Below are 57,671 nucleotides of genomic sequence, written 5' to 3'. Positions count from 1 at the left end.
ATTAGCAGCAAGAATAGAATCATTGATTAGGCGAAGGCAATTTGATAGCAACACTATAATTGTTCAAAAAGAATTGACCATTGACATCAATGCAAAGACAGTGATGGTTCATGATCAGTTTCTTAATCTAACAAAGAAAGAATACGACCTACTTCTCTTTTTCATTGGTAACAAGAATAGAGTCCTTTCAAAAGGAGCGTTAGCCGAGCACCTTTCAGGTGATTTCGCTGATATGTTTGACAACCATGATTTTGTGTACGCCCATGTCAAAAACCTAAAGAGAAAACTGAAAGAGAAAGGTTATGGGGAATACATCAAAACCATTTACGGAACAGGATATAAATGGGAACAATGACCAAATTACTCAATAGACCACTAAAGGCTTTTGTCCTTTACTCCTTAATTATTTTGACAATCAGTATTCCTGCTCGAAAGAGATTTTAAATTAATAGGAAAAATGGCCTATTACGTTTAAGACTCTTGTCTATCAAGTATGACACAATATCATAAACATTAACAAAAATTTCGTAACTTTTCAATGCATCCAAAAAGGTAGCTTTACGTTTGAGATACCAGAAGTAAATATTTTACGTGAAAAGATTTTTAGCCATATTCTTCAGTTTTCTTATCCTATCCTCATCAGGAGGAGTGGTAATGGCTAAACATTTTTGTGGGGGCGAGCTGGTAGAAACCGCTTTTTTCGAAGAACTACATTCATGTTGTGAAGGGATGGATATGCCAACGCCCTGTTGTGAATTGGAGCATGAGGTAGTTCAGCATGATGACAACACCCAAATCTCATTTCAAAGTGTAGATCCTCCTGAACAAGTATTACTTTATACCATTACATACCCCTCACTTGTTCGGGTAGTTATACGTTCCACTTTTATAGATAATACCTATCTCCTACACCCGTTGACTGTTCCTGACAGACTCACCAGGTATCAGTCTTTTCTTCTTTAAAATAGCTACACAACATTTTAGATGCCCTTTTGGTCTGTCCTAGACCATTAGATGGGCTTCACTTTTTTGTTTCGTCTAACTATTAAATCATATTAATTATGCTTAATAAACTAATCAGGTTCTTTTTAGAGAACAAGCTGGTTACAGCATTAATTGTACTAGTCTTTATAGGATGGGGAGTGTCCACAGCCCCTTTCAACTGGAAAATGGACTGGTTTCCAAGAGATCCAGTGCCTGTTGATGCCATTCCTGATATAGGAGAAAACCAGCAAATTGTATTTACCACCTGGATGGGTAGATCTCCGCAGGACATTGAGGATCAAATTTCTTATCCTTTAACTACAGCCCTATTGGGGGTACCAGGAGTTAAGACCATAAGAAGTAATTCCATTTTCGGCCTATCCACCATTTATATCATTTTTGAGGAGGATATAGAGTTCTACTGGGGCAGAACGAGGATTCTTGAAAAGCTGAATTCCCTACCTGCTGGTATAATCCCCTCAGAAGTGCAGCCGGCATTAGGACCTGACGCTACGGCCCTCGGCCAGATTTACTGGTACACACTGGAAGGTCGCAATCCTGAAACAGGTGAACCGGCCGGAGGTTGGGATCCACAGGAATTAAGGACCCTACAGGATTTCTACGTAGGTTATGCTCTGACTTCTGCAAGCGGTGTGTCTGAAGTAGCGGCAATTGGAGGATTTGTGAAAGAGTACCAGGTAGATATTGACCCGGTGGCAATGAAAGAATACAATGTCAACATTGCCCAAATCATGAAGGCCGTCAAGGAAAGTAACCTGGATGTGGGTGCAAGGACGATGGAGGTCAACAATGCCGAATACCTTGTGAGGGGTTTGGGCTATATACGGAACCTGGAAGACTTGGAAAAGGCCGTCATCACTCAGCACAACAATACAGCTATTCGGATCAAAGATGTAGCCCAAGTGCATTTCGGGCCAGCAACGCGACGGGGGGGCTTGGACAAAGGTGGGGCTGAAGCTACAGGTGCTGTGGTGGTTTCCCGCTTTGGAGCAAATCCATTAGCCGTCATTGAAAATGTGAAAAAGAAAATCGAGGAAGTTTCACCAGGACTGCCGTCAAAAGTACTTCCTGACGGAACGGTTTCCAAGGTCACCATAGTTCCGTTCTATGACAGAACAGGACTGATCAAGGAGACACTAGGCACACTGGAAAAAGCCCTTTCTGAAGAGATACTTATCAGCATCATTGTAGTGATTATCGTGGTGTTTAATCTAAGAGCCTCTATTCTTATTTCAAGCCTGTTGCCGCTTGGAGTGTTGATGACCTTCATTGTCATGCGATACGCAGGTGTAGATGCAAATATTGTCGCCTTGTCGGGGATAGCCATCGCCATTGGAGTGATGGTGGATGTCGGTGTAGTATTTACAGAAAACATAATCCGGCACTTGGATCTGCCGGAAAATAAAGGCATTTCAGGAAAGCAAAAGCTGGAGGTAATCTACAAGGCCACTACCGAAGTAGCTACAGCTGTGATCACTGCCCTTACCACTACAGTAGTGAGTTTCCTACCGGTTTTTGCTATGCAGGCCGCCGAAGGCAAGCTATTCAAACCATTGGCATTCACTAAAACATTTGCTATGCTGGCCGCTCTTTTTATAGGCCTTGTGGTAATTCCGGCACTAGCCCATTCATTATTCTCTATAAAGATAGGTAAAGATCGAACCAAAAGAATATGGAATGTTGCACTTGTTGCTCTTGGTATATTAGTGCTCTTCTGGTCAGGTAGCTGGCTAGGAATTGTTCTTTTGGCTTTGGGGATCAACAACCTAGCGGAAAAATACCTTCCTGAAAACAGGAAATGGATTCATGAATACCTGAACATAGGGATCATCATCACAACGGTTGCCATTTTCCTGACACGCGAATGGCTGCCTTTGGGATCTCAAAACAGCCTTTTTGCTAATTTCATTTTTGTCATTGGCGTGATAGTTCTTGTCCTTGGTCTGCTACTTGCGGTAGTAAAGTTCTATACCCCTATTCTAAAATGGTGTCTTGAGAATAAATGGAAATTCCTAATGGCTCCAATCGTCATTTTTCTATGGGGCATGTTATCATGGAGTGGTTTTGAAAGCTTTTTCGGATTTGTAGGAAATGGTGCCGAAAAGATGGGTTGGCAAATCAGACAAACCAGTTTATGGCAAGGTATTAATGAAACTTTTCCAGGAACAGGCAAAGAATTTATGCCTGCTTTGGATGAAGGGTCTTATCTGTTGATGCCAACCACCATGTCGCATTCGGGAATAGAAGAGAACATTGACGTGATAAAAAAGGTAGATGCCTATGTAGCGCAAATACCGGAAGTGGAATCTGTAGTTGGTAAATGGGGTCGGGTAAACTCAGCATTGGATCCAGCCCCTATTTCTATGTTCGAAAATACCATTAACTACAAACCGGAGTATATGGTAGATGAAAATGGGCACAGGTTACGTTTCAAAACAGATTCGGATGGAAACTATGTTTTAAAAGACGGTTCATTTTATCATCCACAAAAAGATGGTTTCAGAATTGTGCAAAACGAGGAACTGGTTGTGGATAGACGAAAAGGCGAATACTATCGACAATGGCGAGATCATGTCAAGTCACCAGACGACATTTGGCAGGAGATACTTAAATCTACCAAAGTCCCAGGCATGACTTCAGCGCCAAAATTGCAACCCATCCAAACACGTTTGATTATGCTTTCGACCGGTATGCGAGCCCCAATTGGCATCAAAGTGTTTGGGCCAGATTTGGAGACTATCGAGCGTGTAGGTCTGGATCTTGAGAAAATCTTGCAACAGGTGCCAAGTATCGAATCTTCATCTGTTTTTGCAGATAGAATAGTAGGGAAACCCTACCTGGAGTTCGATGTTGACAGAGATGCTATTGCGAGATACGGGCTTACCATGAAGAATATTCAAAACTTCATAGAAGTGGCCATCGGTGGAATCAAGTTGACCACTACAGTTGAAGGTCGAGAACGATTTCCTGTCAGGGTGAGGTACGCCAGGGAGTTCAGGGACAATCCGGAAGATGTGAAAAACGTACTTATCCCAACTCCCTCCGGAGCACAAATTCCATTAGGAGAACTTGCCGAAATCACCTATAGAAGAGGACCACAAGTAATCAAAAGTGAAGACACTTTTCTGGATGGTTATGTGATCTTCGATAAAAGAGAAGGTTATGCGGAAGTGGATGTTGTAGAAGAGGCTCAGCGCTTCATACAAGCCAAAATGGATGCAGGAGAATTTATGCTTCCAGCAGGTGTATCCTACAAATTCACTGGTAATTACGAAAACCAGATCAGGGCCACCAAAAGATTAGCCATAGTAGTGCCGGTCTGTTTGCTTGCTATTTTTCTCATTTTGTATTTCCAATTCGGTAATGTACCGGCAACATCCATGGTCTTTTCGGGTGTTTTTGTGGCCTTCGCTGGAGGATTCATTCTTATATGGGCATTTGGTCAGGATTGGTTTATGAACTTTTCCCTGGCAGGTAACAATATGCGAGACCTCTTCCAGGTACACACTGTCAACCTCAGTGTGGCAGTTTGGGTTGGCTTTATCGCTTTGTTCGGAGTTGCTTCCGATAATGGGGTAATTATGGCCACCTATCTAAAGCAAATTTTTGCTGAAGAAAAGCCGAAAGATATAAAAGGTGTAAGAGCGGCAGTACTACATGCAGGCAAGCTTAGGATCAGGCCGGCAATCATGACTACTGCAACGACCATCATTGCCTTGTTACCCATTTTTACTTCAGTGGGTAAAGGTTCCGATATCATGGTTCCTATGGCCATCCCTACTTTCGGAGGGATGCTTGTACAAGTGATTACGGTATTCGTAGTGCCCGTCCTCTATTGCATGTGGCAGGAACGATTAGTCAAAAAACAACTTAAATCAGCATAAGATGAAATTTACTATAAAAAACACCTATAGCTGGCTTTTGATACTTCTTCTGATTGTCACCAAAGTCAATGCACAAGAAGCGCAAGACCCTACAATTGAGTACCTGAAAATAGCAGCAGAGAATAACCCTGAGCTTAAAGCAGTTTTCAATCAATACCTGGCCACATTGGAGCGGATGCCGCAGGCAAGGGCTTTGCCAGACCCCACTGTGATGTTCAATATTTTCACTAGTCCGGTAGAAACACGGGTTGGTGCTCAAAATGCTGGTATATCATTAAGTCAGGCCTTTCCATGGTTTGGCCAGTTGAAGTCACAGGAAAGAGCAGTTGCACAATTGGCAAAAGCTCGCTTCGAAGCATTTGAGGAGACCAAAAACAGGCTCTTTTTTGATGTTCGTTCCGAGTATTTCGATTTATATGTGCTGGAAGCGGCAATTGATATTGTCGAAGAGAATATTGTTCTCTTAGAGTCATTCCGTGAGCTAGCCAGTGTCAGATTGGAATCTGCCACCGGAAGCGCTGTTGATCTGTTGCGAGTAGAAATGGATCTTGAAGAACTGAACAACCAATTGTTGTATCTCCAAGACACAAGATCCCCAATTCAGGCAAAGTTCAATGAACTGCTGAATACCGAAAATCCACTGGATATTGCCATTCCTGATTCGTTGGCAACTATTGCCTTTTCGGAAGGGAAAAATATCCTGCTGGACTCAATCGTTGCTCAGAACCCACTTCTTAGAGGCCTGGATTTCGAGTTACAAGCTCTGGATGCTGAAATAGATGTCGCCCAAAAAATGGGGTTACCCTCTTTCAACCTTGGAGTTTCCTACACCAATATCTCACCAAGGTCTGGTGTGGATATTCCGGATAATGGGAAAGACGCTTTGATATTTCCCCAAGTAGGAGTTCGAATCCCCCTTTACAGGAAAAAGTATCAGTCGATGGTAAAGGAGAAAGAACTTCTAAGGACATCAGTTACCTATAAAAAAGAGGACAAGACGAATGAGCTTGAGACTTCCCTGGAAAAGGGATGGAGAGACTATTCGGATGCGGTCAGAAGAGTGGGCTTGTATCAGAGACTGATGCGATATGCAAATCAATCGCTTGATATCCTTATCGCACAATACACGACAGCAGGGAGCGATTTCGAAGAAGTATTGCGCATGGAGCGACAATTACTTAGATACGAACTGGAGCTTGAAAAAGCACGTGCCGATCAGAACACTTTCGTGGCATACATCAATTATTTAACAGGAAAACAACTTTAAGATGAAAATATTAGAAGCCTTAAAAAATAAGAAATTGCTAATCAATATAGGAGTATTGATTGTAGGTGTTCTATTGGGATGGCTCCTTTTCGGTGGTTCAGGTTCAAAATCTGCTGAGATGCTCCCCGAAGAACATTCAATAGAGGAACATGAGGATGGAACAGTTTGGACATGCTCAATGCACCCTCAAATAAAAGCAGACAAGCCTGGGAGCTGCCCTATTTGCGGAATGGAACTTATCCCCCTGGAAGATGAAGGAGATGAAGATGGAGATGCACAATTCACGGTCAAACTTTCTAATGCTGCTATGAAAATCGCAGAGGTTGAGATGAGTACCATCGAAAAGAAAGCTCCATATAAAGAAGTGTATTTACCAGGGAAGGTTATGGCAGATGAGCGGAAGATTTCAGAATTGACTTCTCGGTATCCTGGAAGGATCGAAAAGCTCTTTGTAAACTTTACAGGCGAAAAAGTGAGAAAAGGACAAGTCTTAGCTAAGATTTACTCACCAGAGCTAGTCACGGCACAGAGGGAATTGTTCGAAGCAATGAAGTTGAAGGAAACAAATCCCAACTATTATAAAGCCACACGCAACAAATTAAAGCTTTGGGACTTAACAGAAGAGCAGATTGCCGCGATTGAGGAATCAGGAGATGTTGATTTCTACTTTGACGTATTGTCACCCATCACAGGTACAGTCACCATGCGCCATGTAACACTTGGTGACTATGTAAAAGAGGGGTCTGCATTGTTTGAAGTGGTAGACCTGCGACATGTATGGGTAATGTTTGATGCTTATGAAAGCGACATCCCCTGGATCAAACTGCATGACAAGATCAAATTTAGAATTAAATCCATACCAGATCGAGAATTTGAAAGCACTGTGACCTTCATTGATCCGGTGCTAGACAGGATGTCCCGAGTAGCGGGGGTAAGAGCAGAACTGAAAAATCCAGGTGAATTACTCAAGCCCCAAATGTTAGCAGCGGGATTATTGAAAACAATGCTGCCTGGATCAGGAGATCAATTGGTTGTGCCTAAATCAGCTGTATTGTGGACAGGTAAAAAAGCCGTAGTGTATGTAATGACCAGCGACCACAACAATATGTTCCAATTCAGGGAAATCGAACTTGGTGCGGAAGCCGGTGACTACTACATAGTAAAATCTGGCTTGCAACAAGGCGAAATGGTTGCATCAAATGGAGTATTTAAAATTGATGCTGCTGCGCAGTTGAAAGGTGAAAAGAGCATGATGAACCCTGAAGGTGGCAAAGTATCCACGGGGCATAACCATGGAGGCACCAGTGAAGAAAAGAAGCCATCGGCTCCTGAACATGAAGGCCATGAAACAAGCAGTACGGAGAACACCATGAAAATGGACATGTCTGTGGATGAGAACTTCAAGAAGCAGCTAACAGAAGTTTATAAAGCTCAGTTGATATTGCAGCAAGCTTTTCTGGCCACTGATGCTTCCAAGGCTAATGCTGAAGTTTCAAAAGTACAAGATGCTTTAAAAAAGGTAAACATGAGCCTGGTCAAGGGTGAAATGCACAACCATTGGATGAGTGGGTTAAAGACACTTACTGAATCATTAGATAAAATAGAATCATCTAAGGACATTAAAAAGCAGCGACTAGCTTATGCTGATTTCAACGATGCTCTTTATAGTGCAATAAAGATGTTCGGTACGGTGGGAGAAACAATCTACTATCAATTTTGTCCCATGGCCAGAGACAATGAGGGTGCCTACTGGCTAAGCTCGGTTGAAGAGATTAAAAACCCTTACTTCGGTGATGCAATGCTGACATGTGGCGAAAACAAAGAAGTGATTAAGTAAGCGGTGAGTCCCTGGTCACTGGATCCATACCAGGGATTTTATTACGCTTAAAACCAGAAATAATAAGCACATGAAGGCATGTTGTAGAGTTGGTGAAGAGTCACCACCATCTAAGGGGAAAAAGATCCTGAAATGGGGTATTTGGTTGATTTTGATTCTAATAGTTGTCGGGTTAGCCATAGCTGACACTATGGGCTCTTGATAAAAGAATGTTAGGTTCTACGATTATAGCCAGATACATTAAATCAAAACCCAAATACCATGAAAATACAGGAATCTGTACCCGTTGTGATTGATAAGTAATAATCAAAAAATCAACAATGAAAATAAAAACTAAAACCTCTTGGTTAGAATACAGCAAGATCATCCTTAGGAAAGTAAGCTTCAGCCATGAACTCTTCAAGAAGGAATTTACCAAATCATTGGATATGCTCGCAGAAAATGAAAGCAGAGAATTGAGAGTATGGTGTTTGGAGAATTTTGAAACTCAGAAAAATGGAACATCATAAACCTAAGTCAAAATTCCATCAAAATAGGATACCTACAACCCGTACTGATGAGCATGTCAAATTAAAACATCAGAGACAATGAAAACGAAAATTAGCATTTTAAGTGTAGCAGTTATTGCAATGTTCGCAGTAGGCTGCTCAGTAGTGAGACCCGGCACACATGCAATGAAGTGGAAGCCATACGGAAAAGGTCTTCAAACGCAAGAAGTCTTTAAGAACGGAGTGGTCTGGCATATGCCCTGGAATGGGGTGGTACGTTACAGTGTTCAATGGCAGACTTACACAGAGGATGTAGCGGTGCTCACCAAAGATGAACTCCATATCCCTATCACGGTTTCCGTAACCTTAAGACCTATTGAAGCGGAGCTTGCACAACTTGAATTGGAGATTGGTCAGGATTACTACAAGAACGTAGTTAGGCCTGAGTTTGTAAGCCTAACCAGGAACATTTTTGCGGACTATGAATACAAGGTTGTTTCGCCAAAAAGCCCTGAGATTGAAGCTGAAATCTACAAACAATTGATAGTTAAAATCGAGGGAAAACACCTTGAGATTGATAATGTGACCGTCGATCATATAAAATATCCCGAGGTTGTCACTTCAGCCGTAGATCGAAAATTAGCTGTAGAGCAAGACATACAGCAAAAGGATTATGAAATAAAGATAGCTGAGAAGCAGGCTGAAATACAGCGCATACTTGCCAAAGGCCAACGAGATGCCCAACAAATTATAGATGCCGGACTCACACAAAAGTATTTGCAGTATAAGGCTTTGGAAGTACAAGACAAACTAACCACTAGCCCAAACACAAAATTCTTCTTTATCCCAATGGGTAAAGATGGGTTACCTGTAATTGTGGATACTGGAGATGGTAATTAATGAATTAAAAGAAACACTTAACAAAAATTAAAATGAAAAAACAGATAATGATGATAGCTGCCCTCTTTGTAGCATTGGGGGCATATGCACAACATGACCATAGCCAAAAAGAAGGCTCAAAAATGGATCATTCTATGCATGCTGGAATGACCCCAGAGAGTGGTCAGGTCATGACTTATGATACTCCTTCAGAATTTCGGAATCAACTCGGTGAGGTTTACAAAACCTCACTAGTATTGACAGAAAACTTTATAACCGGTGAGGGAAATGATATATCCAACACCAGTGCACAGGTAAAGGAAATTCTGAAAAAAGTAGATATGAATCTGCTCAAAAGCTCCGAGGCGCACATGGACTGGATGATGAATTTGAAGGAAATGAACAGTGCATTGGAAACTATCTCCAATACTGCTGAGACCAAAACGCAGAAAACAGCCTACGCCTCTTTTAATCAGGCACTTTACAAAAGTGTTAAAGCTTTTGGTACGACTGAAAGCACTATTTACTATCAACATTGCCCTATGGCATTAGATAACCAGGGAGCCTTTTGGCTTAGCAATAGTAAAGAGATCCGAAACCCTTATTTCGGCGGTAGCATGCTGACATGCGGAAGTACGAAAGAGATGCTCAATTAAGAGTCTGATTCGAAGGTCATAATCCTTCGCATGAAGATGTAGAACACATCCTGGCTAAGGGATACCGCTTCAGCAGAAAGGTCAGTGAAGTTGTGCGGTACTCTTAGCACAGGGCCAAAATGAGAAGAAATGAACCGAAAAAGAACATCAAAAAGTAGGAAGTTAAGGGTAGATCGAGAATCCATATTTACACTGTCATTCTTTGGACTAGTGGTGCTAGGGTTAGTGGCTTACCAGATCTACGACAACACCTCACCTGCTACTTGGGTATCAACAGAAGAGCAGCTACCCAACAACAAAGTCTGTATGGTCAATGATGCATACATGGGAGTCGATCAGATCGAGGTTCCAGTAGCCGATAAAATGTACTATGGATGCTGCGAAATGTGTGTTGACAAATTGAATACGTTAGAGTCCGTCAGATTCGGTACAGATCCTTTCACTGGAGAAAAGGTAGACAAGGCAGATGCCTTCATTGTACTAAAATCCAAGTCCACAGGAGCAGTACATTACTTTGAGTCCAAAGATACTTTCGAAAAGTATAAAGAGGAGAGCGAAAATTAGTGCAAAAAGACAGTAGCTCCATACCGTCCAAAAACCTTACAATACCATCTGTGCTGAGGGCGCTGGCAACAAGGGAAATTAGCTTGATACTTAGTCTCCTGGTAGCGTACAACCTACTCCTATGGGCAATACCTCACCATGAGTATGCTTGGATTCTGTCAAAGATCGTAGTATTGTTTTCTGGGCTTAAAGTCTATTACCTTCTGGCCTTTTCAGTCAAAAGGTTAAAGACATGCCTTGTTTGCTGTCAATCTTTTTATGAAGTATTGGGAGTCTATGCCCTTATTTTAGGCATAATGGTTGCATCGTTTGCAGTGGATTACTATTGTCTTATGAGTTGCATGCCTAACTCATTTTTACTGGCGCAAGCCATCACAGACCCCCTCACACTCGCCTTTGACTTCTTATACTTTAGTATCGTCACCTTTGCAACAATTGGATATGGCGACATTGTGCCCTTAGTATGGGAAGCTAAACTGCTCGTGCTATTAGAGATCATATCCAGTTTTATCATGATCACATTTGTGATTTCCAATTTGCGTAAAATCAACAATACAACACCGAATAAAAACTAAAATATGAGAAAAAAACACTAACTACTACATTAGAAAAACAGATAGATATCTGGGAGTATTCCTGGGAATCCAATTTTTGTTCTGGACTATAGGCGGACTTAACTTTAGCTGGAGCAACCTCGATAAAATACATGGAGACCACCTTGTAACTAAGAAAGGTGGACTTTCAATTTCAAAAGATATCAACCCTCCAGCAAGTATTTTGTCAGCTATAAAAAATGACGAAAACGCACAAATATCCAGGGTTGAGGTAGTAGATCTGCTTGGTGAACCCTATTATTTATTTCACCTGCCTAATGGGAAACTTAAATTATTTTCAGCTGCAAAAGGTCAGTTAAGAAAGCAGCTCGCTGAGTCGGAAGCAATAGCCATCGCTAAAGAATACATCACATTTGAAGCTGAAATCAAAGATGTGCAATTGTTAACCTCGGTAGGTAAAAATCATGAATACAGAGAAAGACATCTCCCTGCATGGGCTATCACCTTTGACTATGAAAGCCAACCTGTCATTTATGTTGATGCTGTAACCGGGCAGTTTGAACGAGTAAGGCACAATAACTGGCGTGTCTTTGACTGGCTCTGGATGTTACACACTATGGACTATGAAGCCAGGGACGACTTTGGGAACCGGTTACTGAAAGGATTCTCCATTTTGGGTTTAATTACTGTCCTGTCCGGCTTTTTACTATTTACAGTAACATGCAATAAAAGGGAATTCAAATTTCTAACACTCAAAAAGTCATGAAATACTACATAAACAAATCAGTAAAAGGCTTGTCATTTGAGCAAGCAATTGACAAGGTTACCAAAGCGCTGAAAGATGAAGGCTTTGGTATCTTAACAGAAATAGATATAAAGGCTACCTTGAAAAACAAATTAGATGTGGATTTTAGGCCTTACATATTTTGGGTGCTTGCAATCCGCCTTATGCGTACAAAGTACTCAAATCAGAGGGTTTTATAGGGTTAATGCTCCCATGCAATGTAATAGTCAAACAAGAGGCAGATCATATTGATATTGCGGCAGTGGATCCACTTACTTCAATGCAGGCAGTAGAGAATGAAAACTTGGAGATAATAGCGCTGGAAATTAGAAATAAGCTAGAGAATGTGATTAGCAACGTCTAATAGAATATATGATTTACGTCATATGTGAAGGTCAACAAATATCATTTTATCTATCATTAAATAATATCTTCTTTGGCATATCTTAGTATAGGTATTTATTTATGTTCATTAGAAAACTCAATATCTACAGAAAAAACATCGCATTGACCTTGTTAATTGCATTGACAAGTGTTTTCGTATGCGATTTTTTATGTGATGTAGGGATCATGAATAATTCTGTCACACATGGAAATGACTCTCATCATAGCCATGAGGTAGTGGCTTCAGAAGATCATCATAAACACTCACACGATCATGAATCGGCTCCATCTGAGATGGATACGGCTCACGGAGAGTCACAAGATGAAGATTGTTGTGAAGAAGAAACTAACAAGCTTTACGCCAGTTTAGTAAAGCATGAAATACCAAAGTTTGATTTGGATCAGGAGTTAGTACTTTATACAGTGCTTTGGATCTCTTTGCCCCCAATCAGCTTCAATCATAAAGAAAAAAATCCCCATAGACTGAATAGTGCTCTTTCCCCTCCCATTGGAGGTTATTTTGCACGTATTCTATTCCAATCATTCCTTCTATAGGCCGGTAATATTGATTTTATCGCTGCGGGTACACATTCCTGTGTCTCCACTTTCTTTTTCTCACTAAAAATCAATATTGCCATGAAAACTTTCACAATACAAATAAAGAACATGGTATGCCCCAGGTGTATCCATGTTGTAAAACAGATTTTGACAGATCTTGGGATCCAATATAATGAGGTGGAACTTGGTTATGCTGTATTAGGGGCAGGACAAGTACTGAATCTCCAAACAGTAAACCAAAGATTAGAAGCACTGGATCTAGGACTTGTTAGAGATACCAATGAAGTAATAGTTACAGAAATAAATAAGGCCATTCACGACTATATGGATAACATAAGTCTATTAAGCCATAAGCTTAAGTTGTCGCAATACATTTCACAACAACTGGCCCGAAACTACCATCAACTCAGTAAAATCTATAGTCAATACAAAGGAGAGACGATAGAACAATACTTTATTGAACTTAGGACTAACAAAGTAAAGGAGTTGGTCAAACAAGGTAAACTTAACCTCAGCCAAATTGCAGTTAATGTTGGGTACAGCAGTATTCATTATCTATCTGGTCAGTTCAAAAAATACACAGGGAAATCACTATCAAAGTACAAGCAGGAGTGGGAAGCATCTTTGAGTAGCCTTGGGGATACCAGTAGTAAATCACTAGACGAAACAAAAAACAACGAAGATCGTGAATGCGATTGTGGATGTGAGGGATGTGATTGCGAAGGAAACAATGGATCCTTCCCAGATGGGATTAACTCTCATACCCCAAATTCCATCCAGGATAAAAACGGTTCATCCATGCAAGCTTTACAAATCCCGTTGGAAAACTTCGGTGAATATAGAGTGCATACTTCATCCTGATGGAAAATGGAGAGTATCAGCAAAAGACTAAAGGAGTTCAACTCCGTTAAGGGATATTTTTTGTCCGACAAAAGAGCACTTAACTACATCAACACAAACCTGGGGATCTGGGACAAGCACACACTCAATGGCAAGATTGGAGCATTGGGTATTAATAGGCTAGTCCCAGATCACCAATATGGATACTTTTTGCAAAGTATAGCAGATGATGATGTTCGACAGGCTGTCATGGATGGAGATTTTAGCATCTTCAAAATACTCTTTCATGAGCTGTCCTATCTGGACGAAGCAAAGTTTATTATCACACGATTTCTTTGTGCTCATAGGCCAAACTACTTCCCGATATGGGATGTACGAAAAACGCTGATAAATAACTGGCAACTTGAAAATGGCAATCTCACCTACTTAGACCTGAAACTAAAAATAGACGATTTCATGACTGAAAACGAATTATCAGGTCTTGATTACTTCCTATTCAACAAGCTACTTTGGTATTGCGAATAGGAGTCTGAGGTTGGATCAGAATATCACAAATCATATTCAAAATTTGGTAAACGCAACCCTTCCGGTCAAACCTAACTTGCAGTAGCTGCTTTGGATTATGATAAGCTGCATAACAATAGACTAGGAATCTAAATAATGATCGTAAATGTTCTGCAAAACACCTCGCATTATCTGGTACCTTTTACTCATTGCCTTTTCCCATGCCTCCGTAGGACAGCAGTACTTTACCAATGAGGGTAAAGCCAACATTCATTTCCTGGTATCCGGTGAGCTGGCCACAGCTACCACAGACCAGGTAGAAATCATATACAATGAAAAAACCGAAACGGTTTGGATTACCTTCCAGGTAGAGTCGTTCCAAATGGAAAATAAGAAATTAAGAAAAAAGCTGTTTAAGAAAAATAATGCAAAATTCACACTTAGAGGGGAGGTACCTTTTGACCACATTATTAACAAAGATTTTGGCTTTGGACAATTCTCTTTTATAGGAAGAATATTTAATGATCACGACACCAGTCCTGTTGTCGCCTCCGGGCGTGTGTCTCTCTCTCAAGAGAAAGAAAATCATGGATACCAGTTTTCAATTTCATGTGGAATTGGAACCAAATGGTTTGGTCAAAAATTCTTAGGTAGGTCTGAATTCCCCGCAGTAAACATTCATGTTACGAACACCTTTTTATCCCCGGTTTCGGCACAGCCAAAGCTCACAAAAAACTGATTTTTTTAATGATTTGAATCTATTGTATCTACCCTTTTGGTAGAAGTCAAAATTCCTTAAATCATAACCACAATAAGGTAAATGATCAGTAGGCTTTACGCTTAAGTTTACTATCAACCACAAATAGGAGACCTTGTTTCTTATTTATGTGGTAAAGAAGGGCATGAAATCCTCGATTTTCTGAACATTAAAGCGAATGATCAAATATGAAAAGTGCACTAATAATTGTTTTTTTAATGGCTTTGGGAACCGCACAGGATGCATGGAAAGCTCCACCGGAAGCTGATAAACTGAAAAACCCTTTGGTTGGAAAAGAAGAGGCAATAAAAGGTGGCAAAAAGATCTTTGCCACCATGTGTGCCATTTGTCATGGTGAAAAAGGAAAGGGAGATGGAATTGCCGGTGCAGCGCTCAATCCCAAACCAACCAATTTTACGAACACCGCTTTTCATTCGCAAAGCGATGGAGCCATCTTTTGGAAAATCACAGAAGGCCGTGCTCCTATGGCAGCATACAAGGCTACTCTTTCAGAGGAAAAAAGATGGCAGTTGGTTAGCTACATAAGAACTCTAAAACAATAAAACTACTAGCTTATGAAATACAGATACTTTTTAAGCTCTGCGTTGATCATGCTTGTTTTAATTGAAGCAGAAGCACAAAATCAGCCAGGCACACTCAATTCCAAACCTGGCGACAGTCGGTTTTTGCTACGTGGCTACTCAGATGCAACATTTATGTCCAACGATGAAGAAACGACTTTTGGAAACGCCCGTTTCGTACCATTGTTTTTGTACAAGCAGTCCGATAAATTGTTCTTCGAAGGAGAGTTAGAATTCGGCATAGAGGATGGAGAGGTTGAAATTGCACTAGAGTATGCAAACTTCAATTATAGTCTTGCTCCCAATTTAAACCTCAGAGCGGGTAAAATTCTTATTCCATTTGGGATCTTTTTCGATAGACTGCATCCCTCTTGGATCAATCGACTACCTACCGTTCCACTTGGCTATGGACATGATGGCATACTCCCAACCTCAGACTTGGGTGCTGAATTAAGAGGAGCTTCCTACCTGGGAGGAATGAAGTTCAATTACTCACTATACGTAATGAACGGCCCGAAAATAGAAGATGGTGAGGAAGAAGCTGAAGAAGTAGGAATGATCGTACACGAACCTGACGAAGATAACAATAATAACAAGGCAGTCGGAGGACGATTAGGTTTGTTTCCACTTCGAGATCAGTCGTTGGAATTAGGATTTTCGGCTCAATCAGCTAAACTTGGAAACCGTGATTCGGAACTAGAAGATGTAGGTGCATTTCTTTATGCGTTTGACTGGACATATGTACGCAAAGTCTCTTTTTTGGGAGGGATCATTGACCTAAAAGGACAGGTCAATTTTATCAACGTAGATGACCAAACTTACGAAGTAGAAGAAGATAGCGTGATGGAATCCTACACATTTGATAACAAGTCCAATTCCACTTTTTTTCAATTAGGCTATCGGCCAACATTTGGTTCCAGCCAATTGGTCAAAAACCTTGAACTAGTAGGCCGATATTCTACACTTAATACCCCAGAGGAAGCTCCATGGGAATCTGAAAGCACGCAATTAACCTTGGGGCTTAATTATTGGATAGACTGGAGAACAGCAATCAAGTTCGCTTACCAAATGGACAGTGTGACAGGAGGACATGCTGAAGATGGAGAGGAACCGGAAGAGTTGGATGTAAACACCTTCTATATACAATGGACTTTAGGCTTTTAAATCCTGAAAAATGAAGAATATCAATAAAATACTACTCTTAATTACTGTTGTAGTCTTTGTGGCTACTGTTTTCACACAGTGTGCTTCGCAGCAAAAAGCTACTAGCAGTACTGACAATGCTTCTAAGGGAACTCCTGAGTATGTTTTGCAGAAAAGTGGTGCTCAGCTTTGGGCTGAATCTTGTATTAGATGTCACAATACTGCTTCACCAGCTACATTCAGCGATACACAATGGGACGTAGCACTTAAACACATGGAGATTAGGGCACAATTGACTAAGGTGGAAGCAGAAAAGATCCTTGAGTTTATTCAATCTGCAAATTGACCAATGGAAGTAAAAAAGGTACGTTACTTTCTGATCTTGGTGGCACTAGGTTTTAGCTATGGAGGTTACACTCAGGAAGTAGACGGGTCGGGCATATTTGCTACCAACTGTGCAGCTTGCCATACTATTGGCCAAGGCCAGTTGGTAGGGCCTGATCTGAAAGGAGTAAGCGACAAATATGAAAAGCCATGGATCACGCGATTCATTCGTGAATCCCAAACCATGGTGGAAGAGGGCGATGAAAAAGCAGTAGCTGTTTTTAATGCGTATAGCATGATACCCATGCCTTCTACGCCTCTGAGCGATGAACAAATTGATGCATTATTGGATCATATCGCTAAGGTAAGTAAAGGAGAACCTGAGCCTGAACCTATAGTTGTCGAGAAAAAAGTTACTACTCCTGCAAAGACACAAGAAAGAGTTCGCCCAAAAATACCGGATGATCAAAGAGCTGCCACAAGAAAAGCTATAATGACTGGCTTTTGGATTGCATTTGCTGCCATATCACTCATGGGTATTGGTATTTGGTGGGCAACCAGATAATATGATAGGTGTACAGTTTTCTAAGAGTATGAGACAATTATTTTACCTCATTTTTTTTCTCACAACATACAGTGGAGCAATTGCTCAAAGAACCTACGTGACAAAGCAGGCTTTCATGGTGATCAAGGCTTTCAAGGGTGATTCATTAAATACCTATCGGTTCAACAATATTGTGGTGATCCTGGATTATGAGAAGGCCTATGTAGATATGAGTTTCAAGCTCGATGATAGTCTGGACGATATAGTGCCGTCCAACCGTTTTTTTTTCTGATCATGATGCGAAAATCACTACACGATTATCCATACCAAAGATTGAAACACAGCCTCATCCTGATTGGGATTTTCATACAGAAGGCGAGCTATATTTCAATGAAAAGGTCTACTACATGGCTGGCAATGGAGAATTAAAACATCATGATGGTAGCCAAACACTAGCGTGTTATTTAATGCTACGATTAGAAGCGATGGAAAATTTCGAGCTGATAATGGAGCCTTTTGGAAAAGTGAAAGAACTTCATTTGTTTCAGACAGTTCTAAGTCAGAAGTCCCTCGATGAATTTGAGAGAGGTGGTTATTAATTCATTACAGGCTATTTTTTGTTTATGGTCATTACAAAATACACAGGAGACAAAGAAGAGTTTTCTGAAGAAAAACTCATCAGTGGATTAGAGAGTTCGGGGATAGAACAGCCAGCAGTTACTTTTATTTTGAGTGAAATCAAGAAAGTACTTTACGAAGGTATCCATACAAAAAGAATCTACCAGGAAGTCCGTAGATTATTACTAAAATACTCCAATGAGTATGCGTCAAAGTATCGACTAAAGCAGGCAATACTAGAGCTTGGCCCTAGCGGATACCCCTTTGAAGCCTATGTGGGTTCCATCTTCGAAGCTATCGGGTATGAGACCCAAACCAATGTAATTGTAGCGGGTAAGTGTGTACATCACGAAGTGGATGTAGTGGCAGAAAAGGATGATCATCACTTTATGATCGAGTGTAAATTTCACAACCGGCATGGTTCCAAAACAGACGTAAAAGTCCCCTTGTACATCCAGTCCAGGTTTAATGATGTAGAATTTAGTTGGAGAAGAAAATCTGGGCGTAGAGACAAATTTCATCAAGGATGGGTGGTAACCAATGCTCGATTTACTTCGGATGCTATTGCTTTCGGAGAATGTGCTGGCCTGAAAATGCTAAGTTGGGACTATCCCGAAAATGAAAGCCTTAAAGTACTTATCTCTTCCTATGGACTGCACCCTATTACATGCTTATCATCGCTAACCAGAGAGGATAAAAAACGCTTATTAAAGAAAGGCATTGTCCTTTGCCGAACAATATGCGATCAGCCTGATATCCTCTTACAAATTGGATTCGAATACAGCAAAGTTCGAAAAGTAGTCCGCGAAGGAAAGCAGGTGTGTAAAGTTGGTGTGAAAGTCGGCAATAACTTAACTTCCAAAAATTGACGCATCTCATTTTTTGACATGACTTAAATCATTTTTCAAAATTCGGTAAAGATCACCCAAAATTTGATAAATACTACACCCTGACTCGCTCGTATCTTCACTCATGATATCAGAATCAAGTGATCTGATGGACAATTAAAAAGTGGTGATATGAAAACATTTCTAAGGATAACCTTCCTGCTACTATTTGCCAATACCGCCTTTTCACAGGCCCGTTTTCATGCAGATAAAAGCAGCATGACCTTAAAAGGCACATCCTCTTTGCATGACTGGAAGTCTGACGTTTTGGTAGATCAAATGAATGTTGAATTACATGTGGAAGATGCTGATTCCCTCATTTTAGGCCACCTAAGACTAAACGTTCCGGTGAAGTCGATCAAAAGCGGGAAAGACATCATGGATAATAAAACCTATTCTGCTCTTAAATATAAGGACTTTCCAACCATAAGCTATGAAGTAGAAGTGTTTGACTACAACAATAGTGAAGTGATCGCCTCCGATGGCAAGTTGAAAGTTGCTGGAGAAGAGCGGAGTGTCCCTGTCAGGGCGGTATACAACAAAGAAAATACAAGCAGGCTCATGACTTTCAAAGGTTCGGTTTCCTTCAAGATGTCGGACTTCAATATTGAGCCCCCCACAGCCATGTTAGGCACATTGAAAACCGGTGATGAAATCACCATATCATACAATATAACGTTAGAATTCAATCTTTAAACACAAAATAAATTAACTATGAAAACAAGTAAAACCAAGCATATATGGATACTGGTCTTTTCGCTACTAGCAACTGGATCAGTGTATGCACAACAACCTTCCATTGGTTTTTTCAGACCGAATGACAAGCAAGGACTTAACACTTTTGAAACGGCCAAGGATGACACGGTTAAGTTTGAAGGATTGAGAGTACGTATTGGGGGTGATTTTGCCCTTCAATTTCAGGGACTTTCTCAATCAAATGATCTGGTAGGAGACACTTTAGTAGACCTTTCATCTAATTTCAACCTCCCCTCAGCAAATTTGAATCTGGACGTTCAACTTGCAGATGGATTGAGAATGCACTTAAGAAATTACTTGTCCTCTAGAAACCACAATGAAGGATGGGTGAAAGGCGGTTATCTACAAGTAGACAAACTTGATTTTATTCAAGAAGGACTTTTAAGTGGATTTATGGAAATAGCCACTTTGAAATTTGGTATGGATGAAATCAACTATGGTGACACACATTTTAGAAGGTCTGACAATGCACGAGCTATATTTAATCCTTTTGTTGGAAACTACATTATGGACGCTTTTACCACAGAGCCATTTGCAGAATTAACACTTCAAAAATCTGGTTTTTTAGGCGTTATAGGTGTCAGTAACGGCAGACTGAATCAAGAACCCATTTCTGGTGATGATGGCATTGCATTTTTTGCCAAGTTAGGATATGACAATCAGGTTAACGATGATCTGCGACTTAGATTAACTGGTTCCATTTATAGCAGCTCTAGTAAAAGTACACGTGACTACCTATATAATGGTGACCGGGCAGGGGCGCGTTACTACAGTGTATTGGAAGGAATTAATGATTCTCGAGTAAGTGCATTTCTGCCTCGATTTAATCCAGGCTTTGGTTATCAGACAGCTTTTCAGATTAACCCTTTTGTCAAATTTCAGGGTTTAGAATTTTTTGGAGTACTTGAGGTGGCCAACAATGGTGACGATGCTATTGGGGGCGGGTATACTCAACTTGGAGCAGAAGTCATCTACCGTTTTGGTAGTTCGGAGCAGTTATATCTAGGTGGCCGATATAACAGCGTGAATGGTGAATCTTCGGATGCTACACCTTCCATGGATATTAGTAGACTAAACATTGGAGGCGGGTGGTTCATGACCAATAATGTACTGACCAAAATTGAATATGTGACTTCTAAATATGATGGCGATGGATTTAATGGCTCAAAGTTTCAGGGAGCAGAATTCAATGGTATTGTGATTGAGGCAGCAATTAGTTTTTAGTTAGGTTTGAGTAGAAGTAAGAGTGAGGTCTGCTGGAAACAGCAGACCTTTTTTTGTACAAAAGATGACAACTTTGATGATTCAGCTCATTTACGATGCAATGGAATGGTAGCTGAAGAAGTAGAGTGGCATCTTCCAGATAAAGGGTTTATAACCCAATTGTCATACTCAAGCCATGTATAGAGTGCTTGAAGCCTATTTCTCAAGAAAAATCATGAGTAAAACACGACTGCAATGGCTATAATGTCAATTTTAAATCGTGACTATTGACCCTAATTTTCATTTAACATACCATCTATTGATCTTAACCCAAAAATTAGTAGAGTAATAACTTTTATCTTAATTAGTCATTCACTTTAAAATCAAAACTCACTCGGACTTTTTCCCACTCAAGTGAGATGTCTCCACCATTATCTGCTCTGGTCACAGTATAAGTCAGTTCTTCCTTTGTTTCTGGAAGTTCCTCGGGTGCTACAATGAATCTCATTACATCGTCATCAATCGAGTACTCATCAGCTCCATGTTGATCCCAGTTTTTGTTCAGTATGATTGTCCATTTTTCTTTTCCAGGTATAGTGAAGAGACCGTACTTACCTTTAGGTAGTACCACTCCATTTATAAGAAGTTCTTTGTTAGTATCTAGCCAGGTGGCTCTATGTGCCCCAGACACCCAAACTTCATCATAAGCTACCAATCCTCCGAAAACCACACGACCTCTTACTCGCGGTGATGAGTAATCAATATGTACATGTGCCCCTTCCACCATTGCCATCGCACTCGTGTGCGGGCTCTTAGCATTACTCCCAGATTCAGTAGCTGTCTCCTTCTCCATGGAGTGACCTTCATGTTCCTTGGATGCTTCTTCGGTGGGGTGTTCGTGATCATTTCCATGATCATCCTCGTTGGATTGCGAACTTTTACTTGTGCATGATGACATTATAAAAGCCATAATAATCGCAGTGTAGAATACTTTCTTCATAGGTATTTATTCATTTAGTTATTGATAAAATTTCTTACATTATTTAAACCGAAGCTTGTGAGCCTTTCCAAATTATCTGCAACTTCGTGAGAATTGTAAATGGACAATCTTCCAGTTTGAATTTTCCGATATCATCGCAAATGTGACCAAGCCTCTTGATGAGATGGAATCACCATCCATAATTGCAGAGAGATTATAGAACCCCCTGACAAGAGCCATAGCATCTTTGTTGAAGGTTTCGTTTATTTCAAAGTTCATATAGAAAGACTCAAAAGCTTCAATTTCATAGCCTAGGTGACCGTCTCTATAATGTTCCCAAGACTCATCTATAGATCCTTGCTCATAAATTTTGGCATCTTTTGAAAATTAGGGATTGAGATTGATGAGTTGTCGGTCATTGATTGCTTTCTCAACAATGGATATTACCTCTTCAGAGCCAGGTGAGTTGCTTTCTTTCTGATTACAACTAATCAGAAAGGCGATAGTCAATAAGTATAGTGTGCTAATTTTCATTTAGGTGTATTAAAAGTTGTTGTTTTGTATTTTCAATTTGAACATCATTACTTTCATCAAATAGCCTGGCACCTTTGATATGCTTCAGAATGTCTTTTGGTTCGAAAAGCTCTTCAATATGGTACACTCCTGGATTGGGTTTTAACTCAAGAAGTCTTCTTGCTACAAGTGTTGCCACCTCTGCAGTAATCTGAGCCTCACCATTACCTTGGATTGCCCCATGACTAAAAACTTCCTTGCCATTTTTCACTCCCCGAACAGTTACTTTAATCGAATACACATCCGAACCCAATTTCAGGTTTTTCAGGAGGAACTTAAACGAACTTTTTATTATAGAATATTTCAACAATTTGAAAAATCTGATCTGTGCAAGTGCAGCCACTAACCAAGTGGTGACTTTACTCTCAAAACACATTCTTGTTCGAACTTCAGGGATGCCCAGGGTTTTCTTTAGTACATGTTGGTCAGAAAAATTAAATGCATATGCGGTGCGTTTACCCAACTCCCGAGGAAAGATTACACTTTTACCATCTTGAAAACTTAGTACCAGTATAGTGGATCCGCGGAGATTTAATTCAAAGTCATTTTGTAGGTTATTGAGGATCCATTCTATTGAACCATCACCATGATCTTCTCCTAATCCAAATAGCAGGTTGATTTCTGCTTTTTCCGGGTAATCCATTTCCCTACTACATTGCTTTACTAACAGATTGGATATTCCTGGATCAAGACCCACACTGATAATTCCGCTAGCGTTATTTTCCTTTGCCTGACCTTTTAACCCATCTAAATTATTGATAAGCACCTGGGAGGCAGTAATATCTATGTAATTAATCCCTGATTTTAGGCAGTGTTTTGCAAATTCTGGAGACAGAAGATCTAAAGACATTATCACCATTCCCACATCATTTAATTCATGATTAGCCCAATCTTTTGAAAGGTCCAGCTGACGAGGCAGCACTTTGCCTGATGTTCTTATACTGAATTTTTCAGCTTTGCCTAGGCTTCTACCAGCTGCCACTACACTTCCTGGATAATACTTGGCCAGGATCAGGCAGATTCTGCTTCCTACATCACCATAGCCACCTACGACCAATATTTTTTTGTTCATCTCTATATCAATGTCCATTGATTAGCTAATTACCGGTGATTGCCAATACTCGGTTTACCTTGTACATTTTGTGGTATTTGTCGTATGAGGTCAGGTCTTCGCCAATGAAAGTTTCATCCAGTTTGTCATGTAAATCATGGTCATCAGCAAATGCTTTCTTAAGGTTCATTTTCGTAAGTCTAAGAATATGACCATTGTTTACCGAGAAGTAATAAGTTGGAGGTATGGGCCCGTCATCAAAATGGAGCTCCTCTTCATCCTTTTTATAGATGATTATAGATCTTGACTCGGCTATTTGATAATCATCCTTTCCGTGAACCCTCCAGTCTTTCCCATCACAACCCCTATACCCGAAAATTTCAGACCGATCATGAGTGAATTTTTCACCACGGTGAACCACGATAAACTTGTCTCCCTTCCATGTGCCATGAGGACGGATCTTGTGCGATTCTTCAGAGCAGTTAATTGCATACTCCATCTCACCATTCAAATAATCCTCAAAGGTCATATAAATACCACTCGTTACAGATTGGGACATTCCCGCTTGACCAATTGCCATGAGAATTGTAAAAATTATTGTCTTGATTAGCTTTATCATAGCATTAAAATTTTGAATCTTCATTTCGTATCGGCCATTACCTTCTTCTTCAGTAATTGAGCGTTGATTGCTACAATAACCGTACTTAAACTCATGAACACTGCACCCACAGCAGGGCTTAGTATAAACCCAACACCATATAGTACTCCTGCGGCTAGTGGAATGGCGATGGCATTATAACCTGTCGCCCATGCCAGGTTTTGAATCATTTTTTGATAAGTGGCTTTTCCAAAAAATATCAGATTGGCTATATCCTTTGGATTACTATTAACTAAAATAATGTCTGCTGTTTCAGCCGCTATATCAGTACCGGAACCTACCGCTATACCCACATCGGCTTGTGCCAGAGCAGGTGCGTCATTTACACCGTCACCAGTCATGGCCACAAACTGGTCTTGTTCCTGTAGTTTCTTGACAATCTCCACCTTTTGATGTGGCAGCACCTCGGCATAGTAGCCATCCAGTCCCAAATGCTCACTTACAGATTTGGCAACTTTTTCATTGTCTCCAGTAGCCATCATTACCTTGATCCCTTCGTCCTGAAACAGCTTTATCGCCGTTTTACTTTCTGGGCGCACCTCATCGGCCAATGCAATGAACCCTGACAGCTTCCCATCAATTAGTACAAATACAACCGTTTCTGCAGCATTCCCAACCGCTTCTTCAGGCGCTTCAATGCTTTCATCCCGAAGGTATCTTGGGCTCACAACCATCACTTTTTTGTTATGCACATTTGCTTGTATCCCTTTCCCTGTAATTGCCTTGAAATCCAGCGCTTTTGGAATTGCCTTTGAAAGACCGGCAGCTTTCTTCACAATTCCTTCTGCAATAGGGTGTTCAGAGTTTTGCTCAAGTGTTGCCGCCCAAAGCAGAAGCTCTTCATCATTAAATTCATGAATGAAAGAATGAAAACGAGTAACCCCAAATTCCCCTTTTGTTAGGGTTCCAGTTTTATCGAAAACGAGTGTTGAAATTTTCCGAGAATTCTCAAATGCTGTTCTATTTCGAATTAATAGTCCGTTTTGGGCAGACAATGAGGTAGAAATAGCCACTACTAATGGAACGGCCAGACCTAGCGCATGTGGACACGAAATTACCATCACGGTCACCATTCGCTCAAGTGCAAAAACAAAGTCGTAACCCAGAATCAGCCACACGGCCAATGTTGCAAATCCTACGGAGAGTGCAATGTAGGTAAGCCATTTTGCAGCTCTGTTAGCGAGATTCTGAGTTTTGGATTTGGTTTTTTGAGCTTCCTGAACCAAGGTAATGACTTTGTTCAAATAGCTTTCTTCTCCGGTATGCGATACTTTGATGGTAATGGAGCTATTGCCGTTTATCGACCCTCCGATTACCTTATCATCCATACCTTTCTTTACGGGGACTGATTCTCCGGTGAGCATGGATTCGTTGACATGGCTCTCGCCTTCAGTAACGACGGCATCTGCCGGGATTTTTTCTCCTGGTTTTACCAAGAGGAGATCTCCTGGCTTTACTTCTTTCAGAGCAATGTCCCTCGTACTATCGCCATCAACCAGATGTGCTTCAGAGGGCATCATATTCACCAATAGCTCTAAGGCTCTTGACGCACCCATCACGGATTTCATTTCGATCCAATGCCCTAAAAGCATGATATCAATTAGGGTAACCAGTTCCCAGAAAAACATCTTGCCCTCCAATCCAAATACCACCGCAGAACTGTAGAAATAAGCGACTCCAATTGCCACAGCTATCAGAGTCATCATACCAGGGTTTTTGTCTTTCAGCTCTTCATACAATCCCTTTAGGAAAGGCCATCCCCCATAAAAAAAGGCAACCGAGGATAAACCAAACAGCACGTACCGGTCGCCCGAAAAACCCCAGAAAATGCCCAAGAACGACTGAATCATTGGGGAGAGTATGAGTACCGGTATGGTAAGTATTAAGGAGATCCAAAAGCGCTTTTTGAAGTCTTCGATCATGTGTGCATGGTGATCTGAATGATCGTGATGTTCGTGTTGGTGATCTGTATGTTGAGTATGATTCATTAAAGTCTTTTTAAGGTTCTGTTATATAAAGAAAATAGATGTTTCTTATTTTATGATATTTTGGTTAAAACTTATGATATTTTGAAATGTAGAGTCTGGTCTCCTTCTCTGATAATTTTTTGCTAACACTTATTCTTTAGAGATTTTTATTGGAAACCGTTTCATTAGTTTATGGATGGCAGGGTGCAGATGATTATACATGATATTTGGGTCATATAGATCTCCCTGTGCAACCCCCTCCCAAACCTTGCGGTTGGTAAGTCTGTCTATTGCGGTCAATTTTGCTCCCCCATGTGCATACTGTATTACTTCAGGTTCAGGATTCTCTTTACCCCACACGGATCTGCCGGTAACTTTGCCATCGTAGATGTAAACTGTTGGTGCATTGTAATACTCAGCATCGTAGTAGTCTGGCCAATTCCTGACTTGAGGAACTTCCACTGCTCTTGCATGACTAAGCCACTCGATTCGTAATAAAAGCTGTGGGTTTATGGTATCAGGTTCAAGTTGTCTCTGAGCCATGCAATGGCCGAAATAGTTTCGGGTTTTTTGCCGGATAAAGTCGTTATTGTAATCTGATTCGCTGACGTTTTCAACATCAGGCAGCCAAGCGTAGGTTTCATATTGAGAGAAATCTACAGTCTTATCTTTTGTGATCTGGACATCTTGGTACACATTGCATGATGTAAAAAGAAACGCTGCACCTGCTAATAATATATTGGTAAATTTTGTCATAGTTAGGTATTGGTCTCCGGGAAAACCGGCCTGTCCCGAGCTTTGCGCTTAAGGCAAGCCAGTCATACCCCAGAGGTTTGGGATTAGAAAACCTTTACTCAAAAAAACTACTAAAACCTCCAAAGGTCTTACGATGTTTTAAGTACGTTTTATGAAATTTTGAGAAAGTATTAGGAACTATCCAAAGAACTTCTGAGTATGTCCCAGAGCTGCATCTTGGGGTACTTTTCAGACCCATAAGAGCAATAGACACAACATTGATCTTTGTTGGTCGTCATTACACTTTCGCAGTGAATACAGACTATTTGATGCACCTCTTCTATCAAAGGCATTTCTGTAACAAATGCGTGCTGACAGTCATTGCAGATAATAAGCGTGACCATCTGGGTCTTGGGAAGGTTCGCCATGATTATTCTTGTTTAGGTAGTAAGAAGAGAAATAATCAAGTTAGGCATTTATGATATTGCGATAAAGATTTACGATTTAATCCTCGAATTCGATTGTAGCTACTACAAAAATTTCGTAACTCATTTCTGGAATTTCGCAAATTTTTTAATCAGGGATTTTCGTACATTGTGAATATTCAAACTTAGGTATGGTGTCAGAAATTTTATATATAAAAAACATGGTATGCAATCGCTGCATCCAAGTGGTAAGAGAGGAACTTTCACAGTTGGGAATAGAGGTGGTGGATATCCAACTTGGAGAAGTGAAGCTTGCAGAGAAGGTTAACTTAATACAGCTAGATCAAATCCGTGAGGTGCTCATGGATCGAGAATTTGAATTATTGGAGGATAGTAATAGCAAGCTCATAGAACACATAAAAACCGCTATCATTGATCTTATTCACAACCCTGAAATAACGATAAATCAGAATGTTTCTCATTATCTGGAACAGAGAATCGGCAAAGATTATAGTTACTTAAGCAACTTATTTTCTTCTGTCGAAAATGTCACTATTGAGCGATATCTGATTTTGCAAAAAGTCGAAAAGGTAAAAGAGCTTCTCATCTATGATGAATTGACGCTAAGTGAAATATCTTACAAACTGGATTACAGCAGTGTTCAATACCTTTCCGGGCAGTTTAGAAGAGTGACAGGCATGTCACCTTCAGAATTTAGGAAGCTTACAACAAAAGAGAGATTACCCCTTGACAAGGTAGCTACCCAATAATCTCATAAACCTTTACAAAAATTGCATAACAAGTTGTCCTAGAACCACCGATACCTTTGCTTTTATACAAAGTGAAGTATTATGGACATGAAAGCTGAAGAAGAAATAGATGCAGTAGTAAAAGAAAGTTATGGTGTTGTTGGGATGACCTGTGCATCATGTGCTGTAAGTCTTGAATCTTATCTGAAACCAAGTGAAGGTATTCGTGAGATATCAGTGAATTATCCCAATAAATCAGTGGCTTTGACCTTTGACACAGGAATTATTGCTCTTGACCAGATCAAAAGCAAGGCACTAGAAATAGGATATGAAATTCTGACCGGAGATGAGGCTGAACAGCAGGAAGTCCTGGATCAAAAAGAGGACAAAAGGCTTGAGCAGCTTAAATCAAAACTAATTTTTGCGGTGGTGCTTTCCAGCCCTGTTTTTGTAATGGCCATGTTTTTTATGGGGCAGGTTCCTTATGAAAATTGGATCATGCTTGTACTCTCTGCCCCTGTACTGTTTTGGAGTGGCTCGGAGTTTTTCTTAAACGCCTGGAAAAAATTACAACACTTTTCATCCAATATGGATACACTAGTTGCTCTGAGTACAGGTGTGGCTTTTGTATTTAGTTTTTTCAATACAATCTATCCACAATTTTTCCTTGACCACAGTATTACACCCCATGTTTATTATGAGTCTGCGGTAATTATAGTGACTCTAATACTCCTGGGGAGGTATCTTGAAGAACGTGCCAAGGGGAAAACATCGTCCGCTATAAAAAAATTGATGGGTTTACAGCCTAAGCAGGTAGTGGTCTTCAGAAATGGTGAGGAAATATCCATTCCTATAAGTGAGGTGGTGAAAGGAGAGCTAATATTGCTGAAGCCCGGAGATAAAATCCCCGTAGACGGTAAAGTCAAGCGTGGTGACTCCTATATTGATGAAAGTATGATTACCGGAGAACCTATTCCGGTACATAAACTTAAGGGGGAACAAGTCTATGCAGGTACTGTAAATCAAAAAGGTAGTTTGCAAATACTGGCCAATAAGGTGGGTGGAGAAACACTCTTAGCACAGATCATTCAGTTGGTGAAATCTGCACAGGCGAGTAAGCCACCCATTCAAAAACTGGTAGACAAGGTGGCAGGAGTATTTGTGCCGATAGTAATTGGATTGGCGTTGCTTACATTCTTCATGTGGTACTTCCTTGGGCCGGATCCTTCAATCACATATGCCTTCGTGACATTGATCACTGTGCTGATCATTGCATGCCCTTGTGCTTTAGGCTTGGCTACACCCACAGCGTTAATGGTTGGAATCGGCAAAGGTGCAGAGCAGGGAATATTGATCAAAGATGCACAAGCTCTGGAAGTGGCCTATAAGACTAATGCATTGGTATTAGATAAAACAGGTACAATTACTCAGGGTAAACCTCAAGTGACTGATGTTAATTGGAAAAACAACTCTGGCAAAGAACTGTTCGAAGACATACTACTAACTATTGAATCCAAATCAGAGCATCCCATTGCCGAGGCTGTTGCACAACACTTAAGAAAGAATGGAAGCAAGCCGGTCGATATAACATCATTCCAAAGTATCACTGGTCAAGGGGCGAAAGCCAAATATGAAGATGAGTGGTTTTTTATTGGGAATGATGAGCTAGTACTGGATAATAACATTGATTTCAGCACAGAACTACAAACCTTGGCGAGTGAACTGAAGAGTCAGGCAAAAACCGTCGTTTTGTTTGCTGACCATCATGAAGTACTTGGAGTAATGGCTATTGCGGACAATATCACGGAATCTTCAAAACAAGCAATTCACACCCTTAAAAAAATGGGGATCGAAATCCACATGCTAACAGGGGATAACCAGGAAACTGCTGAGGCTATTGCAAATCAGGTTGGAATAGATAATTATCAAGCTCAAGTCAAGCCAGCGGACAAAGGGGCTTTTATCACTGATCTTCAAAGTCAGGGTAAAATAGTAGCAATGGCAGGTGATGGAATCAATGATTCTCATGCGTTGGCTCAGGCAGATATTGGTATTGCTATGGGTAGTGGGACAGATATTGCTATGGAAAGTGCCGGTATTACATTGATGCACTCAGACTTGCTGCAAATCACTCGGGCCATTACTCTTTCCAAGGCCACCATACGCACTATAAGGCAGAATTTATTTTGGGCATTTATTTACAATGTGATAGCCATTCCGGTAGCTGCTGGTGCGCTATTCCCATTGTTTGGATTTCTATTAAATCCCATGATAGCAGGAGCGGCCATGGCAATGAGTTCAGTTTCTGTAGTCTCCAACAGTCTAAGATTGAAAAACCAAATCGATAAATAAAATAAAAATAAAACAAAAAAATTATGAGAACAAAAATTAATACTGGAGTCAGGGTCATATTTGGAGTTGCACTTATTGCATTCGGATCTGATAAATTTTTAGAATTTATGCCCCATGGTCATGTTATGACAGAAACCTTGATGAATGCTTTCATGGGACTAATGGCAAACAAGTTCATACTTCCTACAGTAGGCATTATAGAAATGTTGGTTGGACTTTCATTGTTGACCAACAGGTTTACAAACCTTTCTTTGTTGGCTTTATTCCCTATTAGTTTTGGCATTATAGCATTTCACCTGGCCGTTGACTTACCGGGTATTATACCAGGAGTAGCGGTGGCAAACTTGAATGTATATATGCTTTTTAGGAAAAGGAACGAGCTGGCAATTTTACTAAAGCCCTAAAAATCAATAGTGCTTCACTATCGAAGACCTTGGAAATTTGATTTATAAAAAATGTACAACAAATAAATAGATAATAATGGAAACGATAAAATTTAAAACCAATATAAATTGTGGGGGATGTCTAAAGTCAGTGACACCTCACTTGAACGAATTAGACAATATTGAGTCCTGGAAGGTCGATATCGAAAATCCCAATAAAATCTTGGAGGTAAAGCTAGAAAGTGGTGATGAAAAAACCGTAGTTGACGCAGTTATCAACGCGGGATTTGAGATTGAAAAAGTTTAGTTTACACTACCTTAAATAACGTTTAGCAGTTGGCCAATCTTTGTTCCGCAGGTTCAATCCATAAAAAACAAATTTGGCAAGTACCTGAAAGTTATGATACTGAACTTTTCATCTAATCTATCCTTCAAGATCTATCTAAAACAACATGAATATCTAAAATTTTAGGATACCCAAAAGGGGCATCTTTCATGCAGGTTTAATGCACAGCTCTCGCAGCACAACTCATATTCATGAATTAATTGACGCAGGATTTTTCAATTTGACCATAGAATTGGTTAACTAACTTATAAACAGGCTATTGCGGATTTTGTCTCATCTACACTTCAGAGCCCTCTAAGACTGGAAAGACCCTCAAGTATGTAACTGTTACGGATTTATCCAATTTTAGTGTAGAAGCCTAATAGGGTAATTCGACACCTTTGGTCTCCTTGTCCTCGAATTGAAACGACTATCTTTGGGCTTAAAATGTAAAGGAAGTTGCATTTGCAAAAAAAGGAAAGGCCTGTTAGAGCTTTTTAGTGACACGGGGTAATTTTACACAGTTCAAGTAAATTGGCCGCAAGAAGTAGCAAGCTCGATGTACAATAAATCCAGTTGGACCATTGAAGCCTATAAAAAGGTATTGGTTGATCCAGTACAAATCAAAGAATATTAGGAAACCATCAACCGTTTAGATGAAACATTATCTGAGGCAAACCTCTTCCGTGCAATTTTAAATTGTAGTTTTCATGAAAATAATGAAGTAATTGTCTGATGCGGGTTTTGTCCTTCATGATTGAAAATTCAAATTTTGAATTCTCTTAAGGCAAAAGAAGTCACTGGGATGCACAAACTTTATTATTTCTGCACAGTCTTTATTATTCCTGCACAAACTTTATTAACATAATCCAACAGGTGTTAATGATTTTGTGCATGTTATTCTACAGTTACAGATTTGGCTAAGTTTCTTGGCTGGTCCACATTACAACCTCTCATCACCGCGATGTGATAAGAAAGCAATTGCAAAGGAATAACCGATACCAAAGGCATCAATGCCTCTTCGCAAGCTGGCACTTCTATGATGTAATCAGCCAGAGCAGGTATCAAAGCGTCACCTTTAGTGACTACGGCTATGACTACACCTTTTCGTGCTTTTACTTCCTGAATGTTAGAGACTACTTTGTCGTATGAGCTGTCCCGTGTTGCAATAAATACAACCGGCATTTCCTCATCAATCAAAGCGATTGGGCCATGCTTCATCTCAGCAGCAGGATATCCTTCTGCGTGGATATAAGAAATTTCTTTCAGCTTGAGCGCTCCTTCAAGAGCAACTGGGAAATTATAACCTCGCCCTAAATAAATGAAGTTTTTGGCGTCTTTGAATCGTTCAGCAATTTTTTCAACCTCACTATTATTATCGAGTACTTCCTTTATTTTTCCTGGAATATTTGAGAGTTCAATAAGTAATTCCTTGAATCGGGTTTGTGTTATCGTTCCTTTTTGATACGCTACTTTTAAAGCAATCATAGTAAGAACAGATAGTTGTCCGGTAAAGGCTTTTGTACTTGCCACGCCAATTTCTGGTCCTGTATGCAAGTAGGCCCCTTCGTGAGTCACCCTAGAGATGGATGATCCTACTACGTTTACTATGCCTAAAATAATGGCACCTTTAGATTTGGCTAATTCAATGGCTGCCAACGTATCTGCTGTTTCACCGGATTGAGAAATCGCAATGACGATGTCTCCTTCGTGAATAACAGGATTTCTATACCTGAATTCTGAAGCATATTCTACTTCTACAGGTATTCTGCAATATTCTTCGAATAGATATTCAGCTACCAATCCCGAATGCCAAGAGGTGCCACAGGCTAAAACGATGATTCGCCTTGCATTAATAAGGGCTTGAGAGTACTCATAGATGCCGCCAAGGGTCAGGTTGCCATTGACTGCATCGAGGCGCCCACGCATGCTATCTGCGATAGAATTGGGTTGTTCGAAAATTTCCTTGAGCATGAAGTGCTCGTAGCCTCCTTTTTCAAGCTCTTCCAACTTCATTTCTACCTTTTGGATGTAAGGTGTTTGTTCTACATCATCGATATTGGTAATTCTGAAATCCTCTCGATTGACGATAGCAATTTCTCTGTCCTTTAGATAGACCACTTCATTGGTGTACTCTATGATAGGAGTAGCATCAGAAGCGATGAAATATTCTTTGTTGCCTACACCAAGTACCATGGGGCTGCCTTTTCTCGCCGCTATGAGCTGGTCAGGATTCTCTTCGTTTAGAATTACAATAGCATAGGCGCCTTCAACGGCATGGAGTGCTGATCTCACGGCTTGTTCCAGGTCACCGCCATTTTGTTTCTTAATGTCTTCAATAAAAGTGATTAATACCTCTGTGTCGGTATCACTTTGAAAGGTGTATCCTTTTGAAAGGAGCTGTTCCTTAATGGTATCATAGTTTTCTATGATGCCATTGTGTATGATTGACAAAGACTTATTGGCAGAAAAGTGTGGGTGGGCGTTTTTGTCATTTGGTTCACCGTGGGTTGCCCATCTGGTGTGGCCAATGCCAATGGATCCGTTTATGCTGACCCCTTCTACGGATGCCTCCAATTCGGCTACTTTGCCAGCTTTTTTATAAATCTTAAGGCCATTATCGTGTACTGAAATACCAGTACTGTCATACCCTCTATATTCAAGTCTTTTAAGTCCTTTAATTATCAAAGGGAAGGCCTCTTGATGGCCAATGTAAGCAACTATTCCGCACATAGGTTCTTATTCAGGAAGAGTATAATAAAGTTTTATTCTAAACCCATTTTTTTCATCAAATACGGAAAAATCAGGAGTGGTGATGTCCGTTGGCATTAGAATCGCATGATCTATTTCAAGTGTTTTGTTTTCAACCAATTGGCCAAAAAATGTAGGGATTCCTTGATAGGTAAGCGTTGTATTGTCAAGTTCAGTGGTTAAGACTTCAGATGTGCCTGATAAATATCCGTTGTCCGTAAGGATTGCGGTATTAATCAACTGATTTGCAACCAATCCTTGAGAATTAATTTTTGAGCCGTCTTCATTGTCAACGAACATAAACCTCAAATTTGACGCGTTATTATAGAAATCTGTATTTTCCTGAGTTTCAATAGCAAACTCCATCCTATTGACTTGAATATTTGGATTCTCATTGAAAAAATCGGTCAAAGCAGTTAAATCTACTTTAGGAAAAATGCCACTAGCTGGTTGCAAGTATACGTTTCCATCATTGACTAAAAACTTATTGTAATCTCCATTCTCGGCCATCATTAAGGATCCGCCCCTATCAGTAGATATTTGAGAATAGTATAAACCGCTGCCTCCTAAGGTTAAATCTAATGTTAGTGAATCCTGAAATAAGGAATCTTTAACAATGCCACTTTCCTCATAAAAATCTTGTATATGATAATGTACCTTAATTGAGGTGGAATCATTAGGGCTAATGCCGATGAGGGCTGTGTTTGCAGGATCTGGAACTATGGCAATACCTTTGTAATCATACCAAGTAGATGCGTTAAGACTGATGCTTGCATCTTTTACATACGCCATCATTTTTTCTCCCATTGAGTCATTAAGTCGAAAAGAGAGTAAATAGGTGCTGTCGTCTTCCAAATAGCCTATTTCTGATTCGCTTAAGTTAAAACTAAAAGAGCCCTCTGATGCGGAGGAGTTATAGGGAATGTTAAAGTCTGACAGATAAAAGGCTCCGGCAAATAAGGTGTCTTCCACTTGATAGATCTCAAATGATTGACTTGGTAAAATGTCATTAGAATGGACTTTTTTAATATCCATGTTAAAGACGATCGAGTCATACACAATGGGATCCTGGCCGTAATCCGTTAAGTCATCATCATAAATAGAGCTGCTTGGAATTGCTGTAAGAAAAGTCAATCTTGAATATGCAGTGCTAGTGGTCGTTCCAAAAATTGGATTAGAATTTTTACCAATCAACAACCTTACGTCGTTGCTCGTTCTAATACTGTCAATGCGCACATTAGATGCTTCCAATGGGATTTCTGTATATAAAACTTTAAGCCTTAGACCCTCCGGATCCAGTCCCAAGCCAATGTCATGGGCATCTTCACACGAAAAAATGGTTAGGGCTACGAGTATCAATAACCCATACCAGTTTTTATCCAACAAGTTCATTATATAAATTATAATAGGAGTCTAAAAAGTTGTCGTCTTTTTGAATGGTTTCTACTTTTTTGTCTTTCGGCGCCGAAGATATCAATTTGTCTATGATTTTGTTCGTCTCATTCTTAGACTTAATGACAGCATCAGCATATTCGATGCCTAGCTTTACAAAACCTTCGAAATCTTTTGTGTTGAGGTGCTCTAGCATACTCTCTTCTATGTCCATCATCATTACTTTGTTGATGAGGTCGCCTTCGAATTTGTGTTCAAATTCGTTATCGTATAAAGTAAAAACAGACTTAGAATCCTTGAAGATTGGGTCGTTTTTATACGTAGTTTTCAAATAAAGTGGGATCAAGCTAGTCATCCAATCATTACAATGAACGATATCTGGTGACCATCCCAATTTTTTAACTGTTTCTAATACACCTTTACAGAAGAAAATGGCACGTTCGTCATTGTCGGCGTGAAAATTCTCTTCTTTATCGAAAAAGACTGATTTTCTATGAAAGTAGTCTTCGTTATCTATGAAATATACCTGAAGTTTGGCGTTTGGAATGGAGGCCACCTTAATGATTAGCGGCTTTTCTTCATCACCTACGGCAATGTTTATACCCGAGAGTCTTACGACTTCATGCAGTCGGTTTTTTCTTTCATTGATCAATCCAAACCTTGGAACCAATATCCTAATTTCCATTCCCCTCTCCTGCATTGCCTGAGGCAACGCTCTCACAAAATCGGCTACTTCTGTGGTTTGTAGAAAAGGATTAATTTCACTCGCCACATATAGTATTTTGTACTTTGACATAAACCGTGTTTTTAGTTTGATAATTTCAAAATGACCACAAAATTACACTATTTTTGAATCATTTTCAACAGAGAAATGGAGTTTAGACGGATATAGTTGGCTGAGTAGCAGGAAATAATGGAAATAATTGACAGTATAGTTGAACTCCGACACTATTTGGATTCAAAGAGAGCAGAAAGGATGTCTATTGGTTTAGTCCCAACCATGGGAGCACTTCATGAAGGGCATGCTGAATTAGTGAAAGAATCTGTTCGAGCTTGCGACCTGACGGTTTGTAGCATTTTTGTGAATCCGACGCAGTTCAATAACCCTGATGACCTGTTGAAATACCCGAAACAATTAGAGAAAGACTTGGAATTGCTGACCATGGTCGGGTGTGATGTGGTTTTTATCCCATCAGTCGATGAAATGTATCCTGATCAAGAGAAGACAATCACCATTAACTTTGGCCAACTTGAGAATCTCTTGGAAGGTGCTTTTAGGCCTGGTCATTTTTCTGGAGTGGGAGTGGTTGTTTCAAAACTATTGAATGTTGCACAGCCCGATTTGGCCTTTTTTGGACAAAAGGATTTGCAGCAATTGGCGGTGATAAGAAAACTGGTGAAGGATTTAAATATTCAATCAAAAATAGTATCTGTCCCGACCGTGAGAGAAAAGAGTGGTTTAGCCATGTCTTCAAGGAATCTGAGACTATCTGAGAGAGAGGCAGTAGTGGCTGCAAATCTATACCGAGTGATTGACTCTGTTAAGACCAAGATTCTTGCTGGAGAGCAGGTGTTGTCGGGATTGACTTCTGCAAAAGTAGAGTTGGAGAAAATTGAGGGTATTGAATTGGAATATCTGGATATCGTTAATTCGGACACCATGAGTAAGGTAGAGGAGCTTTCAGAAGCCCTAAACATTTCTATTTGTATCGCGGCCTATGTTGGAGGTGTCCGACTGATAGATAATTTGTACATAAAACAAGAAAATTGAAGATTTCAGCAGTTGTAAAATATAGTTTTTCACTCGTTTTGGCAGGGGTTCTGTTCTACTTTGCTTTTCGAAATGTCTCCATCGATGAGTTTCTGGATAAAATATCAGAAGTGAATTATTGGTGGGTGATACTATCCATCGTACTCTCCCTAATGAGCCATTGGCTTCGTGCATATAGATGGAATTTGATGCTCAAACCTCTAGGGTATGAGAAACTATCTGATGGAAGAACATTTTTGGCAGTAATGACTGGATATCTGGCAAATCTGGCCTTTCCTAGATTGGGAGAAGTAACGCGATGTGGGGTGATGAAAAGGAGTGAAAAAATTCCAATGAGTATTTCTTTTGGAACAGTGATTACAGAAAGAACAATAGACTTCTTAATCCTTTTGTCACTCATCCTGCTGGACTTTATTATTGAGTTCGATCGTGTATATGAGTTTTTTATTACAGCCGTCGGCTGGGATACGCAAGTAGACCATACGATGAATATAATTCTAATTGCTAGTACGCTTATTTTTTTAGGAGTTATTGGAATTTTAATATTGAAAAAAATTCTTGAGCATGAGTTTGAAAATAGTTTGCTTCAAAAAATTCATCGCGTATTAACCGACATTGTCAATGGGTTGCTTTCTATTCGAAAAGTTCAGAACATCGGTGGTTTTGTAGTTTCCACTATTGGGATTTGGGTTTTCTACTACCTTATGAGCTATGTGATTTTCTTCTCCATTTCGGAAACTTCTGTATTAGGCTTTGGAGCGGGGTTGTCAATATTGGCAGCTGCTGGAGTGGCCATGGCCATGCCGGTGCAAGGTGGCATTGGGGCTTATCATACTTTGGTTAGTGGCGTGTTAATTATTTATGGAATAGAAGCCACGACTGGCTTATTTTTTGCGACGCTATTGCATACTTCGCAGTTGATTTGCATTTTGCTCTTTGGTGGGTTGAGTGTACTAGGAACTGTATTCGTCAACCGAAAAAGAAAAACAGAAATGGCGTTCGAATCGTAAAGTGTAATGAGGTAAATTGAACTATTAAATTATAAATAAATGTTGATCATATTTTTAGTCTTTTTTGTTGTTGGACTCTATGTCAGCAACAAGCTCAAAAGCAAGTTTAAGAAGTATTCTCAGATTGGCTTGCAGTCAGGTCTGTCTGGTAGAGAGATTGCTGAGTTGATGCTTCGTGACAATGGAATTACTGATGTGCAAGTCATTTCAGTAGAAGGTCACCTGTCCGATCATTATAACCCAGCTAACAAAACTGTCAACCTTAGCCCTGAAGTGTATGGTGGACGAAGCGCGGCAGCTGCAGCTGTAGCAGCACATGAGTGCGGTCATGCAGTGCAACATGCCACTGCATATAGTTTCTTGGAATTTAGATCGGCGATGGTGCCAATTCAAAATGTGAGTGCCAAGATTTTAAATTTCATACTCATAGGCATGTTCTTTTTCGGATTTGCCATGCACTCTTTTGGTTTAGAAACTATTTTCTTGGTGGTTGTAGCTGCTCAGTTTGTAATTACTCTGTTTTCCTTAGTCACTCTTCCGGTTGAGTTTGACGCAAGTAAACGAGCCTTGGCTTGGATAGATCAAAGAGGAATAGTGACAAGCCAGGAGCATGACATGGCCAAAGATGCTTTGCATTGGGCGGCTATGACTTATGTTGTTGCAGCTTTAGCTGCTATTACGCAGTTACTATATTTTGTCATGCTTTTCTTAGGAAGCAGGGACTAAGCCGAATAGGCACAAGATATTGTAAAGGATTTGAACGTTGTTCAAGTCCTTTTTTTATATATTTGTATGCATACATACTATTTTAATTCAGAATAATATGTTGAAAATGTGGCCATATAATAATTATTCAGAATAATGATTTGTATGGTAAAATTAATACGAATTATATTTTGCAACTAAAACAAATCCCAAAATGAATTTTGCATTGACAGAAGAACAATTAGCCGTAAGAGACGCAGCAAGAGAATTTGCTCAAACAGAACTTTTACCAGGAGTGATTGAGCGAGATGAGAAGCAACAGTTTCCTGCTGAGCAAATTAAAAAGATGGGCGAGCTGGGATTCATGGGAATGATGGTTGATCCAAAGTATAATGGAGGAGGTATGGATACCATATCTTATGTTCTCGCCATGGAAGAAATTTCGAAAGTAGATGCCTCTTGTTCTGTTGTCATGTCTGTAAACAATTCATTGGTTTGCTGGGGATTGGAAAAATTTGGTACCGAGGAGCAAAAACAGAAATACTTAACAAAGTTAGCAACTGGTGAGTGTATTGGGGCTTTCTGTCTTTCTGAACCTGAAGCTGGATCGGATGCTACTTCGCAAAGAACAACAGCAGAAGATAAGGGAGACCATTACCTGCTAAATGGCACGAAAAACTGGATTACCAATGGGAGTAGCGCTTCTTTTTACATAGTGATGGCTCAGACCGACGTGGAGAAAAAGCATAAAGGAATCAATGCTATAATCGTTGAAAAGGGAATGGAAGGTTTCACAATCGGGCCGAAAGAAAATAAGTTGGGTATAAGAGGATCTGATACGCATTCTTTGATGTTTCAAGATGTAAAAGTTCCAAAAGAAAATAGAATTGGTGAAGATGGCTTTGGCTTTTCACTAGCCATGCAAGTACTAAACGGAGGGAGAATCGGTATCGCTTCACAAGCTTTAGGTATTGCTAGTGGTGCCATGGAGTTGGCGGTGAAGTACTCTAAGGAGCGTCAATCGTTCGGGAAACCTATCTGTCAGCACCAAGGCATTCAATTTAAATTGTCAGAAATGGCGACTAATATTGAAGCCGCTCGTCTCTTGTGCCTACAAGCCGCAGCTAAAAAAGATAGAAAAGAAGACTTCGTAAAGGAGGCGGCAATGGCGAAGCTATTTGCCTCTAAGGTTGCAATGGAAACTACCGTTGAGGCGGTTCAAGTGCATGGTGGCTACGGATTTGTGAAGGAGTTTCATGTAGAAAGATTGATGCGTGATGCCAAGATTACGCAGATTTATGAAGGCACTTCAGAGATCCAAAAAATCGTAATTGCTCGAGAGATATTAAAATAGTATAAATAGTCCTCTGGTATTAATTTATTTATAATCTTTGTATTTATTATACATTATATTAGATTTATACAATAATACCAATGGAAATTAGCCTGATTCGAAAGGCTACTCCGAAATAATTCAATGGAGGACTACAATAAGATCATTGAATCTCTATCCGTAAGATTCATCTCAGCTAAGAATATTAATATTTTACAACCACTCACGGTTGAAAACTATTATGATGTAGAAAATGTGTTCATCTATGTGCACAAAGGAGAGGTGAGATTTGGGAAGGAAAAGGAGCTTGTAAAGGAGAATGAAATCCTATTCGTTCCCGGCGGGAAAATGGTGGGATTGTCCTATGGGAGTGGCAACTCTATGAACCTGTCTAATGATGACTTCATAAATAATAAGGAGAAATTTTTCCAGACCAGTGAGGAATTCAACCCAATGCCTGAACATGAGAATATCACCATGATCAACTTTGAGGCTAAGGTTTTTGATACCGTTAATTTCTTTGCTTCATTGGATATCCCAGCCTTCGTGATAAAGGGCAATCACAATCTGATTTCATTGGTAAAGCTGATTGTAACTGAAATTTATTCAAATACCCCTGGTAAAGCTAGAGTGGTGAATTTGGAAACGGATCACCTCGTGGTGGAATTGATTAGGCATATTCTCAACAAAGGATTATTTGTCGAGCAATTGGCTACTAATTCTACCTACTTCAAGGATCCTAGATTAATTGATATTTTCTCCTTTATCAAAGATAATTTACAAGAGGATTTATCTAATAAAGTATTGGCCAATGTAGCGAACGTATCAGAAGACTACGTTGGGCAGTACTTCAAAATGCTGACTGGTATCAATCCACAGGATTATATCGAATATCAGCGTATGGAAATGGCCGTAAATATGCTACGGACAACCAAAAAGAGCATCAGAGAAATTGGCAAAGAAGTAGGGTACAAGGATACAGCCTATTTTTGTAGAAGATTTAAAATGATGTTTGGTATACCTGCGGGGAAAATGAGAAGGAGAGAGACCCTAATGAACGTCTAATTTTTCGTTGATAGCGTTGATCCTGTCTGAAACCTGAATTAAAAAGTTTTCCTCTTTTTCAATTGCGTTTCCAATCACAATCATGTCGGCACCAGCTTCTAGTGCCTTGTTCACTCTACTGATCGAATTTAATCCACCTCCTACTACAAGTGGCACTTCAATAGATCTAGCGACAGTGGAAATAAGCTTCTGAGGAATGGGGTCTTCAGCGCCACTACCTGCATCCAAGTAAATCGTTTGCATGCCTAGCATTTCACCCGCCATAGCAGTACAGGCAGCAATTGTAGGTTTGTTGGATGGGAGAGGTACTGTATTGCTCATGTAGCTGGCTGAAGTAGGCGCACCTGAGTTCACAAGCATATAACCCATGGGGATGATTTCTAATTTACTTTTCTTTAGTACTGGAGCGGCAAGCACATGCTGGCCAATAAGGAAATCAGGATTTCTTCCTGAAATCAATGACAACAGAAAAATGGCATCAGCATTTGAATCTATTTGGATGTGATTGCCAGGAAATATGATCACGGGTATTTGACAATTCGACTTGATAACAGAAACCACTCTGGAAAAATTGTCGTTGGTCATCAAGCTGCCACCTACCAATAGGTAATCCACTTTATTTTCTACACAAAGATTAATAAGCCGCATCAGCTTCCCTAGATCGGTGGACTTGTCCGGGTCGATGAGTACGGCTAGAGATTTAAGCTGATTAGACTTTTTATCTTGAAGTTGATTCAGCAGCTTTTTCATTTTCAGTTTTTTTGCTGTTGGCTTGTGTGAATTTTTGTATCGCTAGTGGTATTAATTTCTGAAGGGCCATTGAGATCACTGATGCAGTAATAGCCGATGGCTTACTGGCAGCTACTTTGACCTTTTTCTTTTTGCCTTCTTTAGTTTTGGTCTCTGGAGCAACTAGTTTATACAAAATAGTTGCGGCTATAACTCCAGCACTTATCACGGCAAGTGTTTTTAAGGTGCTCTCTAATTTTGACTCAACTTCGTTAGCCTCGCCTTCCAATTCAGCCATCAATTGGCGCTCCTTTGATAAAAGTTCTTCTCTTTTCGATGGAATCAATTGGCTACTATTCTTCTTCATTTGATTTTTCTTTAGAAATGTTTTCCATCAATTTAGTTTCGAAGAAAGTTTTCAGTTTTCCTGATTTCAAAAGGAAGAATACCAAGAGTAAGAACAATAAATAAATCCCTGCTACGATTAAATATCCAATGGCTTCCTGCTCAAAGAATGAATTGAGATAATGTGCCAGCGCTATACTTAAGAAAGTAACCATCAAACCAGAAATAACTAAAATAACCAGATAGGCTATCATCTGCGCCAATACATTGGAAAGGTGCTCTGTTAGGTCTAGTTTGAATAGTTCGAATTTTACACGAATGTATTCCGTGAAAGTCTCCTTGAGTTTAGTAATCTTTAATATATCCACTTGCTATACTGTCGTTTATGGCATAAATATAAAGGATATCGTTTAGACGAAGGATTACTTGATCGAAGATAAAAACAGAGAAATATCTAAGGTCCATACGATCGGCATGACCACATACACCACGAATGTGATTAAAAGAATGGAGAGAATATTTAAGAGTACACCAACTTTAATCATATCCTGCATTCTTATGGTTCCAGCGCTAAAGGCGATAGCGTTGGGAGCCGTGGCTACAGGTAGCATAAAAGCACACGAGGCGGCTAAAATAGCACCTACCATTAGGTAATAGGGGTGAGCACCAATGGATACGGCTAATGCGGCTAAAATTGGTAATACCATGCTAGCAGTAGCAATATTGGATGTGATCTCTGTCATGAAATTGACAGCAGCTACGATAAGTAAAATCAAGAGAACAAGCTCTAAATTTCCCCAATGATTTAGCAAGTCGCCAATCCATGACGCTAAGTCGGTCTTGGCCACAGCATTGGCGATGGATAGTCCTCCCCCGTATAATACCAAAACTCCCCAAGGCACTTTATTCATCAATTGCCAATTCAGTAATTTGCCTCCTTCAGTATTCGGAATTAGGAATAGGCAAAGCCCTCCAAAAATGCCTATGGTTGTATCATTCAACCCGGGTATTAATGGATTGAGCAAGTGCGTTCTCGAAATCCAACAAAATGCTGTAAATGCGAACACAGCCAATACCCTTTTTTCTTCGGTGCTCATTTTCCCCAATTCGGCCAGTTTTTCCTGAATACCGGAATTGGAAATATTCATATCTGATGAGATTTTAAATGAGTATTTCGTAATGACCCACCAGGTAATTGAAATCATCAGGATAGAGAAAGGGAGACCTATCATCATCCATTCTAGGAAGTTGACCTCTACGCCAAAAGTGTCTTTGATGACACCTGCGAATACAATGTTGGGCGGTGTGCCTATTAAAGTGGCCATTCCACCAATAGAAGCTGAGTAAGCGATGGCCAATGGTAGTGCTTTAGAGAAGTTTTTATTTTCATCTAAATTGGCAATAACAGATAGCCCAATGGGTATCATCATTAAAGTCGTGGCTGTATTGGATATCCACATAGATAAAAAACCAGTAGCGATCATAAATCCAAGAATCAGACGACTGGGATTAGACCCCAAAAAAGAGATAATATTTAGGGCTATACGTTTATGGAGATTCCACCTTTCAATGGCTATGGCAATCATAAATCCGCCCAGAAAAAGAAAGATCAAAGGGTGGGCGTATGGGAATGTGGTAGACTTCATGTCCATAGCCCCTGTAACCGGGAATAGGACCATGGGCAATAAAGCAGTCGCTTCTATCGGGATGGCTTCAGTCATCCACCAGATGCCAACCCACGCAGTCGTAGCCAAAACAGCTCTGCCTTCAGGGCTTAAGCCTTCTAAGGGCAGGAGGAAATAAATAATAATGAATGAGGCAGGGCCTAAAGTTTTACCAATAAGCTTTCTGTCCATTGTCATTGAGCGTTTAACTCATTAATGGCCAGCCAAGCCATAAGTCCTGGACCGTGTGATAAAGCGTCTTCGTCAATGTCAAATGTAGGGGTGTGCACACCCGACACGATACCTTTTTCTTCATTTCGTGTACCCAATCGGTAAAAACAAGCATCTACTTCCTGAGAGTAGTAAGAAAAATCTTCTGCAGCCATCCAGATGTCCAAATCCACTACATTTTCTTTTCCTAAGTATGCAATGGCGGCTTGTCTGGCGCGTTCTGTAAGCTCTGGCTCGTTTTTCAAGAAAGGATAACCTACCTGGATATTGAAGTCGCACGAACCTCCCATAGATTCAGCCATGCCTTCAGCCATTTTCTTCATTTTGATGTGCGCTTCCTTCCTCCAAATTTCGTCTAGCGTTCTGAAAGTACCTTCAATTTTCACTTCGTTTGGAATCACGTTTGTCGCACCCATGGCTTGTACTTTGCCAAAGCTCAATACACTTGGGATTTTAGGAGCCGCCATTCTACTGACCACTTGCTGGAGCGCGATGATGATGTGAGAAGCGATCACTACCGGGTCTACATTGTGTTCCGGCAAAGCGCCATGTCCGCCTTTGCCCGTAACGGTGACGTATAATTCATCCGCACTAGCCATGTACATGCCTTTTCGAAACCCTACCTTACCAACAGGAACCAATGGCATTACATGTTGCCCAATGATCGCATGAGGTTTAGGGTTTTCAAGAATGCCTTCTTTGATCATCAAAGAAGCTCCTCCTGGAAACACTTCTTCTCCAGGTTGGAAGATAAACTTGATCGTACCTTCAAAATCATCTTTTACCTGATTCAGAATATTTACTGTGCCGAGCAAAGAGGAGGTGTGCACATCATGACCACAAGCGTGCATCACACCTTCGTTTTTTGATTTGTAAGGCTTGTTTGTGTCTTCGAAGATTGGCAGCGCATCCATGTCTGCTCTCAAGGCAATTACTTTTTTGCTCGGGTTCTTGCCTTCAATAATTGCTTCAATTCCGTTGCCTGCAATGCCTGATTTATATTTTACACCAAATTTTTCAAGTTGAGCAATCACGTATTTGGCTGTTTCAGTTTCCTGAAATGAAAGCTCTGGGTTGGCGTGCAAATGATGCCTGTTGGCGATGGTTTCCTTGTGAAGAGAAACAGAAAGGGTCTTTATTTTATCTAGTAGCGCCATGGATGAATTTTTGGTAATTTAATGAAATTCACCAAGTTGATTGAGCCTATTTGGGACAGTTAGAGTTTTTTAAAATCTATCTAAAGGAGCGTCAGTTTAATTGAAGGAATGACAAATGGATTACTCTTCAATTTTAATTTTTACTGGTACCAATACGGCTCTTGAAAAGTGTTTTTGCAGTGTAACAAAATCTGTATTTGCTTCCAATCGTGAATAGTATTCCCCAACGCGCACTTTGTAGTTGGGTTGGTCATAGCTCACTCTAGGACGCTGATCTTCTAGCACTTCGTATGTTTTAACCTTCACTTGATTGGCTTTGTCTCTGTTGTTGCCAGAATAAAGCTGAATCGAATAGCCATCCACATATTGAATGTTTTCTCGAGACTTTTTGATTCTGTATAAGACTGTATCCAATTCGGCTTTGATGTCATTCGTAGGCGTGACATATTCTACCGTCGGTGCAATGGCTTCTTCCGATGAAGTTTCCTCAGTCGTTGATTCTTCCTCCAGCGTATAAGAAGGTCGATAGATCGATAAATCTTCTTCATATACTGCGGGGCTCGTACTTGTAGATGCTGTAGGAGCACAAAACTGCAGAAGGGTAGCAATAGTGACTATTGGAAACACGAAGGTTAACTTTGATGCAATGGTTTTCAAAATACGAAATTTAAAATAACTGATCAATAACTCAAGGTACAAAGTCAGGACTTAACTTTCAACAATTACACATTTTCCCTGCGCCACGTCTGCCTCTACACTTTTGAATTTCACATCTTCTTTCAACGATCCATCAGCATATTGCGCAGTTACTCGATCGTTACGGCCATATACTTTTTCCGACTTGATTGGAGCTGTTTTTTCCACAGGTGCTGTGCGATTGTTCGCTGCTAATGCTGACCCACTGTCTGCTTTAGATTCACTATAGTTTTGAGCGGCTCTTTGCTGACGTGCTTCCTGGACCTCATCGGGCTCTTGTACAGCAATTTCTGCTTTAGTCAAGAAAGAAACCGTGTCTTCATTTACTCTTGCTAGGAATTGTTTGAACATTTCAAAAGCCTCGAATTTATAGATCAGCAATGGATCCTTTTGCTCGTGCACGGCCATTCTTACAGACTGCTTCAAGTCATCCATTTCACGTAAGTGCTCTTTCCAACTCTGGTCAATGATTGCCAAAGCGATCATTTTCTCCATAGCCTTGATCATCTCACGACCTTCAGTTTCAATAGATTTTTCTAACCCAGCTACTACGCCGATTTGTTTTTTACCATCGCTAAATGGAATCTGAACTTCTTTAACAGTGGCTCCTCTAGTCAACTGTATGTTTTTCAGTACAGGCAATGCTCTTTCACGCACCATCTTGTTTTTAGCGTGGTAGGCATCCAACGCTTCATGATACAATTTTTCACCTAATTGCTCTGCACTTTGACTGGCAAAGCCATCCTGATCCATTTTAGAGTCCATGCCTAAAATACCCAAGCAGTTTAGCTTCAAGCTGTCAAAGTCACCAGAGGCCTTGGCATTGGCTGCGATATCATCGGCCGTATCATAAAGCATGTTTAGGATATCAAGGTCCAATCTTTCACCGTAGAGTGCATTCTTTCTTCTAGCGTAGATTACCTCACGTTGCGAGTTCATGACATCATCATACTCTAGGAGGTTTTTACGCGTAGCGAAGTTGTTTTCTTCTACTTTGGTTTGAGCTCTTTCGATTGATTTGGTAATCATGCTATGCTGAATCACTTCGCCTTCTTCCAAACCTAAACGGTCCATAATTCTGGCGATACGATCCGAGCCAAAAAGTCTCATCAAGTTGTCTTCCAAACAAACGAAAAACTGAGAAGATCCCACATCTCCTTGACGACCAGATCGACCTCTTAACTGTCTGTCTACTCGTCTGGATTCATGTCTTTCTGTACCAATGATGGCCAAACCACCAGCAGCTTTAGATTCAGGGGTAAGCTTAATATCCGTACCACGACCAGCCATGTTGGTGGCAATGGTTACGGTACCGGGCTTACCAGCTTCCGCAACTACATCAGCTTCTTTTGCATGCTGCTTCGCATTCAAGACTTGGTGCTTGATGTTCTTCATAGTCAGCATTCTACTGATCAATTCAGATATCTCTACCGAAGTGGTACCTACAAGAACCGGCCTACCTGCTTGAGTTAATTCTACAATTTCATCAGCAACTGCATTAAATTTTTCACGGATGGTCTTATAGACCTTATCCTCCATGTCTTTCCTTTGGATCGGACGATTGGTAGGGATTACAATAACGTCCAACTTGTAAATCTCCATGAATTCACCGGCTTCGGTCTCCGCCGTACCGGTCATACCTGCCAGCTTGTGGTACATTCTGAAGTAGTTCTGTAACGTAATGGTCGCATACGTTTGGGTAGCGTCTTCGACCTTTACATTTTCCTTAGCTTCGATTGCTTGGTGTAGTCCGTCAGAATACCTTCTGCCGTCCATCACACGACCCGTTTGCTCGTCAACAATTTTTACTTTGTCATCGACTACAATGTATTCAGTGTCTTTTTCGAAGAGGGTATAGGCTTTCAACAACTGGTTCACCGAGTGGATTCTTTGCCCCTTTACGGAATAGTCACGGATCAGCTCCTCTTTCTTGTGAAGCATGTCGTTTTCACTCAAAGTAGTGTCTTGCTCTAGTTGAGCAATCTCTAATCCAATATCAGGAAGAATAAAGAAGTTTTGATCTTCTCCCTCGCCGGTAATTAAATCAATTCCCTTGTCTGTTAACTCGATGCCATTGGTTTTTTCATCAATAGTAAAGTATAAAGGCTCGTCAGCTTCTGGCATCAACTTTTGATTATCTGCCAGATAAATGTTTTCTGTTTTTTGAAGAATCTGACGAATGCCTGTTTCACTCAAAAACTTAATCAAAGGCTTGTATTTAGGGAGCCCTCTAAATGCCCTGAATAGCGCTAGCCCACCTTCATTTTCATTACCCTCTGCGATCAGTTTCTTGGCTTCGTTCAAGAATTGAGAAGTGGTCTTGCGTTGTGCACCTACCAACTTGCTAATTCTTGGTTTTAGTTCGTAGAACTCATGTTCGTCACCTTTAGGAATCGGACCTGAGATGATTAATGGTGTTCTGGCATCATCAATCAAAACAGAATCGACCTCATCGACCATAGCAAAGTGGTGTTTGCCTTGCATCAGCTCGTCTGGGTGACGGGCCATATTGTCTCTTAGGTAGTCAAAACCAAACTCATTGTTAGTACCGTAAATAATGTCGCTTTCGTATGCAGCTTTTCTCTGCGGAGTACTCGGTTGGTGCTTGTCGATACAATCGACTTTCAATCCATGGAATTCGAAAAGTGGCGCATTCCATTCCGCATCCCGTTTGGCTAAGTAGTCATTTACAGTAATAACGTGAACACCTCGGCCAGATAATCCATTCAAGAAGGCAGGAAGCGTAGCTACTAAAGTTTTACCCTCTCCCGTAGCCATCTCGGCGATTTTACCTTGGTGTAGTACGACGCCGCCAAGAAGCTGGACATCGTAATGAACCATATTCCAAACCACGTCTTGACCGAAGGCTTTCCATTCATTGCGCCAAGTAGCGGTTTCGCCATTGATTTCAATGTGCTCTTTGGTGGCTGCAAGCTGCTTGTCCATCATGGTCGCCTGCACGGTCAATTTTTTATTTTCGGTTAGTCGTCGAGCGGTATCCTTTACGATAGCGAATGCTCTTGGGAGTATATCTAGAAGTTTTTCTTCTAGTTGCTCATCTCTTTGCTTCTCGAGCGCATCAATTTTATTAAAAACGGTTTCTTTTTCAACAATATCAAGCTCAGGATTGTCTTCTACTTGTTGGTGCAATGCAGCCATTTCGTCATCAATAGACTTCAAATGTGCAGCAATTTCTTCCTTAAGTTCCTGAGATTTGCCTCTCAACTCATCATCTGAAATTTGGGCTAATTTCTCATATTCACCATTGATCAAATCCACATAAGGCAAAAGCTCCTTTAAATCCCTGTCAGCCTTCGTTCCAAATACTTTGGCTATGCCTTTTGTAATAATATTTAACATGAATATTTACGTTTTTAATGAATCGGTAAATTTAATTTCTTTTTTGTTCTAGACGTGAATCTGAGAGGGGTATTAGCAAAAAATGAACCGCAAGGTTTTTATATGTCAAACTGACCGACAAAAACTTGCTCAGCCGGGCCGATCAACCAGATGTTTGTAAAGGAAGTATCATTTTTTTGTTCAAAACGAACTTCTAGTTTCCCGCCTTTGGCTTCAATAGCAATTGGACTCTTCAATCCTTTGTCGGCTGCAGCGAGCGCAGAAGCAGTGATGCCTGTGCCACAGGACAAAGTCTCGTCTTCAACACCTCTTTCGTATGTGCGAACGAAGATCGTATTCTCTGCTTTTAATTCAACAAAGTTGACATTCGTGCCGTCTGGTTTGTAGGTATCAGAATACCGTACTTCAGCTCCCTGAGCATAAACATTTTGTTTGTTTGCGTCTTTTACAAATTCTATATGGTGAGGCGAACCATTGTTGAGGAAATAGTGCGAATTAAACTTCTCTGGACAATTCTGATCCCGCATGTGTAAATGAACGATTCCTTCTTTTATATCAGCTTCGTATTCACCATCTATGGTTAAGAATTTTGTATGATTTCCGATCACGCCTAGAAAATTGGCGAATGCTACGGCGCATCTGCTGCCATTCCCACATAAGCTTTGACTGCCGTCTGCATTGAAGTACACCATTTCGAAATCAAGAGATTCATGATTTTCGATGAGTATGAGGCCGTCAGCTCCAATGCCGAATTTACGATCGCACATTTTTGCCACTAATGAGGTGTCGTGTGTGAATATTCCTTCGCGGTTGTCGATCATCACGAAGTCGTTGCCAGTGCCTTGGTATTTGTAAAAGGTGATATTCATTCGCTATTCGGAATACGTGAATTATCAGATTAAGTCCACAAAACTAGAAACAAAAAAAGTCCCGATTGATAGATCGGGACCCTTTAAATATTTTGGTGAGCGAGGATTAAAGTTTTTCTTTAATTCTAGCTGCTTTTCCTTTTCTACCTCTTAAGTAGTATAGTTTCGCTCTTCTCACTTTACCTTTTCTCAACACCTCGATTTTCTCGATGTTAGGAGAAAGCATTGGGAAAATTCTCTCTACTGCGATACCGCTAGAGATTTTTCTTACTGTGAAGGTTTCGCCATTAGAGCTAGGGTTTTTGATTTGTAAAACAGTTCCCTGAAACTGCTGAATTCTTTCTTTATTACCCTCTTTGATCTTTACGTGAACATTCACGGTATCGCCAGGGTTGAAAGATGGCATTGCTGCTCTCTTCTCTTTGTACTCGTCTTCGATTAATTTAATTAAGTCGCTCATTTTATTAGCTTTATATGCCCTTCCAAAAATCGGACTGCAAATATAGAAATTTATTTTTTAAATAATTCAAGGGCATTCAAAATAAAATTGAAATTCCTTTGATCAATCTTCGGAACCTGATCTATTGAGTAAATCAGGCCTTTTCGCCTTGGTTCTTTCTACTTGTTGGTCGAATCTCCAAGCTTCAATTTTAGCCTGATGCCCAGATGTTAGCACTTCCGGCACTTTCCAGTCCTTGTATTCTGCTGGCCTCGTGTAAACCGGAGGTGCAATCAAGTCATCTTGGAAAGAATCTGTAAGTGCTGAAGTTTCATCGTTCATTACCCCAGGTAAAAGTCTGATGACAGAGTCAGCCACCACTGCTGCTGCCAATTCGCCTCCAGTGAGCACGTAGTCGCCAATACTGATTTCACGTGTCACCAAATGCTCACGAACTCTTTCGTCTACGCCCTTATAATGTCCGCAAAGTAGGATGAGGTTTTTCTTAAGGCTCAATTCGTTGGATATACCTTGAGAAAGTGTTTTTCCGTCAGGACTCATATATATAACCTCATCATAATCTCTTTCGGATTTGAGTTTGGCAATACATTTATCAATAGGTTCGATCATGAGCACCATACCGGCGCCACCGCCAAAGGCGTAGTCATCGATTTGATTATGCTTATTGATTGCATAGTCACGAAGATCATGGATGTGTATTTCGGCAAGACCTTTTTCTCCAGCCCTTTTGAGGATGCTTTGGTCAATCAGGCCACTAAACGTAGCAGGAACACATGAAATGATATCAATTCTCATCTTCAAGGTATATGTCTATAAGACCATCTGGTATTTCCGCATCGATTCTGTTGTTTTCAATGTCCACTTTTGTGATGATTTCATCTTTAATAGGAATTAATATTTCTTTTTCCTGATGAATAACAGAAATGAGTTCTTGTGGGCCAATTTCAAACAACTCCTTGACCTGCCCTAGATGAGTATCTCGGTCATATACGTCCATACCTACTAGTTGATGTAAATAATATTCGCCGTCCTTCAGCTCAGGTAATACATCTAGTGGTAAGTAAAGTTGACAGGCAACCAAAGACTTGGCTTGTTCTATATCATCGATTTCTTCAAATTTTGCAATGGTCTTAGCAGAATTGATCTGAAGATGTTCAATGAAAAATGGAACCAACGAATCGTTCTGTTGAACGAGCATTGATTCCATTTCTTGATATGCTAAAGGATCGTCAACATCTAAAAAGAGCTGAACTTCACCTTTTAAGCCGTGGGTCTTGATTACGTGACCAATCTGGTAGCAATCATCAACCGTCATAATAAATTATTCAGCGGCTTTATCTTCTTTTTTAGCTTCTTCAGCTGCAGGTGCTTCTTCCTTAGCTTCTGCTGCCGGAGCTTCTTCCTTCTTCTCCTCTACAGGAGCTTCTGGAGTTGCTTCCGCTGCTGGAGCCTCTTCAACTGGAGCTGCTGCCTCTACTGCTGGAGCCTCCTCTGCAGGAGTTGCTGCTTCCTCAGCTGGCGCTGCTTCAGCTTCTGCTTCCGCCTTTGCTGCTGCTTCCGCTTCATCGATTGCTAATCTTTTCTTAGCGATCTCTTCTGCTCTAGCTGCATTTACTTTAGCTTCAGCTTCTAGCTTAGTTTTGTTCTCAGCATCCTTAGCTTTCGCTAATGAATCTACTTTGCCTTGAACCTTAGCTTCTTTCTCATTCATCCATGCTTCGAATTTCTTGTCAGCATCTTCTTGAGTGATTGCGCCTTTGTTAACACCTACTTGTAAGTGTTTCTTGTACATCACACCTCTGTATGAAAGGATTGCTCTTGCTGTGTCGGTAGGTTGTGCACCGTCCATTACCCATTTAAATGCTCTTTCTTCATCAATGCTGATGAAAGCAGGATTTGAGTTTGGATTGTACGAACCTAACTTTTCGATAAATCGGCCATCACGTGGTGCACGGGCGTCTGCTACGACTACATCGTAAATTGCCTGTTTTTTTCGCCCTCTTCGGGCTAGTCTAATTTTTACTGCCATTTTATATGGTATAGTTTAAATGTTGTGGATCACGTCCACTTGTATTAAAAAGTCCGCAAATGTAGCGCTTTTTTATTTATTAAATAAATGTGAGCCAAATAATGAGCGAGTTGAAAATGAAAAAGGCTTGTTATGTTCATAAATCAAATATAATCGGATACACGATTATACGGTTTTCAATTGTTAAACAAGCCTGTTATATTTGTGCCAGCAAAGATAAAATTAACAATGGATAAATATTCTTATATCGCCAATGCACATAGTGGAGTGATTGACGATATGTACCAATCTTACAAAGCCGACCCGGATTCTGTAGATGTTTCTTGGCAACGATTTTTTGAGGGCTTTGAGTTCTCTCTACAAAAGTATGGCGAAGAGGGTGGTGATACAGCCAGTGGAGTTTCAAGTAAGGAACTAGCTGTTCGCGACCTTATTCATGCTTACCGCTCGCGTGGTCATTTAAAATCTAATACGAACCCTGTCCGACAAAGGAAGGACAGAAGAGCTCTTCTTGAAATCGAAGACTTCGGGTTGACTAAGGAGGATTTAGATACTGAATTTGAGTGCGGTAGCATTATAGGTATTGGAAAGGCTTCATTGAAGAAGATTGTTGATTCTTTAAAAGATATATATGAGGGTACTGTGGGCTTTGAATACATGTATATTCGAAAGCCGCATATCCTTGAATGGTTCAAAGAAAAAGTGGAGAGAGAAGCCCTCAACTTTAACCCACCACTCGATGAGAAAAAACAAATTCTCTCCAAGCTGAATGAAGCTGTTGTTTTTGAAAACTTCCTTCATACTAAGTATTTAGGACAAAAGCGATTTTCCCTCGAAGGAGGAGAAACCACTATTCCAGCCTTAGACGCAGCGATTAACAAAGGCGCTGAACTAGGTGTTCAGGAAGTGGTCATGGGTATGGCACACAGAGGCCGGCTCAATGTGCTTGTAAATATCATGGGTAAAACCTATGAGCAAGTATTCAACGAATTTGAAGGCGGCTACGTGCCAGACCAAACGATGGGAGACGGTGATGTGAAATATCACATGGGCTTTTCATCTCAGGTCGTAACGCCAGAAGGACATACTGTTGATCTAAAATTAGCACCGAACCCTTCTCACCTGGAGGCAGTAAATCCAGTAGTAGAAGGTTTCGCTCGAGCGAAAATTGACAGCTTGTACGGCAACGACAATTCTAAGATCATGCCGATTTTGATTCACGGCGATGCTGCGATAGCTGGGCAGGGCATCGGTTATGAACTCGTGCAAATGTCGAAGTTGGATGCCTATACCACGGGTGGCACGATCCACTTTGTTATCAACAATCAGGTAGGGTTTACAACGGACTTTGATGAAGCAAGATCTAGTATCTACTGTACAGATTTGGCTAAAACTGTAGATGCGCCAGTGCTACACGTAAATGGTGATAATCCTGAAGCTGTAGTATTCTGCATGAAAATGGCTGTTGAATATCGTCAGAAATTCAAGAGAGACATATTTGTGGACATGGTATGTTATAGACGTCATGGACACAACGAATCAGATGAGCCGAAATTCACTCAGCCTTCTTTATACAATCTGATTTCGAAGCATGCGAACCCAAGGGAAGTTTATAATAAGTCGCTGATCGATAGAGGAGACATAGACGCGGGATTGGCGAAGTCTATGGACAAAGAATTTAAAGCTATGCTTCAGGATCGTTTGAATCAGGTGAAGCAGGATAAGTTGCCGTACACATTGCAACAAAGCGAAAAGGAATTCTCAGAAATGAGACTTTCAAAGCCAGAAGATTTTGATCAGTCGCCTGATACTTCGATTTCATTGGATGCAGTGAAGAAAGTAGGCGAAGCAATGTCTAAAGTGCCGAAAGGTTTCAAGGCATTGAAGCAAATCGACAAAGTGCTGAAGCAGCGCAAGGAGATGTTCTTCGACAAGAAAGAACTCAACTGGGCTTCTGCAGAGATGTTGGCTTATGGGTCTTTATTGTTAGATAATAATACCGTAAGGATTTCTGGTCAGGATACTAAGAGAGGTACATTCTCTCACCGTCATGCCGTAGTTCGTGATATGAACACCAACGAGCCTTATAGCTTCTTGGATCACATAGACGGATGTGAAAAAGACTTCAAAATTTACAACTCTCTACTTTCCGAGTTTGGTTGTTTAGGATTTGAATTTGGTTATGCCATGGCAGATCCGAATGCCGTAGTCATATGGGAAGCGCAATTTGGCGATTTCGCAAATGGTGCCCAGGTGATGGTGGACCAGTTCATCTCATGTTCTTACACCAAGTGGAGAAGGATGAATGGTTTGGTGATGCTATTGCCGCACGGCTACGAAGGACAAGGGCCAGAGCATTCGAATGCCAGACCTGAAAGATATTTACAGTTGGCATCAGGTAACAATATGTATATCTGTAACCTCACCACGCCAGCCAACTACTTCCACATGATCAGAAGACAATTGGCCATGCCATTCAGAATGCCATGTATTTTGATGTCACCAAAGTCTCTGTTTAGACATCCATTAGTAATGTCTAAAATGGATGAGTTTACCAAAGGGAAATTCAGAGAGGTGATTGGCGACGACTATGCGGATCCTAAGAAGGTGAAGAAGGTGTTGCTATGTAATGGAAAGGTTTATTTCGATTTGCTCGAAAAGCAACAAGCGGATAAGCGTAAAGATGTAGCGATCATCAGAGTGGAGCAATTACACCCATTCCCTAAGAAGCAAGTAATGGCTGAGTTGAAAAAGTACAAGGTAAACATGGTATACTGGGTACAAGAAGAGCCAGAAAACATGGGTGCTTGGTCGTTCATATTGAGAGTATTCAGAGAAGTGACCAAAGATGTGATTTCACGTAAAGCGGCCGCATCTCCAGCTACGGGATACGCCAAAGTACACAAGCAAGAGCAAGAGGCTTTAGTTGAGCAGGCTTTCTCCTAATAATTCAAACGAGACTTAAAAAATTTAACAATAAAGAAATGATTGAAGTTAAAATACCAACCGTTGGTGAATCGATAACCGAAGTGACGGTTTCGCAATGGACCAAGCAGAGTGGTGACTATGTCGAAATGGACGAAGTCATCTGTGAACTGGAATCAGACAAAGCCACCTTCGAACTAAACGCAGAAGCAGCTGGCATTCTTACCATCAAAGTAGAAGAAGGCGAAACGATTGAAATCGGAACGGTGGTTTGTACTATCGACGAAACAGCATCTGCTGGCGCATCGTCTGCAGCACCTGTGGCTAAGACCGAGTCTGCACCAGCCGCAGTCTCAACTCCATCTTCTGGAGGGAAAACTGGTGAAACTTTGGAAATGAAAGTGCCAACTGTGGGTGAATCGATCACCGAAGTGACTATTGGTACTTGGATGAAACAAGATGGTGATGTGGTAGAATTGGACGAGCCGATCGCGGAGATCGAATCAGACAAAGCTACTTTCGAATTGGCCGCAGAAGCACGTGGTGTGTTGAAGATTGTTGCGCAAGAAGGCGACACCATTGAAATTGGCGCTTTGATTTGTAAAATCGAGGTGATGGACGGGGCACCTGCTCCTGCAGCAGCGTCAGCGGCACCTGCAGCAGCCACGGAGCCAGCTTCAGGTGGATCTGGCTATGCGGCAGGACATCCTTCTCCAGCGGCTTCAAAGATTTTGGCTGAAAAAGGAATTGCTGCAGGCGAATTGACTGGATCGGGAGTTGGTGGTAGAATCACTAAGGAAGATGCACAAGCAGCTCAAAAATCTGCACCTAAAGCCGCAGCGGCACCAGCAAAAGAAGCAGCTCCAGCCGTGCCAGCATTTGGTGGAGGAAGAGAGCAAACCAGAAAAAAATTAACTCCATTGAGAAAAACGGTAGCGAAGCGTTTGGTTTCTGTAAAGAACGAAACGGCTATGCTCACCACATTCAATGAAGTGGATATGAAGCCAGTAATGGACCTTCGTAAAAAGTACAAGGATGCCTTCAAAGACAAGTATGAGGTGGGATTAGGATTTATGTCCTTTTTCATCAAAGCGGCTTGTCAGGCACTTCAGGAATGGCCAGCAGTCAATGCGCAAATCGACGGCAACGAAATCGTGTATAACGACTTCTGTGATGTGTCGATTGCCGTATCTGCACCGAAAGGTTTGGTTGTGCCAGTGATTAGAAATGCAGAATCACTTTCGTTTAATCAAGTAGAAAGTGAAGTAGTAAGATTGGCTAAGAAGGCTAGAGACAACAAGTTGAGCATTGACGAGATGCAAGGCGGTACCTTCACTGTAACTAATGGTGGTATCTTCGGATCAATGCTTTCTACTCCGATCATTAATGCACCGCAGTCAGCGATTTTGGGTATGCACAACATCGTAGAAAGACCTGTAGCGATCAATGGTCAGGTGGAAATCAGACCGATCATGTACTTGGCACTTTCTTACGATCACAGAATCATTGACGGACGCGAGTCTGTAAGCTTCTTAGTGAGAATTAAAGAATTGTTGGAAGATCCAGCGAGATTGATGTTGGGAATCTAATTGTGTACTAAGTACAAAGTCTAGAGTACTAAGATGAACCGATATCAGGATTTGCAAGTTTGGAAAAAGTCCATGGATCTAGTTGAGGAGGTCTATGCTTTAGTGAAGAATTTCCCTGATGATGAAAAATTTGGTTTAATAAGTCAAATTAGACGTTGTGCAGTATCAATTCCATCCAATATCGCTGAAGGAAGTGGTAGAAACTCTAAAAAGGAGTTTGCTCAATTTTTATCAATTGCAGCAGGCTCTTTATTTGAATTGAATACACAAATTCAAATATCACAGAGAGTAGGATATATAGAGATTGAAAAACAAGAAGAATTGGCTTCAAATATTGATGAAATTCATCGCATGTTGTTTGGCTTAATTACTTCAT

At 40.6% G+C, this 57,671-nt stretch carries 59 protein-coding genes (2 of these 59 running past the window's edge); 37 read left to right on the top strand and 22 right to left on the bottom strand.

What is annotated here, in order from left to right; genetic code table 11:
• The 25 genes from R8N23_RS19975 to R8N23_RS19855 form a co-directional block, all read left to right on the top strand.
• Window positions 1-355, top strand: the 3' portion of a protein-coding gene (locus R8N23_RS19975) for a response regulator transcription factor (protein WP_318173375.1). It extends 317 nt beyond the left edge of the window; only the last 355 of its 672 coding nucleotides appear in the window; its start codon lies off the left edge, out of view; its stop codon occupies window positions 353-355.
• Between the two features lie 236 nt (window positions 356-591).
• A complete protein-coding gene (locus R8N23_RS19970; RefSeq protein WP_318173374.1) occupies window positions 592-963 on the top strand; it encodes an HYC_CC_PP family protein in 372 nt (123 codons plus the stop codon).
• Between the two features lie 98 nt (window positions 964-1,061).
• Complete coding sequence (locus R8N23_RS19965) at window positions 1,062-4,889, top strand: efflux RND transporter permease subunit (RefSeq protein WP_318173373.1); 3,828 nt, start codon at window positions 1,062-1,064, stop codon at window positions 4,887-4,889.
• 1 nt (window position 4,890) lies between these two features.
• Window positions 4,891-6,156 carry a TolC family protein gene (locus R8N23_RS19960; RefSeq protein ID WP_318173372.1) on the top strand — a complete coding sequence of 422 codons (1,266 nt, stop codon included), beginning with the start codon at window positions 4,891-4,893 and terminating at the stop codon, window positions 6,154-6,156.
• A 1-nt stretch (window position 6,157) separates the two neighbouring features.
• Complete coding sequence (locus R8N23_RS19955) at window positions 6,158-7,993, top strand: efflux RND transporter periplasmic adaptor subunit (RefSeq protein ID WP_318173371.1); 1,836 nt, start codon at window positions 6,158-6,160, stop codon at window positions 7,991-7,993.
• Between the two features lie 320 nt (window positions 7,994-8,313).
• The gene (locus tag R8N23_RS19950; RefSeq protein WP_318173370.1) at window positions 8,314-8,502 is read left to right on the top strand and encodes a hypothetical protein; all 189 of its coding nucleotides are present in this window, start codon (window positions 8,314-8,316) and stop codon (window positions 8,500-8,502) included.
• A 78-nt stretch (window positions 8,503-8,580) separates the two neighbouring features.
• Entirely contained in the window at window positions 8,581-9,381 is an 801-nt protein-coding gene (locus tag R8N23_RS19945) for a prohibitin family protein (protein ID WP_318173369.1), read from the top strand.
• A 32-nt stretch (window positions 9,382-9,413) separates the two neighbouring features.
• Window positions 9,414-10,016 (top strand): DUF3347 domain-containing protein, encoded by a 603-nt coding sequence (locus R8N23_RS19940; RefSeq protein ID WP_318173368.1) that lies wholly within the window; start codon window positions 9,414-9,416, stop codon window positions 10,014-10,016.
• A 129-nt stretch (window positions 10,017-10,145) separates the two neighbouring features.
• On the top strand, window positions 10,146-10,580 hold the full coding sequence (locus tag R8N23_RS19935) for a hypothetical protein (protein ID WP_318173367.1): 435 nt from the start codon (window positions 10,146-10,148) through the stop codon (window positions 10,578-10,580).
• A gap of 296 nt (window positions 10,581-10,876) precedes the next feature.
• On the top strand, window positions 10,877-11,155 hold the full coding sequence (locus tag R8N23_RS19930; protein WP_318173366.1) for a potassium channel family protein: 279 nt from the start codon (window positions 10,877-10,879) through the stop codon (window positions 11,153-11,155).
• A gap of 76 nt (window positions 11,156-11,231) precedes the next feature.
• Entirely contained in the window at window positions 11,232-11,900 is a 669-nt protein-coding gene (locus R8N23_RS19925) for a hypothetical protein (protein WP_318173365.1), read from the top strand.
• Window positions 11,897-12,118 (top strand): DUF302 domain-containing protein, encoded by a 222-nt coding sequence (locus R8N23_RS19920; RefSeq protein WP_318173590.1) that lies wholly within the window; start codon window positions 11,897-11,899, stop codon window positions 12,116-12,118. Before R8N23_RS19925 ends, R8N23_RS19920 begins: the two co-directional genes overlap by 4 nt.
• Window positions 12,061-12,282 (top strand): DUF302 domain-containing protein, encoded by a 222-nt coding sequence (locus R8N23_RS19915; protein WP_318173364.1) that lies wholly within the window; start codon window positions 12,061-12,063, stop codon window positions 12,280-12,282. The genes R8N23_RS19920 and R8N23_RS19915 overlap by 58 nt, the downstream gene beginning before the upstream one ends.
• Window positions 12,283-12,383: 101 nt before the next feature.
• On the top strand, window positions 12,384-12,857 hold the full coding sequence (locus R8N23_RS19910; RefSeq protein WP_318173363.1) for a hypothetical protein: 474 nt from the start codon (window positions 12,384-12,386) through the stop codon (window positions 12,855-12,857).
• An 81-nt stretch (window positions 12,858-12,938) separates the two neighbouring features.
• Window positions 12,939-13,721 (top strand): helix-turn-helix domain-containing protein, encoded by a 783-nt coding sequence (locus R8N23_RS19905; protein ID WP_318173362.1) that lies wholly within the window; start codon window positions 12,939-12,941, stop codon window positions 13,719-13,721.
• Between the two features lie 6 nt (window positions 13,722-13,727).
• Entirely contained in the window at window positions 13,728-14,225 is a 498-nt protein-coding gene (locus tag R8N23_RS19900; RefSeq protein ID WP_318173361.1) for a hypothetical protein, read from the top strand.
• Window positions 14,226-14,370: 145 nt separating this feature from the next.
• Window positions 14,371-14,943, top strand: coding sequence for a hypothetical protein (locus R8N23_RS19895; protein WP_318173360.1), 573 nt, complete (start codon window positions 14,371-14,373; stop codon window positions 14,941-14,943).
• A 206-nt stretch (window positions 14,944-15,149) separates the two neighbouring features.
• The gene (locus R8N23_RS19890) at window positions 15,150-15,524 is read left to right on the top strand and encodes a cytochrome c (protein ID WP_318173359.1); all 375 of its coding nucleotides are present in this window, start codon (window positions 15,150-15,152) and stop codon (window positions 15,522-15,524) included.
• A 12-nt stretch (window positions 15,525-15,536) separates the two neighbouring features.
• Window positions 15,537-16,706 (top strand): hypothetical protein, encoded by a 1,170-nt coding sequence (locus tag R8N23_RS19885; protein WP_318173358.1) that lies wholly within the window; start codon window positions 15,537-15,539, stop codon window positions 16,704-16,706.
• A 10-nt stretch (window positions 16,707-16,716) separates the two neighbouring features.
• Window positions 16,717-17,031, top strand: coding sequence for a hypothetical protein (locus R8N23_RS19880; protein ID WP_318173357.1), 315 nt, complete (start codon window positions 16,717-16,719; stop codon window positions 17,029-17,031).
• Window positions 17,032-17,034: 3 nt separating this feature from the next.
• Complete coding sequence (locus tag R8N23_RS19875) at window positions 17,035-17,574, top strand: cytochrome c (protein ID WP_318173356.1); 540 nt, start codon at window positions 17,035-17,037, stop codon at window positions 17,572-17,574.
• A 28-nt stretch (window positions 17,575-17,602) separates the two neighbouring features.
• Window positions 17,603-17,845, top strand: a complete 243-nt coding sequence (locus R8N23_RS19870) for a hypothetical protein (protein ID WP_318173355.1) — start codon at window positions 17,603-17,605, stop codon at window positions 17,843-17,845.
• Window positions 17,846-18,176: 331 nt separating this feature from the next.
• Complete coding sequence (locus R8N23_RS19865; protein WP_318173354.1) at window positions 18,177-19,040, top strand: restriction endonuclease; 864 nt, start codon at window positions 18,177-18,179, stop codon at window positions 19,038-19,040.
• A gap of 150 nt (window positions 19,041-19,190) precedes the next feature.
• A complete protein-coding gene (locus R8N23_RS19860; RefSeq protein ID WP_318173353.1) occupies window positions 19,191-19,754 on the top strand; it encodes a YceI family protein in 564 nt (187 codons plus the stop codon).
• An 18-nt stretch (window positions 19,755-19,772) separates the two neighbouring features.
• Complete coding sequence (locus R8N23_RS19855; protein WP_318173352.1) at window positions 19,773-21,038, top strand: hypothetical protein; 1,266 nt, start codon at window positions 19,773-19,775, stop codon at window positions 21,036-21,038.
• Window positions 21,039-21,381: 343 nt separating this feature from the next.
• On the opposite strand, the gene R8N23_RS19850 is transcribed toward R8N23_RS19855, so the two are convergent.
• The 7 genes from R8N23_RS19850 to R8N23_RS19820 form a co-directional block, all read right to left on the bottom strand.
• On the bottom strand, window positions 21,382-22,017 hold the full coding sequence (locus R8N23_RS19850; RefSeq protein ID WP_318173351.1) for a DUF2911 domain-containing protein: 636 nt from the start codon (window positions 22,015-22,017) through the stop codon (window positions 21,382-21,384).
• 366 nt (window positions 22,018-22,383) lie between these two features.
• The gene (locus R8N23_RS19845) at window positions 22,384-22,530 is read right to left on the bottom strand and encodes a hypothetical protein (protein WP_318173350.1); all 147 of its coding nucleotides are present in this window, start codon (window positions 22,528-22,530) and stop codon (window positions 22,384-22,386) included.
• Window positions 22,520-23,659, bottom strand: a complete 1,140-nt coding sequence (locus R8N23_RS19840) for a saccharopine dehydrogenase family protein (protein WP_318173349.1) — start codon at window positions 23,657-23,659, stop codon at window positions 22,520-22,522. The genes R8N23_RS19845 and R8N23_RS19840 overlap by 11 nt, the downstream gene beginning before the upstream one ends.
• Before the next feature lie 7 nt (window positions 23,660-23,666).
• The gene (locus R8N23_RS19835; RefSeq protein ID WP_318173348.1) at window positions 23,667-24,239 is read right to left on the bottom strand and encodes a hypothetical protein; all 573 of its coding nucleotides are present in this window, start codon (window positions 24,237-24,239) and stop codon (window positions 23,667-23,669) included.
• Between the two features lie 20 nt (window positions 24,240-24,259).
• The gene (locus R8N23_RS19830; protein WP_318173347.1) at window positions 24,260-26,266 is read right to left on the bottom strand and encodes a copper-translocating P-type ATPase; all 2,007 of its coding nucleotides are present in this window, start codon (window positions 26,264-26,266) and stop codon (window positions 24,260-24,262) included.
• 129 nt (window positions 26,267-26,395) lie between these two features.
• The gene (locus R8N23_RS19825) at window positions 26,396-27,001 is read right to left on the bottom strand and encodes a DUF4136 domain-containing protein (protein WP_318173346.1); all 606 of its coding nucleotides are present in this window, start codon (window positions 26,999-27,001) and stop codon (window positions 26,396-26,398) included.
• A 170-nt stretch (window positions 27,002-27,171) separates the two neighbouring features.
• On the bottom strand, window positions 27,172-27,408 hold the full coding sequence (locus R8N23_RS19820; protein WP_318173345.1) for a GDCCVxC domain-containing (seleno)protein: 237 nt from the start codon (window positions 27,406-27,408) through the stop codon (window positions 27,172-27,174).
• Window positions 27,409-27,599: 191 nt separating this feature from the next.
• Here R8N23_RS19820 and R8N23_RS19815 point away from each other — a divergent pair, with 191 nt between their 5' ends.
• The 4 genes from R8N23_RS19815 to R8N23_RS19800 all read left to right on the top strand — a co-directional run bounded on the left by R8N23_RS19815 (window position 27,600) and on the right by R8N23_RS19800 (window position 31,196).
• Window positions 27,600-28,175: an AraC family transcriptional regulator gene (locus tag R8N23_RS19815; RefSeq protein WP_318173344.1), complete on the top strand. Its 576-nt coding sequence runs from the start codon at window positions 27,600-27,602 to the stop codon at window positions 28,173-28,175.
• 81 nt (window positions 28,176-28,256) lie between these two features.
• Entirely contained in the window at window positions 28,257-30,506 is a 2,250-nt protein-coding gene (locus tag R8N23_RS19810; RefSeq protein ID WP_318173343.1) for a heavy metal translocating P-type ATPase, read from the top strand.
• A gap of 23 nt (window positions 30,507-30,529) precedes the next feature.
• Window positions 30,530-30,910, top strand: a complete 381-nt coding sequence (locus R8N23_RS19805; RefSeq protein WP_318173342.1) for a DoxX family membrane protein — start codon at window positions 30,530-30,532, stop codon at window positions 30,908-30,910.
• 76 nt (window positions 30,911-30,986) lie between these two features.
• On the top strand, window positions 30,987-31,196 hold the full coding sequence (locus R8N23_RS19800) for a heavy-metal-associated domain-containing protein (protein ID WP_318173341.1): 210 nt from the start codon (window positions 30,987-30,989) through the stop codon (window positions 31,194-31,196).
• A 915-nt stretch (window positions 31,197-32,111) separates the two neighbouring features.
• On the opposite strand, the gene glmS is transcribed toward R8N23_RS19800, so the two are convergent.
• The 3 genes from glmS to R8N23_RS19785 are packed head-to-tail and all read right to left on the bottom strand — an operon-like array spanning window position 32,112 to window position 36,153.
• Window positions 32,112-33,947 carry a glutamine--fructose-6-phosphate transaminase (isomerizing) gene (gene glmS / locus R8N23_RS19795; protein ID WP_318173340.1) on the bottom strand — a complete coding sequence of 612 codons (1,836 nt, stop codon included), beginning with the start codon at window positions 33,945-33,947 and terminating at the stop codon, window positions 32,112-32,114.
• A 6-nt stretch (window positions 33,948-33,953) separates the two neighbouring features.
• On the bottom strand, window positions 33,954-35,348 hold the full coding sequence (locus R8N23_RS19790) for a DUF4270 family protein (RefSeq protein WP_318173339.1): 1,395 nt from the start codon (window positions 35,346-35,348) through the stop codon (window positions 33,954-33,956).
• Window positions 35,341-36,153, bottom strand: coding sequence for a glycogen/starch synthase (locus tag R8N23_RS19785; RefSeq protein WP_318173338.1), 813 nt, complete (start codon window positions 36,151-36,153; stop codon window positions 35,341-35,343). The genes R8N23_RS19790 and R8N23_RS19785 overlap by 8 nt, the downstream gene beginning before the upstream one ends.
• Window positions 36,154-36,270: 117 nt before the next feature.
• Between R8N23_RS19785 and panC the strand changes: the two genes are divergently transcribed.
• The 5 genes from panC (at window position 36,271) to R8N23_RS19760 (ending at window position 41,241) form a co-directional block, all read left to right on the top strand.
• On the top strand, window positions 36,271-37,128 hold the full coding sequence (gene panC, locus R8N23_RS19780) for a pantoate--beta-alanine ligase (protein WP_318173337.1): 858 nt from the start codon (window positions 36,271-36,273) through the stop codon (window positions 37,126-37,128).
• A complete protein-coding gene (locus R8N23_RS19775; RefSeq protein ID WP_318173336.1) occupies window positions 37,125-38,138 on the top strand; it encodes a lysylphosphatidylglycerol synthase transmembrane domain-containing protein in 1,014 nt (337 codons plus the stop codon). The genes panC and R8N23_RS19775 overlap by 4 nt, the downstream gene beginning before the upstream one ends.
• Before the next feature lie 39 nt (window positions 38,139-38,177).
• Window positions 38,178-38,864, top strand: a complete 687-nt coding sequence (locus tag R8N23_RS19770) for a zinc metallopeptidase (protein ID WP_318173335.1) — start codon at window positions 38,178-38,180, stop codon at window positions 38,862-38,864.
• A gap of 193 nt (window positions 38,865-39,057) precedes the next feature.
• Entirely contained in the window at window positions 39,058-40,197 is a 1,140-nt protein-coding gene (locus R8N23_RS19765; RefSeq protein WP_318173334.1) for an acyl-CoA dehydrogenase, read from the top strand.
• Window positions 40,198-40,320: 123 nt separating this feature from the next.
• Entirely contained in the window at window positions 40,321-41,241 is a 921-nt protein-coding gene (locus tag R8N23_RS19760) for an AraC family transcriptional regulator (protein ID WP_318173333.1), read from the top strand.
• Here R8N23_RS19760 and R8N23_RS19755 read toward each other — a convergent pair.
• From R8N23_RS19755 to R8N23_RS19700, 12 genes are all read right to left on the bottom strand, one after another.
• Complete coding sequence (locus R8N23_RS19755; RefSeq protein ID WP_318173332.1) at window positions 41,227-41,991, bottom strand: geranylgeranylglyceryl/heptaprenylglyceryl phosphate synthase; 765 nt, start codon at window positions 41,989-41,991, stop codon at window positions 41,227-41,229. The genes R8N23_RS19760 and R8N23_RS19755 overlap by 15 nt on opposite strands.
• Complete coding sequence (locus R8N23_RS19750; RefSeq protein WP_318173331.1) at window positions 41,960-42,337, bottom strand: hypothetical protein; 378 nt, start codon at window positions 42,335-42,337, stop codon at window positions 41,960-41,962. Before R8N23_RS19750 ends, R8N23_RS19755 begins: the two co-directional genes overlap by 32 nt.
• Complete coding sequence (locus R8N23_RS19745) at window positions 42,324-42,683, bottom strand: phage holin family protein (RefSeq protein WP_318173330.1); 360 nt, start codon at window positions 42,681-42,683, stop codon at window positions 42,324-42,326. The genes R8N23_RS19750 and R8N23_RS19745 overlap by 14 nt, the downstream gene beginning before the upstream one ends.
• A gap of 54 nt (window positions 42,684-42,737) precedes the next feature.
• Window positions 42,738-44,171: an SLC13 family permease gene (locus R8N23_RS19740; protein ID WP_318173329.1), complete on the bottom strand. Its 1,434-nt coding sequence runs from the start codon at window positions 44,169-44,171 to the stop codon at window positions 42,738-42,740.
• A gap of 2 nt (window positions 44,172-44,173) precedes the next feature.
• A complete protein-coding gene (locus R8N23_RS19735; protein ID WP_318173328.1) occupies window positions 44,174-45,367 on the bottom strand; it encodes a M20 family metallopeptidase in 1,194 nt (397 codons plus the stop codon).
• A 120-nt stretch (window positions 45,368-45,487) separates the two neighbouring features.
• A complete protein-coding gene (locus R8N23_RS19730; protein WP_318173327.1) occupies window positions 45,488-46,024 on the bottom strand; it encodes an SPOR domain-containing protein in 537 nt (178 codons plus the stop codon).
• Between the two features lie 51 nt (window positions 46,025-46,075).
• Window positions 46,076-49,423, bottom strand: coding sequence for a preprotein translocase subunit SecA (secA, locus tag R8N23_RS19725; protein ID WP_318173326.1), 3,348 nt, complete (start codon window positions 49,421-49,423; stop codon window positions 46,076-46,078).
• A 98-nt stretch (window positions 49,424-49,521) separates the two neighbouring features.
• Entirely contained in the window at window positions 49,522-50,292 is a 771-nt protein-coding gene (gene dapF, locus R8N23_RS19720) for a diaminopimelate epimerase (protein ID WP_318173325.1), read from the bottom strand.
• A gap of 106 nt (window positions 50,293-50,398) precedes the next feature.
• Window positions 50,399-50,752, bottom strand: coding sequence for a 50S ribosomal protein L19 (rplS, locus tag R8N23_RS19715; protein WP_318173324.1), 354 nt, complete (start codon window positions 50,750-50,752; stop codon window positions 50,399-50,401).
• 102 nt (window positions 50,753-50,854) lie between these two features.
• Window positions 50,855-51,547 (bottom strand): tRNA (guanosine(37)-N1)-methyltransferase TrmD, encoded by a 693-nt coding sequence (gene trmD / locus R8N23_RS19710; protein WP_318173323.1) that lies wholly within the window; start codon window positions 51,545-51,547, stop codon window positions 50,855-50,857.
• On the bottom strand, window positions 51,537-52,067 hold the full coding sequence (rimM, locus tag R8N23_RS19705; RefSeq protein WP_318173322.1) for a ribosome maturation factor RimM: 531 nt from the start codon (window positions 52,065-52,067) through the stop codon (window positions 51,537-51,539). The genes trmD and rimM overlap by 11 nt, the downstream gene beginning before the upstream one ends.
• Before the next feature lie 6 nt (window positions 52,068-52,073).
• Window positions 52,074-52,781: a 30S ribosomal protein S16 gene (locus tag R8N23_RS19700; RefSeq protein ID WP_318173321.1), complete on the bottom strand. Its 708-nt coding sequence runs from the start codon at window positions 52,779-52,781 to the stop codon at window positions 52,074-52,076.
• Between the two features lie 228 nt (window positions 52,782-53,009).
• Here R8N23_RS19700 and R8N23_RS19695 point away from each other — a divergent pair, with 228 nt between their 5' ends.
• The 3 genes in view from R8N23_RS19695 to R8N23_RS19685 are tightly spaced (at most 38 nt apart) and all read left to right on the top strand, a layout consistent with a single transcriptional unit that may run on beyond the window.
• Window positions 53,010-55,727 (top strand): 2-oxoglutarate dehydrogenase E1 component, encoded by a 2,718-nt coding sequence (locus tag R8N23_RS19695; protein WP_318173320.1) that lies wholly within the window; start codon window positions 53,010-53,012, stop codon window positions 55,725-55,727.
• Between the two features lie 38 nt (window positions 55,728-55,765).
• The gene (gene odhB / locus R8N23_RS19690; protein WP_318173319.1) at window positions 55,766-57,295 is read left to right on the top strand and encodes a 2-oxoglutarate dehydrogenase complex dihydrolipoyllysine-residue succinyltransferase; all 1,530 of its coding nucleotides are present in this window, start codon (window positions 55,766-55,768) and stop codon (window positions 57,293-57,295) included.
• Window positions 57,296-57,328: 33 nt separating this feature from the next.
• On the top strand, window positions 57,329-57,671 hold the 5' portion of the coding sequence (locus tag R8N23_RS19685; protein ID WP_318173318.1) for a four helix bundle protein. Its footprint extends 8 nt past the window's final position; 343 of the gene's 351 nt are visible here — the first part of the coding sequence; its start codon is at window positions 57,329-57,331; its stop codon lies off the right edge, out of view.

The sequence above is a fragment of the Reichenbachiella sp. genome, from assembly GCF_033344935.1.
Lineage (GTDB): Bacteria > Bacteroidota > Bacteroidia > Cytophagales > Cyclobacteriaceae > Reichenbachiella.
The sequence above is the reverse complement of the archived record's forward strand: the minus strand, read 5'-3'. Positions and strand labels throughout refer to the sequence as shown.

What these genes read in the sequence shown, in the direction of transcription:
- R8N23_RS19885 (WP_318173358.1), top strand. Translation starts at nt 15,537, where the DNA reads ATGAAATACAGATACTTTTTAAGCTCTGCGTTGATCATGCTTGTTTTA.
- R8N23_RS19905 (WP_318173362.1), top strand. Translation starts at nt 12,939, where the DNA reads ATGAAAACTTTCACAATACAAATAAAGAACATGGTATGCCCCAGGTGT.
- R8N23_RS19950 (WP_318173370.1), top strand. Translation starts at nt 8,314, where the DNA reads ATGAAAATAAAAACTAAAACCTCTTGGTTAGAATACAGCAAGATCATC.
- R8N23_RS19755 (WP_318173332.1), bottom strand. Translation starts at nt 41,991, where the DNA reads ATGAAAAAGCTGCTGAATCAACTTCAAGATAAAAAGTCTAATCAGCTT.
- R8N23_RS19750 (WP_318173331.1), bottom strand. Translation starts at nt 42,337, where the DNA reads ATGAAGAAGAATAGTAGCCAATTGATTCCATCGAAAAGAGAAGAACTT.
- trmD (WP_318173323.1), bottom strand. Translation starts at nt 51,547, where the DNA reads ATGAGAATTGATATCATTTCATGTGTTCCTGCTACGTTTAGTGGCCTG.
- R8N23_RS19785 (WP_318173338.1), bottom strand. Translation starts at nt 36,153, where the DNA reads ATGTCAAAGTACAAAATACTATATGTGGCGAGTGAAATTAATCCTTTT.
- R8N23_RS19805 (WP_318173342.1), top strand. Translation starts at nt 30,530, where the DNA reads ATGAGAACAAAAATTAATACTGGAGTCAGGGTCATATTTGGAGTTGCA.
- rplS (WP_318173324.1), bottom strand. Translation starts at nt 50,752, where the DNA reads ATGAGCGACTTAATTAAATTAATCGAAGACGAGTACAAAGAGAAGAGA.
- panC (WP_318173337.1), top strand. Translation starts at nt 36,271, where the DNA reads ATGGAAATAATTGACAGTATAGTTGAACTCCGACACTATTTGGATTCA.
- R8N23_RS19800 (WP_318173341.1), top strand. Translation starts at nt 30,987, where the DNA reads ATGGAAACGATAAAATTTAAAACCAATATAAATTGTGGGGGATGTCTA.
- R8N23_RS19900 (WP_318173361.1), top strand. Translation starts at nt 13,728, where the DNA reads ATGGAGAGTATCAGCAAAAGACTAAAGGAGTTCAACTCCGTTAAGGGA.
- R8N23_RS19740 (WP_318173329.1), bottom strand. Translation starts at nt 44,171, where the DNA reads ATGGACAGAAAGCTTATTGGTAAAACTTTAGGCCCTGCCTCATTCATT.
- R8N23_RS19890 (WP_318173359.1), top strand. Translation starts at nt 15,150, where the DNA reads ATGAAAAGTGCACTAATAATTGTTTTTTTAATGGCTTTGGGAACCGCA.
- R8N23_RS19940 (WP_318173368.1), top strand. Translation starts at nt 9,414, where the DNA reads ATGAAAAAACAGATAATGATGATAGCTGCCCTCTTTGTAGCATTGGGG.
- R8N23_RS19735 (WP_318173328.1), bottom strand. Translation starts at nt 45,367, where the DNA reads ATGGCGCTACTAGATAAAATAAAGACCCTTTCTGTTTCTCTTCACAAG.
- glmS (WP_318173340.1), bottom strand. Translation starts at nt 33,947, where the DNA reads ATGTGCGGAATAGTTGCTTACATTGGCCATCAAGAGGCCTTCCCTTTG.
- R8N23_RS19765 (WP_318173334.1), top strand. Translation starts at nt 39,058, where the DNA reads ATGAATTTTGCATTGACAGAAGAACAATTAGCCGTAAGAGACGCAGCA.
- R8N23_RS19695 (WP_318173320.1), top strand. Translation starts at nt 53,010, where the DNA reads ATGGATAAATATTCTTATATCGCCAATGCACATAGTGGAGTGATTGAC.
- odhB (WP_318173319.1), top strand. Translation starts at nt 55,766, where the DNA reads ATGATTGAAGTTAAAATACCAACCGTTGGTGAATCGATAACCGAAGTG.
- R8N23_RS19770 (WP_318173335.1), top strand. Translation starts at nt 38,178, where the DNA reads ATGTTGATCATATTTTTAGTCTTTTTTGTTGTTGGACTCTATGTCAGC.
- R8N23_RS19845 (WP_318173350.1), bottom strand. Translation starts at nt 22,530, where the DNA reads ATGAAAATTAGCACACTATACTTATTGACTATCGCCTTTCTGATTAGT.
- R8N23_RS19865 (WP_318173354.1), top strand. Translation starts at nt 18,177, where the DNA reads ATGGTCATTACAAAATACACAGGAGACAAAGAAGAGTTTTCTGAAGAA.
- R8N23_RS19875 (WP_318173356.1), top strand. Translation starts at nt 17,035, where the DNA reads ATGGAAGTAAAAAAGGTACGTTACTTTCTGATCTTGGTGGCACTAGGT.
- R8N23_RS19840 (WP_318173349.1), bottom strand. Translation starts at nt 23,659, where the DNA reads ATGGACATTGATATAGAGATGAACAAAAAAATATTGGTCGTAGGTGGC.
- R8N23_RS19820 (WP_318173345.1), bottom strand. Translation starts at nt 27,408, where the DNA reads ATGGCGAACCTTCCCAAGACCCAGATGGTCACGCTTATTATCTGCAAT.
- R8N23_RS19920 (WP_318173590.1), top strand. Translation starts at nt 11,897, where the DNA reads ATGAAATACTACATAAACAAATCAGTAAAAGGCTTGTCATTTGAGCAA.
- R8N23_RS19910 (WP_318173363.1), top strand. Translation starts at nt 12,384, where the DNA reads ATGTTCATTAGAAAACTCAATATCTACAGAAAAAACATCGCATTGACC.
- R8N23_RS19700 (WP_318173321.1), bottom strand. Translation starts at nt 52,781, where the DNA reads ATGGCAGTAAAAATTAGACTAGCCCGAAGAGGGCGAAAAAAACAGGCA.
- R8N23_RS19945 (WP_318173369.1), top strand. Translation starts at nt 8,581, where the DNA reads ATGAAAACGAAAATTAGCATTTTAAGTGTAGCAGTTATTGCAATGTTC.
- R8N23_RS19930 (WP_318173366.1), top strand. Translation starts at nt 10,877, where the DNA reads ATGGTTGCATCGTTTGCAGTGGATTACTATTGTCTTATGAGTTGCATG.
- R8N23_RS19870 (WP_318173355.1), top strand. Translation starts at nt 17,603, where the DNA reads ATGAGACAATTATTTTACCTCATTTTTTTTCTCACAACATACAGTGGA.
- rimM (WP_318173322.1), bottom strand. Translation starts at nt 52,067, where the DNA reads ATGACGGTTGATGATTGCTACCAGATTGGTCACGTAATCAAGACCCAC.
- R8N23_RS19935 (WP_318173367.1), top strand. Translation starts at nt 10,146, where the DNA reads ATGAACCGAAAAAGAACATCAAAAAGTAGGAAGTTAAGGGTAGATCGA.
- R8N23_RS19825 (WP_318173346.1), bottom strand. Translation starts at nt 27,001, where the DNA reads ATGACAAAATTTACCAATATATTATTAGCAGGTGCAGCGTTTCTTTTT.
- R8N23_RS19855 (WP_318173352.1), top strand. Translation starts at nt 19,773, where the DNA reads ATGAAAACAAGTAAAACCAAGCATATATGGATACTGGTCTTTTCGCTA.
- R8N23_RS19850 (WP_318173351.1), bottom strand. Translation starts at nt 22,017, where the DNA reads ATGAAGAAAGTATTCTACACTGCGATTATTATGGCTTTTATAATGTCA.
- secA (WP_318173326.1), bottom strand. Translation starts at nt 49,423, where the DNA reads ATGTTAAATATTATTACAAAAGGCATAGCCAAAGTATTTGGAACGAAG.
- R8N23_RS19955 (WP_318173371.1), top strand. Translation starts at nt 6,158, where the DNA reads ATGAAAATATTAGAAGCCTTAAAAAATAAGAAATTGCTAATCAATATA.
- R8N23_RS19760 (WP_318173333.1), top strand. Translation starts at nt 40,321, where the DNA reads ATGGAGGACTACAATAAGATCATTGAATCTCTATCCGTAAGATTCATC.
- R8N23_RS19830 (WP_318173347.1), bottom strand. Translation starts at nt 26,266, where the DNA reads ATGAATCATACTCAACATACAGATCACCAACACGAACATCACGATCAT.
- R8N23_RS19810 (WP_318173343.1), top strand. Translation starts at nt 28,257, where the DNA reads ATGGACATGAAAGCTGAAGAAGAAATAGATGCAGTAGTAAAAGAAAGT.
- R8N23_RS19880 (WP_318173357.1), top strand. Translation starts at nt 16,717, where the DNA reads ATGAAGAATATCAATAAAATACTACTCTTAATTACTGTTGTAGTCTTT.
- R8N23_RS19860 (WP_318173353.1), top strand. Translation starts at nt 19,191, where the DNA reads ATGAAAACATTTCTAAGGATAACCTTCCTGCTACTATTTGCCAATACC.
- R8N23_RS19960 (WP_318173372.1), top strand. Translation starts at nt 4,891, where the DNA reads ATGAAATTTACTATAAAAAACACCTATAGCTGGCTTTTGATACTTCTT.
- R8N23_RS19835 (WP_318173348.1), bottom strand. Translation starts at nt 24,239, where the DNA reads ATGATAAAGCTAATCAAGACAATAATTTTTACAATTCTCATGGCAATT.
- R8N23_RS19895 (WP_318173360.1), top strand. Translation starts at nt 14,371, where the DNA reads ATGTTCTGCAAAACACCTCGCATTATCTGGTACCTTTTACTCATTGCC.
- dapF (WP_318173325.1), bottom strand. Translation starts at nt 50,292, where the DNA reads ATGAATATCACCTTTTACAAATACCAAGGCACTGGCAACGACTTCGTG.
- R8N23_RS19965 (WP_318173373.1), top strand. Translation starts at nt 1,062, where the DNA reads ATGCTTAATAAACTAATCAGGTTCTTTTTAGAGAACAAGCTGGTTACA.